The 57,671-nt window shown below is 68.7% G+C and carries 56 protein-coding genes and 3 tRNA genes (1 of these 59 running past the window's edge); 36 read left to right on the top strand and 23 right to left on the bottom strand.

Annotated elements, in window-relative coordinates; translation table 11 throughout:
* The 12 genes from SK571_RS42730 to SK571_RS42675 all read left to right on the top strand — a co-directional run.
* On the top strand, positions 1-907 hold the 3' portion of the coding sequence (locus tag SK571_RS42730) for a DegT/DnrJ/EryC1/StrS family aminotransferase (RefSeq protein WP_319989812.1). It extends 191 nt beyond the left edge of the window; 907 of the gene's 1,098 nt are visible here — the last part of the coding sequence; its start codon lies beyond the left edge, outside the window; its stop codon occupies positions 905-907.
* Positions 904-1,878 carry a Gfo/Idh/MocA family protein gene (locus SK571_RS42725; protein WP_319989811.1) on the top strand — a complete coding sequence of 325 codons (975 nt, stop codon included), beginning with the start codon at positions 904-906 and terminating at the stop codon, positions 1,876-1,878. The genes SK571_RS42730 and SK571_RS42725 overlap by 4 nt, the downstream gene beginning before the upstream one ends.
* 19 nt (positions 1,879-1,897) lie before the next feature.
* The gene (locus SK571_RS42720) at positions 1,898-3,814 is read left to right on the top strand and encodes a DUF6541 family protein (RefSeq protein WP_319989810.1); all 1,917 of its coding nucleotides are present in this window, start codon (positions 1,898-1,900) and stop codon (positions 3,812-3,814) included.
* A 100-nt stretch (positions 3,815-3,914) separates the two neighbouring features.
* A complete protein-coding gene (locus tag SK571_RS42715; protein ID WP_319989809.1) occupies positions 3,915-4,943 on the top strand; it encodes a glycosyltransferase family 2 protein in 1,029 nt (342 codons plus the stop codon).
* Positions 4,940-6,199, top strand: a complete 1,260-nt coding sequence (locus SK571_RS42710) for a lipopolysaccharide biosynthesis protein (RefSeq protein WP_319989808.1) — start codon at positions 4,940-4,942, stop codon at positions 6,197-6,199. The genes SK571_RS42715 and SK571_RS42710 overlap by 4 nt, the downstream gene beginning before the upstream one ends.
* Before the next feature lie 10 nt (positions 6,200-6,209).
* Positions 6,210-6,950, top strand: a complete 741-nt coding sequence (locus tag SK571_RS42705) for a glycosyltransferase family 2 protein (protein WP_319989807.1) — start codon at positions 6,210-6,212, stop codon at positions 6,948-6,950.
* A 9-nt stretch (positions 6,951-6,959) separates the two neighbouring features.
* Positions 6,960-7,358, top strand: a complete 399-nt coding sequence (locus tag SK571_RS42700) for a DUF2304 domain-containing protein (protein WP_319989806.1) — start codon at positions 6,960-6,962, stop codon at positions 7,356-7,358.
* 39 nt (positions 7,359-7,397) lie between these two features.
* Complete coding sequence (glf, locus tag SK571_RS42695) at positions 7,398-8,585, top strand: UDP-galactopyranose mutase (RefSeq protein ID WP_319989805.1); 1,188 nt, start codon at positions 7,398-7,400, stop codon at positions 8,583-8,585.
* A gap of 6 nt (positions 8,586-8,591) precedes the next feature.
* Positions 8,592-10,463: a glycosyltransferase gene (locus SK571_RS42690; RefSeq protein ID WP_319989804.1), complete on the top strand. Its 1,872-nt coding sequence runs from the start codon at positions 8,592-8,594 to the stop codon at positions 10,461-10,463.
* Positions 10,464-10,531: 68 nt separating this feature from the next.
* Complete coding sequence (locus SK571_RS42685) at positions 10,532-12,394, top strand: glycosyltransferase (protein WP_319989803.1); 1,863 nt, start codon at positions 10,532-10,534, stop codon at positions 12,392-12,394.
* Between the two features lie 77 nt (positions 12,395-12,471).
* The gene (locus SK571_RS42680) at positions 12,472-13,287 is read left to right on the top strand and encodes a PIG-L family deacetylase (protein WP_319989802.1); all 816 of its coding nucleotides are present in this window, start codon (positions 12,472-12,474) and stop codon (positions 13,285-13,287) included.
* Between the two features lie 32 nt (positions 13,288-13,319).
* Complete coding sequence (locus SK571_RS42675) at positions 13,320-13,766, top strand: hypothetical protein (protein WP_319989801.1); 447 nt, start codon at positions 13,320-13,322, stop codon at positions 13,764-13,766.
* On the opposite strand, the gene SK571_RS42670 is transcribed toward SK571_RS42675, so the two are convergent.
* The 9 genes from SK571_RS42670 to SK571_RS42630 form a co-directional block, all read right to left on the bottom strand.
* Positions 13,756-14,568, bottom strand: a complete 813-nt coding sequence (locus SK571_RS42670) for a carbohydrate ABC transporter permease (protein WP_319989800.1) — start codon at positions 14,566-14,568, stop codon at positions 13,756-13,758. The genes SK571_RS42675 and SK571_RS42670 overlap by 11 nt on opposite strands.
* The gene (locus tag SK571_RS42665) at positions 14,565-15,440 is read right to left on the bottom strand and encodes a carbohydrate ABC transporter permease (RefSeq protein ID WP_319989799.1); all 876 of its coding nucleotides are present in this window, start codon (positions 15,438-15,440) and stop codon (positions 14,565-14,567) included. Before SK571_RS42665 ends, SK571_RS42670 begins: the two co-directional genes overlap by 4 nt.
* On the bottom strand, positions 15,437-16,666 hold the full coding sequence (locus SK571_RS42660) for an ABC transporter substrate-binding protein (protein ID WP_319989798.1): 1,230 nt from the start codon (positions 16,664-16,666) through the stop codon (positions 15,437-15,439). Before SK571_RS42660 ends, SK571_RS42665 begins: the two co-directional genes overlap by 4 nt.
* A gap of 40 nt (positions 16,667-16,706) precedes the next feature.
* Positions 16,707-16,901, bottom strand: a complete 195-nt coding sequence (locus tag SK571_RS42655) for a hypothetical protein (RefSeq protein WP_266041090.1) — start codon at positions 16,899-16,901, stop codon at positions 16,707-16,709.
* A gap of 76 nt (positions 16,902-16,977) precedes the next feature.
* Positions 16,978-17,877, bottom strand: coding sequence for a galactofuranosyltransferase GlfT1 (gene glfT1 / locus SK571_RS42650; protein ID WP_319989797.1), 900 nt, complete (start codon positions 17,875-17,877; stop codon positions 16,978-16,980).
* 3 nt (positions 17,878-17,880) lie between these two features.
* Positions 17,881-18,681, bottom strand: a complete 801-nt coding sequence (wzt, locus tag SK571_RS42645) for a galactan export ABC transporter ATP-binding subunit Wzt/RfbE (RefSeq protein ID WP_319989796.1) — start codon at positions 18,679-18,681, stop codon at positions 17,881-17,883.
* Positions 18,682-18,697: 16 nt separating this feature from the next.
* Positions 18,698-19,615, bottom strand: a complete 918-nt coding sequence (wzm, locus tag SK571_RS42640) for a galactan export ABC transporter permease subunit Wzm/RfbD (protein ID WP_319989795.1) — start codon at positions 19,613-19,615, stop codon at positions 18,698-18,700.
* A 59-nt stretch (positions 19,616-19,674) separates the two neighbouring features.
* Positions 19,675-20,505, bottom strand: coding sequence for a class I SAM-dependent methyltransferase (locus SK571_RS42635; protein ID WP_319989794.1), 831 nt, complete (start codon positions 20,503-20,505; stop codon positions 19,675-19,677).
* Between the two features lie 56 nt (positions 20,506-20,561).
* Positions 20,562-21,047 (bottom strand): bacterial proteasome activator family protein, encoded by a 486-nt coding sequence (locus SK571_RS42630; RefSeq protein ID WP_406602109.1) that lies wholly within the window; start codon positions 21,045-21,047, stop codon positions 20,562-20,564.
* An 82-nt stretch (positions 21,048-21,129) separates the two neighbouring features.
* Here SK571_RS42630 and SK571_RS42625 point away from each other — a divergent pair, with 82 nt between their 5' ends.
* Both SK571_RS42625 and SK571_RS42620 read left to right on the top strand, forming a co-directional pair.
* On the top strand, positions 21,130-22,329 hold the full coding sequence (locus tag SK571_RS42625; RefSeq protein WP_266041095.1) for a cysteine desulfurase-like protein: 1,200 nt from the start codon (positions 21,130-21,132) through the stop codon (positions 22,327-22,329).
* Between the two features lie 19 nt (positions 22,330-22,348).
* Complete coding sequence (locus SK571_RS42620; protein WP_319989792.1) at positions 22,349-22,996, top strand: class I SAM-dependent methyltransferase; 648 nt, start codon at positions 22,349-22,351, stop codon at positions 22,994-22,996.
* On the opposite strand, the gene SK571_RS42615 is transcribed toward SK571_RS42620, so the two are convergent.
* A complete protein-coding gene (locus SK571_RS42615) occupies positions 22,980-23,945 on the bottom strand; it encodes an NAD(P)H-quinone oxidoreductase (protein WP_319989791.1) in 966 nt (321 codons plus the stop codon). The two genes, SK571_RS42620 and SK571_RS42615, sit on opposite strands and share 17 nt — an antisense overlap.
* 45 nt (positions 23,946-23,990) lie before the next feature.
* Between SK571_RS42615 and SK571_RS42610 the strand changes: the two genes are divergently transcribed.
* On the top strand, positions 23,991-24,623 hold the full coding sequence (locus SK571_RS42610) for a GNAT family N-acetyltransferase (protein ID WP_319989790.1): 633 nt from the start codon (positions 23,991-23,993) through the stop codon (positions 24,621-24,623).
* 78 nt (positions 24,624-24,701) lie between these two features.
* Entirely contained in the window at positions 24,702-26,210 is a 1,509-nt protein-coding gene (locus tag SK571_RS42605; RefSeq protein WP_319989789.1) for a M28 family metallopeptidase, read from the top strand.
* A gap of 56 nt (positions 26,211-26,266) precedes the next feature.
* On the opposite strand, the gene SK571_RS42600 is transcribed toward SK571_RS42605, so the two are convergent.
* The 3 genes from SK571_RS42600 to SK571_RS42590 form a co-directional block, all read right to left on the bottom strand.
* Entirely contained in the window at positions 26,267-26,722 is a 456-nt protein-coding gene (locus tag SK571_RS42600; protein WP_319989788.1) for a hypothetical protein, read from the bottom strand.
* A gap of 27 nt (positions 26,723-26,749) precedes the next feature.
* Positions 26,750-26,834 (bottom strand) — tRNA-Ser (locus tag SK571_RS42595).
* A 28-nt stretch (positions 26,835-26,862) separates the two neighbouring features.
* The gene (locus tag SK571_RS42590; RefSeq protein WP_319989823.1) at positions 26,863-27,294 is read right to left on the bottom strand and encodes a MarR family winged helix-turn-helix transcriptional regulator; all 432 of its coding nucleotides are present in this window, start codon (positions 27,292-27,294) and stop codon (positions 26,863-26,865) included.
* Between the two features lie 164 nt (positions 27,295-27,458).
* Here SK571_RS42590 and SK571_RS42585 point away from each other — a divergent pair, with 164 nt between their 5' ends.
* The 4 genes from SK571_RS42585 (at position 27,459) to ypfJ (ending at position 32,138) form a co-directional block, all read left to right on the top strand.
* Positions 27,459-29,171: a bifunctional metallophosphatase/5'-nucleotidase gene (locus SK571_RS42585; protein ID WP_319989787.1), complete on the top strand. Its 1,713-nt coding sequence runs from the start codon at positions 27,459-27,461 to the stop codon at positions 29,169-29,171.
* A 97-nt stretch (positions 29,172-29,268) separates the two neighbouring features.
* Entirely contained in the window at positions 29,269-29,835 is a 567-nt protein-coding gene (locus SK571_RS42580) for a hypothetical protein (RefSeq protein WP_319989786.1), read from the top strand.
* A 54-nt stretch (positions 29,836-29,889) separates the two neighbouring features.
* Positions 29,890-30,669 (top strand): hypothetical protein, encoded by a 780-nt coding sequence (locus SK571_RS42575; RefSeq protein ID WP_319989785.1) that lies wholly within the window; start codon positions 29,890-29,892, stop codon positions 30,667-30,669.
* Between the two features lie 572 nt (positions 30,670-31,241).
* The gene (gene ypfJ, locus SK571_RS42570) at positions 31,242-32,138 is read left to right on the top strand and encodes a KPN_02809 family neutral zinc metallopeptidase (protein WP_319989784.1); all 897 of its coding nucleotides are present in this window, start codon (positions 31,242-31,244) and stop codon (positions 32,136-32,138) included.
* Here ypfJ and SK571_RS42565 read toward each other — a convergent pair.
* From SK571_RS42565 to SK571_RS42550, 4 genes are all read right to left on the bottom strand, one after another.
* The gene (locus SK571_RS42565) at positions 32,135-33,529 is read right to left on the bottom strand and encodes a M28 family peptidase (protein ID WP_319989783.1); all 1,395 of its coding nucleotides are present in this window, start codon (positions 33,527-33,529) and stop codon (positions 32,135-32,137) included. The two genes, ypfJ and SK571_RS42565, sit on opposite strands and share 4 nt — an antisense overlap.
* 56 nt (positions 33,530-33,585) lie before the next feature.
* Positions 33,586-34,293 (bottom strand): class I SAM-dependent methyltransferase, encoded by a 708-nt coding sequence (locus SK571_RS42560; protein WP_319989782.1) that lies wholly within the window; start codon positions 34,291-34,293, stop codon positions 33,586-33,588.
* Positions 34,294-34,452: 159 nt separating this feature from the next.
* Positions 34,453-34,863, bottom strand: coding sequence for a VOC family protein (locus SK571_RS42555; protein ID WP_319989781.1), 411 nt, complete (start codon positions 34,861-34,863; stop codon positions 34,453-34,455).
* 10 nt (positions 34,864-34,873) lie between these two features.
* Positions 34,874-35,305: a helix-turn-helix transcriptional regulator gene (locus SK571_RS42550; RefSeq protein WP_319989780.1), complete on the bottom strand. Its 432-nt coding sequence runs from the start codon at positions 35,303-35,305 to the stop codon at positions 34,874-34,876.
* Positions 35,306-35,553: 248 nt separating this feature from the next.
* Here SK571_RS42550 and SK571_RS42545 point away from each other — a divergent pair, with 248 nt between their 5' ends.
* From SK571_RS42545 to SK571_RS42535, 3 genes are all read left to right on the top strand, one after another.
* Positions 35,554-38,100 carry an SdrD B-like domain-containing protein gene (locus SK571_RS42545; protein ID WP_319989779.1) on the top strand — a complete coding sequence of 849 codons (2,547 nt, stop codon included), beginning with the start codon at positions 35,554-35,556 and terminating at the stop codon, positions 38,098-38,100.
* A 205-nt stretch (positions 38,101-38,305) separates the two neighbouring features.
* The gene (locus tag SK571_RS42540) at positions 38,306-41,443 is read left to right on the top strand and encodes an SdrD B-like domain-containing protein (RefSeq protein ID WP_319989778.1); all 3,138 of its coding nucleotides are present in this window, start codon (positions 38,306-38,308) and stop codon (positions 41,441-41,443) included.
* 122 nt (positions 41,444-41,565) lie between these two features.
* On the top strand, positions 41,566-42,315 hold the full coding sequence (locus SK571_RS42535; RefSeq protein ID WP_319989777.1) for a sulfite exporter TauE/SafE family protein: 750 nt from the start codon (positions 41,566-41,568) through the stop codon (positions 42,313-42,315).
* Here SK571_RS42535 and hisC read toward each other — a convergent pair.
* A complete protein-coding gene (gene hisC, locus SK571_RS42530) occupies positions 42,305-43,372 on the bottom strand; it encodes a histidinol-phosphate transaminase (RefSeq protein ID WP_319989776.1) in 1,068 nt (355 codons plus the stop codon). The two genes, SK571_RS42535 and hisC, sit on opposite strands and share 11 nt — an antisense overlap.
* Positions 43,373-43,448: 76 nt before the next feature.
* Between hisC and SK571_RS42525 the strand changes: the two genes are divergently transcribed.
* From SK571_RS42525 to SK571_RS42495, 7 genes are all read left to right on the top strand, one after another.
* Positions 43,449-44,090 (top strand): dienelactone hydrolase family protein, encoded by a 642-nt coding sequence (locus tag SK571_RS42525; RefSeq protein WP_266041122.1) that lies wholly within the window; start codon positions 43,449-43,451, stop codon positions 44,088-44,090.
* A gap of 135 nt (positions 44,091-44,225) precedes the next feature.
* Entirely contained in the window at positions 44,226-44,780 is a 555-nt protein-coding gene (locus SK571_RS42520) for a hypothetical protein (RefSeq protein ID WP_319989775.1), read from the top strand.
* Positions 44,777-46,036 (top strand): PPE domain-containing protein, encoded by a 1,260-nt coding sequence (locus SK571_RS42515; RefSeq protein ID WP_319989774.1) that lies wholly within the window; start codon positions 44,777-44,779, stop codon positions 46,034-46,036. Before SK571_RS42520 ends, SK571_RS42515 begins: the two co-directional genes overlap by 4 nt.
* Positions 46,033-46,788, top strand: coding sequence for an ESX secretion-associated protein EspG (locus SK571_RS42510; protein ID WP_319989773.1), 756 nt, complete (start codon positions 46,033-46,035; stop codon positions 46,786-46,788). Before SK571_RS42515 ends, SK571_RS42510 begins: the two co-directional genes overlap by 4 nt.
* Positions 46,789-46,863: 75 nt before the next feature.
* On the top strand, positions 46,864-48,807 hold the full coding sequence (locus tag SK571_RS42505; RefSeq protein WP_319989772.1) for an acetoacetate--CoA ligase: 1,944 nt from the start codon (positions 46,864-46,866) through the stop codon (positions 48,805-48,807).
* Between the two features lie 155 nt (positions 48,808-48,962).
* A tRNA-Ser gene (locus SK571_RS42500) sits at positions 48,963-49,052 on the top strand.
* A gap of 41 nt (positions 49,053-49,093) precedes the next feature.
* A tRNA-Arg gene (locus tag SK571_RS42495) sits at positions 49,094-49,166 on the top strand.
* A gap of 80 nt (positions 49,167-49,246) precedes the next feature.
* On the opposite strand, the gene SK571_RS42490 is transcribed toward SK571_RS42495, so the two are convergent.
* On the bottom strand, positions 49,247-49,555 hold the full coding sequence (locus tag SK571_RS42490) for a hypothetical protein (protein WP_319989771.1): 309 nt from the start codon (positions 49,553-49,555) through the stop codon (positions 49,247-49,249).
* A gap of 312 nt (positions 49,556-49,867) precedes the next feature.
* Here SK571_RS42490 and SK571_RS42485 point away from each other — a divergent pair, with 312 nt between their 5' ends.
* Positions 49,868-50,794: an SAM-dependent methyltransferase gene (locus SK571_RS42485; protein WP_319989770.1), complete on the top strand. Its 927-nt coding sequence runs from the start codon at positions 49,868-49,870 to the stop codon at positions 50,792-50,794.
* Positions 50,795-50,840: 46 nt separating this feature from the next.
* A complete protein-coding gene (locus SK571_RS42480; RefSeq protein WP_258946826.1) occupies positions 50,841-51,212 on the top strand; it encodes a hypothetical protein in 372 nt (123 codons plus the stop codon).
* Here SK571_RS42480 and SK571_RS42475 read toward each other — a convergent pair.
* Entirely contained in the window at positions 51,196-52,017 is an 822-nt protein-coding gene (locus SK571_RS42475) for a serine hydrolase domain-containing protein (protein ID WP_319989769.1), read from the bottom strand. The genes SK571_RS42480 and SK571_RS42475 overlap by 17 nt on opposite strands.
* Before the next feature lie 23 nt (positions 52,018-52,040).
* Between SK571_RS42475 and SK571_RS42470 the strand changes: the two genes are divergently transcribed.
* Positions 52,041-52,952 (top strand): ribonuclease Z, encoded by a 912-nt coding sequence (locus tag SK571_RS42470; protein WP_319989768.1) that lies wholly within the window; start codon positions 52,041-52,043, stop codon positions 52,950-52,952.
* Here SK571_RS42470 and SK571_RS42465 read toward each other — a convergent pair.
* Positions 52,897-53,754 (bottom strand): NAD-dependent epimerase/dehydratase family protein, encoded by an 858-nt coding sequence (locus SK571_RS42465; RefSeq protein WP_319989767.1) that lies wholly within the window; start codon positions 53,752-53,754, stop codon positions 52,897-52,899. The two genes, SK571_RS42470 and SK571_RS42465, sit on opposite strands and share 56 nt — an antisense overlap.
* A gap of 105 nt (positions 53,755-53,859) precedes the next feature.
* On the opposite strand from SK571_RS42465, the gene SK571_RS42460 reads away from it, so the two are divergent.
* Positions 53,860-54,030, top strand: a complete 171-nt coding sequence (locus SK571_RS42460) for a hypothetical protein (RefSeq protein ID WP_157512940.1) — start codon at positions 53,860-53,862, stop codon at positions 54,028-54,030.
* 192 nt (positions 54,031-54,222) lie between these two features.
* Here the strand turns inward: SK571_RS42460 and SK571_RS42455 are convergent, their stop codons facing one another.
* Positions 54,223-54,363: a hypothetical protein gene (locus SK571_RS42455; RefSeq protein ID WP_319989766.1), complete on the bottom strand. Its 141-nt coding sequence runs from the start codon at positions 54,361-54,363 to the stop codon at positions 54,223-54,225.
* An 18-nt stretch (positions 54,364-54,381) separates the two neighbouring features.
* Here SK571_RS42455 and SK571_RS42450 point away from each other — a divergent pair, with 18 nt between their 5' ends.
* On the top strand, positions 54,382-55,635 hold the full coding sequence (locus tag SK571_RS42450; protein WP_319989765.1) for an ATP-grasp domain-containing protein: 1,254 nt from the start codon (positions 54,382-54,384) through the stop codon (positions 55,633-55,635).
* Between the two features lie 6 nt (positions 55,636-55,641).
* Here the strand turns inward: SK571_RS42450 and SK571_RS42445 are convergent, their stop codons facing one another.
* Entirely contained in the window at positions 55,642-56,400 is a 759-nt protein-coding gene (locus SK571_RS42445; protein ID WP_319989764.1) for a hypothetical protein, read from the bottom strand.
* Between the two features lie 62 nt (positions 56,401-56,462).
* On the opposite strand from SK571_RS42445, the gene SK571_RS42440 reads away from it, so the two are divergent.
* On the top strand, positions 56,463-57,668 hold the full coding sequence (locus SK571_RS42440; protein ID WP_319989763.1) for a DNA cytosine methyltransferase: 1,206 nt from the start codon (positions 56,463-56,465) through the stop codon (positions 57,666-57,668).
* Positions 57,669-57,671 lie beyond the last annotated feature (3 nt).

Here is a 57,671-nt window from a genome sequence, read left to right as displayed (position 1 = left end):
CGACCTGCAGCCGGGAGACGAGGTCATCACCTCGCCGTTCACGTTCGTCGCGACGCTCAACGCGATCCTCGAGGCCGGCGCCACCGCCCGGTTCGCGGACATCCGCGACGACGACTTCAACATCGACGCGGACAAGGTCGCCGCCGCGGTCACCCCGAACACCAAGGTGCTCATGCCGGTGCACCTCTACGGGCAGACCGCGGACATGGGCAAGCTCGTGCCGCTCGCGCAGGAGCACGGCCTCGCGCTGGTCGAGGACTCCGCGCAGGCCGTCGGCGCCACGTTCGAGGGCCGCCCGGCCGGCAGCTTCGGCATCGGCTGCTTCTCGCTCTACGCGACCAAGAACATCACCACCGCCGAGGGCGGCGTGATCACGACCTCGGACGACACGATCGCCGACCGCCTGCGCGTGCTGCGCAACCAGGGCATGCGTCAGCGCTACCAGTACGAGGTCGCCGGTCACAACTACCGGATGACCGACATCCACGCGGCGATCGGCATCCCGCAGCTGGAGAGCCTGGAAGAGATCACCAAGGCCCGCCAGGCCAACGCCGAGGCGTTGACCAAGGGGCTCGGGGGCATCAAGGGCCTGCAGCTGCCGCAGGTGCTGCCGGGCCGCACCCACGTGTGGCACCAGTACACGGTGCTGATCACCGACGACGCCCCCGTGAGCCGCGACGAGTTCGCCGCGAAGCTCACCGAGAAGGGCATCGGCAACGGGATCTACTACCCGAAGACGGTCTTCGACTACGACTGCTACCGCGACAACGACAAGGTCGTCATCTCCGACGTCCCGGTCGCCGAGCGGGTCGCCCGCCAGGCCCTGTCGCTGCCGGTGCACCCGAAGCTGACGGACGCGCAGCTCGACACCATCATCACCACGGTCCGCGAGGTGCTGGGCGCATGAGCACCGTGCCGAAGATCGCCCTCATCGGCGTCGGCAACATGGGGTCGCTGCACGCCCGTGTGCTGAACCAGTCCGAACGCTGCGAGCTCGCCCGCATCATCGACCCGCGCGAGGAGGTCGGCCGCAAGGTCGCCGCCGGGTTCGAGACCGCGTGGTCGCCGGAGATCGGCGACCTGTCCGACGTGGACGCCGTCGTGCTCGCCTCGGCCACCGAGTCGCACCACGGCCTCGCGCTCGACGTGCTGAACCAGGGCAAGCCGCTGCTCGTCGAGAAGCCGGTGTGCGCCGACCTCGCCGAGACCGAGGAGGTGCTGGCGCTCTCGAAGGAGCGCGGCATCCCGATCATGTGCGGTCTGCTGGAGCGCTACAACCCGGCCGTGATGACCGCGCTCGAGCTCGTCTCCGAGCCCGTCTACGTCTCCGCGGTCCGGCACTCGCCGTACGCGCCGCGCATCCGCACCGGCGTGGCCTGGGACCTGCTCGTGCACGACGTCGACCTGGCGATCCGCTGCATGGCGGGCGTCGAGCCGACGAACGTCTCCGCCGGTGTCGGCCAGTTCCACCCGTCGTCGGTCACCGGCGCGGAGGACGTGGTCAACACGCTGCTGCACTTCCCGACCGGCGCCATGGCGTCGGTGTCGGCGTCGCGCATCGGCCAGCGCAAGATCCGCACGCTCTCCATCACCGAGCTCGACCGCCTGATCGAGGTGGACCTGCTCACCAGGAACGTGACGATCTACCACCACGTCTCGCAGGACGCGGCCACGCCGGACGGCCGGGGCTACCGCCAGCAGGCGATCATCGAGATCCCCGAGCTCGTGACGGCGCGCGAGCCGCTCGCGACCCAGCTCGACAGGTTCCTCGACCTGATCGCCGGCAAGGTCGACGCCGACAGCGAGCGCGACTCGATCCTTCCGTCGCACCGCGCCGTGGCCCAGGTCAAGGCGAAGTCCGCCGCGCTGGCCGGCTGAACCGGAGAACTGACTTCTGATGGGTGCATTCGTCGTTCTGGCGTTCATCCTGCCCGGCCTCGCGGTCGGGCTCGCGTTGCGGCTGAGAGGCTGGACCCTCGCGGCCGCGGCGCCGGTGCTCACGTTCGGCACCATCGCGCTCGGCACGCTGGTGCTCGGCAACCTGGGCATCTCGTGGAACCTGCTGACGGTGGCGGTGTGGACGGTGGTCCTGACCGCCGTCGTCGGCGTGGCGACGTGGCTCGTCGCCCGCCGCACCGGCACCGAGCCGCTGATCGAGGAGCCGAAGCGCTCGCTCGGTGAGAACCTCGTCGTCCTCGGCGGCGTCGTGCTCGGCATGGCCGTGGGCGCGGCGACGTTCCTGCGCGGCATCGGCGGCACGTTCAGCACGGTCAACCAGGACTGGGACGCGCCGTACCACGGCAACGCCATCCGGTGGATGTCCGAGCACGCGACGGCGCTGCCGTCCGCGCTGGCACCGATCGCGAACCTCCCGGCCGGCACGCAGTACTTCTACCCCAACACGTACCACGCGCTGCTCGCCCCGCTGCTGGACAAGGCAGTGGGCATGCCGGAGCTGCTGAACCTCGCCGCGCTCTCGGTGATCCTCGCGTGGCCGCTGGGCATCGCGGCACTGGCGCTCGCGTGGCGCATGCCGCCGCTCGGCGCCGCGATCGCCGCCGGCGTCTCGACGTGGTTCACGGCGTTCCCGTACGACTCGCTGTGGCGCGGTCCGCTGTGGCCCTACGTCGCCGGTGTCGCCCTGGTGCCCGCCACGATGGCCATCGCCCGCAAGATCATGACGACGCGCGGCCTGACCGGCCCGCTCGGGCTCGCGCTCGCGGTCGCCGGTCTCACCGGCCTGCACACGAGCCTCGTGTTCATCGCGTTCGCGTACATCCTGATGCTGGCGCTGGCGCTGGTCTTCAAGCTGGAGCCGATCGACTGGAAGGCGAGCTGGAAGCCGCTCGCCCTCACCGCGGCGCTCGGCCTGCTCGCCGTCATCCCGGTCATGCTGCCGGCCCTGGTCCAGTCCGCCGGCGTGACCGGCGCGCAGTGGGACGAGTTCGCGTCACCCGCGGAGGGCATCGGCCAGACGCTGCTGTTCTCCCCGGTCGTCGCGTTCCCGCAGTGGTTCCTCGGCATCGCGGCGATCATCGGCATCGTGCTGATGATCAAGCACCGCACCATGTTGTGGGTCGTCGGCGCGTGGATCCTGCTGGGTGCGCTGTACGCCGGCACCGCGTCGCTGAACAACCCGTTGATCAACTCGCTCAGCGGGCCGTTCTACAACGACGCCTGGCGGTTCGCGGCGCTGCTGCCCCTCGCCGGTGCCATCGCCGTCGGTGAGCTGGGGCAGACCGTCGCCACCGGCCTGACCGCGAAGCTCGGCTCCCGCGTCAGCCCGCAGCGGGCCGCGTTCGTCGTGCCCGTCGCGTTCGGCATCGCCGGTGTGCTCGTGCTCGGCCTGCTGGGCAAGGGCGCCTACATCGGCCGCAACGCGGAACGCCTGTCGGAGACCAACAACGAGGGCGCGACCGTCACGAAGGGCGAGCGCGAGGCCTACAAGTGGCTCGCCGAGCACTCGAAGGACCGCCCGGTCGTCAACGACCGGCTGGACGGCTCCGTGTGGATGTACGCGCTGGCCGGCGTGAAGCCCGTCGAGTGGACGTTCTACGGCGCGGACGAGAAGACCAACGCGGGCCAGATCACCTGGCACCTGCAGGACATCGACAAGGACCCGAACGTCCGCAAGGCCATCAACGCCCTGGGCGTGAAGTACGCCCTCGTCGGTGCCGGCTACGTGCGGCCGAACTCGCGGCCCGCGCCGGGGCTGATGGCCCTGGAGCGGCTGCCCGAGGTGCGGAAGGTCTACGAGAACCCGCAGGCCACCATCTACGAGTTCGTCGAGCCGGGCACCGGCAAGACGTCCTGACAGAGGTGTGGCGCAAGGGCCCGGCCGGGCATCGGCCGGGCCCTTCGCCGTGTGGACCCCTGAGACTCGTGAGCGACGGAGCGCCTGGATACTGGTCGGCGTGACGAGCCGGAGCAATTCCCTCCCCGACGTCCCCACCCTCAGCGTTGTCATCCCCACCTACAACGAGCAGGACTGGATCGGCCGCTCGGTCGAGGCGCTGATGACGTCGCTCGACCGCGCCGGCTGGCCGGCCGAGATCGTGGTGGTCGACGACGGCAGCACCGACGAGACGCCGAAGCGGCTCGTGGAACTCGTGCAGCGCTTCGGCATCACCGTGGTGAGCCAGGAGAACGCGGGCCGGTTCGCCGCGCGCCAGGCAGGTCTGGCCGCCGCCACCGGCGAGCGCGTCCTGCTGCTGGACAGCCGCGTGATCATCGCTCCCGAGGCGTTCACGTACCTGCGCGACCAGTTCGTGCAGCACCCCGAGCGCAAGGTGTGGAACGGGCACATCAACGTCGACACCGTCGGCAACCCCTACGGCGGGTTCTGGGCCGGCCTGGTCGCGATCGGCTGGCGGAAGTACGTGGCGAACCCGCGCCTGGTGTCGTTCGGCGCGGACGAGTTCGACCTCTACCCCAAGGGCACCGGCTTCTTCTGCGCCCCGCGTGAGCTGCTGCTCGGCGCGGCGAGGTCCTTCGAGTCGCTGTTCGACGACGTGAAGCTCGCCAGCGACGACACGCGCATGCTGCGGTGGATCTCCGAGCAGGAGAACATCCACCTGAGCCCCGGCTTCGCGGCCACCTACAACAGCCGCGACTCGTTCAAGAAGTTCGTGAAGCACGCGTACTTCCGCGGCACCACGTTCGTCGACAGCTACCTCGACTCGCCCGGCCCCGCGCGCAACGCGTTGTTCGCCGCCATGGCCGTCGGTGTGGTCGGGCTCGTCGTCGCGGCGAAGTTCCCGAAGACGGCGCTGCTGCTGATCCTCGTCGGCATGGCCGGTGCCGGTGTGGTGGCCCGCAGGTGCGGTGCGACGAAGGACCAGACGCTGGCCGTGTCCAAGCTGCTGCCGGTGTTCGCCGCCAGCTTCGGCTCCGGTGTGGTGCGCGGCCTGTTCCTCGCGTTGAAGAAGGCACTGACCAAGTGACCGAGAAGACCGCCGGCCGTTCGCTCGGCACCGTGGGAATCGCGGTGCTGATCGCGGCAGGACTCGGTTATCCGCTCCTGATCGTGACCGCCCGCACCCTGTCCCCGGCGGACAACGCGGTCTTCCTGACGTTCTGGGGCATCGTCTTCGGTGTCGGCAGCACGCTCGCACCGGTCGAGCAGGAGCTGTCGCGCCTGGCCGCGGTGGCCGACGTGGCGGGCAAGCGGGCCAACGCCACCGGCCTGCGCACGGTCGCGGTCGCGGCGGCGGCCGTGGGGCTGTTCGGACTCCTGGTCGCCCTGCCACCGGTGAGCGAAAGGCTCTTCGGCGAGCACACGGTGCTCGCGCTCGTCGCCCTGGCATCCGGTCTCGCGTTCGCCGTGCAGTTCGGCACCCGCGGCACGCTCATCGGCTTCCACGAGGCCAAGTCGTTCGGTGGCCTGGTGGTCAGCGAGGCTGCCGTGCGGATCGGGTTGCTCGGTCTGTTCGTCGTGCTCGGGCTCAACGGCGTGGTGCCGCTCGCGATCGCGGTCGCCGCGGGCTCGTTCGCGTTCCTCCCGTTCGGCTTCCGTGCGCGCAAGCACCTCGACCTGACCGGTGGCGCCGAGCCGTGGGGCGTCGTGGCCAGGCGGATCCTGGTGCTGATGCTCAGCGCCGGTCTCACCGCGTCGGTCCTGACCGGCTACCCGGCGATCGTGAAGCTCTTCGCCACCACCAGGGAGGAGCTGGAGGCGCTCAGCGGCCTGTTCCTCGCCCTCACCGTGGCCAGGCTGCCGCTGCTGCTGCTGTCGCCGGTGCAGGCGATGGCCGTGCCGACCGTCGTACGGCTCTCGCAGGACGAGGAGGGGCACGGAAAGCTTCGTGCCCTGTTGGTCAAAGGTTCAGCCGGAGCGTTCGGGCTGGCGGCGGTCGGTGCGGCGTTCGGCTGGCTCATCGGCCCGTGGGCCGTCAAGCTCCTCTTCGGTGCCCAGTACGACGTTCCCGGCTGGGTTCTCGCAGGTCTGGTGTGGTCTTCGGTGCTGCTCGGCGCCGTGATGCTGCTCGCTGCCGTGCTGGTCGCACGCACCGAGGGCGCCAAGGTCCTGGTCCTGTGGGCGCTCGTCGCGGCGCTCAGCGTGCTGGTGCTGACGTTCGCACCCGGTGACCTGGTGTTGCGCGCCGTGCTCGGTCTGGTGGTCGCGCCGACCATCGGTGCGTTCGTGGCCATGGCTTTCGTGCTGCGGCCTGGTGTCCGTGCTGAAACCTCTACTGGTTAGGCTCCTCGACGTGTCTGACTCTGTCGACTTGCGACGAGTGCTCATCGTGCTTCCCGCGTTGAACGAGGAGCACAACATCGAGAAGGTCATCGCCGAGGTGAAGGCCGCCCTCCCCGAGGTCGGCGTGCTGGTCGTGGACGACGGTTCCACGGACCAGACCTCGCTGCGTGCCCGGGAGAGCGGCGCCCAGGTGGCGCGCCTCGCGGTGAACCTCGGTGTCGGCGGTGCGATGCGCACCGGGTTCCGCTACGCCGTGCGCAACGGGTTCGACGTCGTGGTCCAGGTGGACTCCGACGGCCAGCACAACCCGGCGCACGTGCCCGAGTTGCTGCGCGAGCTCGACCACGCGGACATCGCCATCGGCGCCCGGTTCGCGGGCAAGGGCGACTACAAGGCCCGCGGCCCGCGCCGCTGGGCCATGAAGCTCTTCGCCGTGGTGATCTCGGCGATCTCCGGTACGAAGCTCACCGACGTCACGTCGGGGTTCAAGGCGTCCGGTCCGCGGGCGGTCCGGCTCTTCGCCGCCCACTACCCGGCGGAGTACCTCGGCGACACGCTGGAGGCGCTCGTCATGGCGGCACGGGCCGACCTGAAGATCGTGCAGGTGCCCGTGGTCATGCGCGTGCGCGCCGGCGGCACGCCGAGCACGTCGCCGGTGAAGTCCGCCGTCTACCTGCTGCGGGCCACCCTGGCGCTGACACTCGCTCTCGTTCGCCGCAAGCCCAAGACCGGCTCCTTCGAAGCCGCTTAGGAGGCTCCCGTGTCTGCGTTCCGTTTGCTGGCGATTGCGGTCGCGGCGGTCGTGCTGATCGTCGTCGTCGAAATGATGCGGCGTCGCAAGCTCCGCGAGAAGTACGCGGCAATGTGGCTGTTCGTCGGTATCGGTGTAGTCCTTTTGGGCGCGATCCCCGGCCTTCCGACGTGGTTGTCGAACCTCACCGGGATCCAGCTCGCGGCCAACTTCCTGTTCGCCGCCGCCGCGTTCACGCTGCTCTTCGTCGTGCTGCAACTGTCCAGTGAGGTGGGTCACCTCGAAGAAGAGGTGCGCACCACGGTGGAGGAGATCGCGTTGCTGCGCTGTGAGCTGGAAGGCGTGCGTGCCGAACTGGACAAGCGCGTCGCGACGACCGAAGAACAACTTCTCCGAGCCCAGCCCTGAATTCGGGGCACTCGGGGCATACAGGTAACCTCGCTTGCCGTGAGCTTCGCAGGTTATGACCTGATCGTCGTCGGTTCCGGATTCTTCGGCCTCACGGTCGCCGAGCGCACCGCGTCCCAGCTGAACAAGCGGGTGCTGGTGCTGGAGCGGCGTGACCACATCGGAGGCAACGCCTACTCGGAGGCAGAGCCCGAGACAGGCATCGAGGTGCACCGCTACGGCGCGCACCTGTTCCACACGTCCAACAAGCGCGTGTGGGACTACGTGAACCAGTTCACCTCGTTCACGAGCTACCAGCACCGCGTCTTCGCGATGTACGACGGTCAGGCGTACCAGTTCCCGATGGGACTGGGCCTGATCTCGCAGTTCGTCGGTCGCTACATGTCGCCTGAGGACGCGAAGGCGTGGGTCGCCGAGCAGGCCTCGGAGATCGACACCAAGGACGCGAAGAACCTCGAGGAGAAGGCGATCTCGCTGGTCGGCCGTCCCCTGTACGAGGCGTTCATCAAGGCCTACACGGCCAAGCAGTGGCAGACGGACCCGAAGGAGCTGCCCGCGGCGGTCATCAGCCGTCTGCCGGTGCGCTACAACTTCGACAACCGCTACTTCAACGACACCTACGAGGGCCTGCCGGTCGACGGCTACACCGCGTGGCTCGAGAAGATGGCGGACCACCCGAACATCGACGTCAAGCTGTCCACGGACTACTTCGACGTCAAGGACGAGATCCCCGCCGGCACGCCGGTCGTCTATACCGGCCCGGTCGACCGCTACTTCGACTACTCCGAGGGCTGGCTCGGCTGGCGTACGCTCGACTTCGAGCAGGAAGTGCTGCCGATCGGCGACTTCCAGGGCACGCCGGTCATGAACTACAACGATGCGGACGTGCCGTACACGCGCATCCACGAGTTCCGCCACTTCCACCCGGAGCGCGAGTACCCGAGCGACAAGACGGTTATTGTTCGGGAGTTCTCCCGCGCTGCGGAGAAGGACGACGAGCCGTACTACCCGATCAACACGGCTGAGGACCGCACCAAGCTGGAGCGTTACCGCGAGCTGGCCAAGAAGGAAGCCTCGGAGCGCAACGTGATCTTCGGTGGGCGCCTCGGCACGTACAAGTACCTGGACATGCACATGGCGATCGGTTCTGCGCTGAGCGTGTTCGACAACAAGATCGCTCCGCACCTGGCGTCCGGTCAGGCGCTGGACGGGTCGCTGGAGGACTGAATCGCAATGCCGGGCAAGTCCAACCTCGTGGAGCACGAGGCGCCGGAGAAGCTGCTGACGCAGCGCGGCCTGTTCGCAGGGCCCTCCCAGATCGTCTCGGAGGACCTGTACGCCGAGGTGAAGCGCGGGATCGCCGAGCGGGAACGTCACCGCATGGTGGTCCACCCGAACGCCACGGTCTCGATGAACACCTACTTCGGGCGTTTCCCCGCGTCGTACTGGCAGCGGTGGTGCGTGAGTCCCGAGGTGGAGCTCGAGCTCGAGGTGACCGGCTCCGGCCAGGTCGCTCTCGTCGCCTCGGACTCCGAGGGTGAGACCCGCACGGTCGTCGCGGAGAAGGTCGCCGGCGCGAAGGCGCAGAAGGTGCGCCTGACCGCGAAGATCGACAAGTTCACCGACGGCGGTGGTCTCTGGTTCGACGTGATCACCGCGGAAGACTCGCTCGTCGTGGAGAAGGTCCGCTGGACGGTCGCGCCGCCGAAGACGGTGCGGCCGACCGCCGTGGTCATCTGCACGTTCAACCGCGTCGACGACTGCCTCAACACGATGGCCGCCCTCGCGTCGGACCCGGAGCCGTTGAAGCTCGTCGACACGGTCTACGTCGTCGACCAGGGCACGGACGCCGTCGAGTCGCGTGAGCGGTTCGCCGAGGTCTCGGCCGCGCTCGGGCCCAAGCTGCGCTACATCAGGCAGCCGAACCTCGGTGGTGCCGGCGGCTTCACGCGCGGCCTCTACGAGGTCACCGAGATCGACCACGCCGAGCACGCCAACGTCCTGTTCATGGACGACGACGTGCTGTGCGAGCCCGAGATCGTCATCAGGCTCACCGCGTTCGCGAACCGCACGACGCAGCCGACGATCGTCGGCGGTCAGATGCTCTACCTGCTGCACCCGAACTTCCTGCACGTCGGTGCCGAGTACGCGAACCTCGACACCCTCGCGCCGGGCCAGGTCGTGGAAGGCGCGCTGTTCAACGCCGACCTCACCGGCTACGACGAGGAGACGGGCAAGCGCAACGTCCAGGACAAGCGCGTCGACGCCGGGTACAACGGCTGGTGGTCGTGCCTCATCCCGTCGGAGATCGTGAAGGCGGTCGGCTACCCGCTGCCGCTGTTCTTCCAGTGGGACGACATCGAGTACGGCTACCGCGCGCGTGAACACGGTTTCGCCACCGTGTCGCTGCCCGGTGCCGGTGTCTGGCACGCGGACTTCCACTGGAAGGACTGGGACGACTGGCACAGGTACTTCAACCTGCGCAACGCCCTGATCACCTCCGCGCTGCACAGCCGCTTCGACCCGAAGATGATCGTGCGCGGCATGGCCAAGCAGTTCGCCACGTACATCCTGGGCATGCAGTACGGCCTCGCCGCCACCCAGCTCAAGGCGATCGAGGACTTCCTGAAGGGCCCGGACTTCCTGGCGGACGGCGGTGTGCAGGCGGCGGCGGACATCCGCAAGCTGCGCGCCGAGTTTCCGGAGACGGTGCGGCACCCGGCGTCGGAGATCCCCGGTTTCAAGCCGGGCAGCCTGCCGATGATCAGCGCCGCGCCGACGCCGAAGCTGATCGCGCCGGTGTTCGCCAAGCGTCTCGTGAACCAGCTGCGAGGCAAGTCCGTGCACGAGGCCGGTGCTGTTCCCGCCGGTGACTCGGCGTGGTGGCACGTGTCGCTGTTCAACACGGCGGTCGTGACCGACGCGTCGCAGGAGGGCGTGCGGGTGCGCAAGCGGGACAAGGAACTCGCGGTGCGCCTGTCCAAGCAGGGCGCCAAGGTCTTCCGCGAGCTGTACCGCAGGGCTCCGGAGATGCAGCGCGCCTACCGGGGCGCGATGGGGAAGCTCACCAGTCGCGACACCTGGTCGCGGTTGTACGACCTCTGATTCACACAACGCTTTGCACGGGCGGTCCGGATCTTCCGGGCCGCCCGCTCTAGTGAGGGGAAAGGTCTGTGGACCAGAACTGCGTGCTGCAACGGGTGATCCTGCCCCGCGACGAAGATCCGCTCGACGTCCGGCCGCTCTACCTGGACGAGCCGGACTCGGTGCACTGCCACGTCGCGTCCCGCCGCAGCACCACGGTTCCCCCGTCGGCGAAGGTCTCCTTCTCCACCTACTTCAACGCTTTCCCGGCCTCCTACTGGAAGCGCTGGACGACCGTCGACGAGGTCGTGCTGCGCATGGCGGTGCGCGGCACCGGTCGTGTCGACGTGTACCGCTCGCGGCCGTCCGGCGACATCATCCACATCGAGGGCCAGTACGTCCGTGACGCGGCCGAGTGGACCGACGTCGAGTTCACCGTGTCGCTCAAGCCGTTCGAGGACGGCGGCTGGATCTGGTTCGACGTCTTCACCGACGACGCGCCGCTCGAGATCCGCGAGGCGGCCTGGACCGTGCGCGAGCCGTTGCCCGCGCAGACGGTCGCCATCGGCATGACGACCATGCGCCCGGTCGACGCCGTGATCGCGTTGCGCGCGCTCGGCGAGGACAAGGCCGTGCTCGACGTGCTCTGCAAGGTGTTCGTCGCCGACCAGGGTGCGGTGAAGGTCCGTGACACCGAGGGTTTCGCGGAGGCCGCGGCACTGCTCGGCGACAAGCTCGAGGTCATCGAGCAGGACAACCTGGGTGGCTCCGGCGGGTTCACCCGCGGCATGTTCGAGGCGATCGAGAACACCGACGCCGACCAGATCATGTTGATGGACGACGACATCCGGCTCGAACCGGACGCGGTGCTGCGCTCCAACGCGTTCGCCCGCGCCGCCGCCCAGCCGGTGATCGTCGGCAGCCACATGCTGAACCTGTACTCGCGGGCCCGCCTGCACAGCTTCGCGGAGATCGTCGACCTCAACACGTGCTTCTGGCGTGCGGCGCCCGGCGCGGTCACCGACCACAACTTCGCCACCGACTCGTTGCGGGACACCAAGGAACTGCACCCGCGCGTCAACGCCACCTACAACGGCTGGTGGATGTGCCTGTTCCCGCGCGAGGTCGTGCGTCGCAGCGGCTACCCGCTGCCGCTCTTCATCAAGTGGGACGACGCCGAGTACTCGCTGCGGGCGCTGGAGCACGGCTTCCCGACGGTGTCGCTGCCCGGCTCCGCGGTCTGGCACATGCCGTGGACCGACAAGAACGACTCGACGGACTGGCAGGCGTACTTCCACACGCGCAACCGTCTGATCCTCGCCGCGCTGCACAGCCCGTACGACGTGAAGAACGGCATCGTGAAGCACGGCCTGAAGCTCACGCTGCGCCACCTGCTGTCGATGGAGTACTCGACCGTCATGTTGCAGCAGAAGGCGATCGAGGACTTCCTCGCCGGCCCGTCGCTGCTCTTCGACTCGCTGCGCACCGCGCTGCCCGAGGTGCGCAAGCTGCGTGCCGAGTACTCCGACGCGCAGACCCTGCCGTCGGCGAGGGAGTTCCCGCCGCCGACCTTCGACCAGGTGCGCGCCGAGGCCCTGCTGCAGCCGTCGCAGTCGAAGATCACCACCGCCAAGCGCGCCGCGAAGTCGTTGCTGCACAACTTCCGCAGCCCGGCCCCCGACGCGGCAGGCCGCCCGCAGATGAACGTGCCGGCGCTCAGCGCCCGGTGGTTCCTGCTCGGCAACCTGGACAGCGCGACCGTCTCCACCGCCGACGGCACCGCGGTGGCGTTCTACAAGCGCGACCCGCAGGAGTTCCGCGCGCTGGCCAAGCGGGCGGCCCGCAACTACCGCCGGCTCGGGCAGGAGTGGGACCAGCTCAAGCGCGTGTACCGCGCCGCGCTGCCGGAGCTGACCTCGACGGAGTCGTGGCGGAAGGTATTCGAGAGCTGATTCGTCCCTCCTTCTCAGGGCAGGGTCCGTCGTTCATCGGATGGGCGACGGACCTGGCACGGCCTTGGGAGGGAACCGTGACCACGCTCAGCTTTGTCGCGCACCAGGACGACGACCTGCTCTTCATGAACCCGGACATCGCGTCGGACGTGTGGGACGGCCAGGACGTCTGGATCGTGTACCTGACCGCGGGAGACATCCCGCACCGCCCCGGCAGCTCCCACGGGGGCATCCAGTACGCGGAGATGCGCATCGACGGCGTGCGCGCCGCCTATGCCAAGACCGCCGGGGTGGCGAACAACTGGCACTACGAGCAAATGATGTTCGGTGGCCACCCCGTGCCCACGAACAGGCTCGCGGACACCAACGTGCGCATCGTGTACACGTACGTCCACGCAGCAGCCGGCCCGGAGGACGACTTCGGCGACCTGTGGCGCCTGCTCAACGTGCCGGGCTTCACGGCCAAGCCGATCGACGGCCGCCCCGCGTACACGTACGCCGAGTTCGTGGGCATGATCCGCGGCATCATCGACCACGTCGGCCCTGACTTCATCCGCACGGGCAGCTCGATCGGCCACCGCGAGGGCGACCACATCGACCACACGGCGGCCGCGATCCTGGTCGCCGACGCGAGCACCGACGACCAGGGCCGCACCGCCGTGCGCCGCTTCGAGTACACCGGCTACCGGGTGCTCAACCTGCCGGAGAACGTCGACGGGCATCTGCGTGCCAAGAAGACCGAGATCTGGGACGCGTACTGGCCGCACGACCCGGAGCTGAACCAGTGGAGCTGGCGGGCGGCGATGAGCAGGCGGTACGCGCCGGACGGCCGGATCTTCCACCCCGGTGTCCCGTGGATCCCGCCGGGCGACTTCGCCAGCTCGGTAGCCTGACCCTCCGTTCGCGGTGGGGAGGGCAGCAGTTCTTGCGCGCACACGAGGTTCCGGAGCTCTACGAGGGTGACGTGGTCGTGGTGTCCAGCCCGGTCGTCTCGACGACCGTCGCGCGCGTCTCGCACCACCACGTCCACCTCGCGTGGCCGTGGAAGGCGAAGGACCCGAAGTCGGAGTTCTCCTGGGACGGGACCGTCGCCTTCTCCCGGTTCGCCGAGAGCTCGGAGTGGCGGAACACGCCTTGGCGGTTCAAGTGCGATCCGTGGGGCCTGCAGCCTGGTGACGTGGTCGAGCTGTTCATCCCCGAGACCGACGCCGTGGTCCGGTCGGTCAGGAGGCTCGACCGGCCTCGGGACATGGGCTGGTTGCCTCGGCCTGTGCTGGTGCTCGGGTTCGGCACGGCCGAGTTCGCCGGCGACCCGGAGGCGGGCTTCGTCATCTACTGCGACACCGACGAACCGATCACGATCAGCCCTTGATCCCCGTCTCAGCCACCCCGCGCACCAGCCACCGCTGCATCGCCACGAACACGATGACCAGCGGGGTGATGGAGACGGCCGCAGCCAGGAACAGCTCGTGCACGTTGATCGACTGAGCCGTGAGGAACGTCGACAACGCCACCTGCACGGTCCACGAGTCCTGGTCCTGCGCAATGACCAACGGCCACAGGAACTGGTTCCACGACGTCACGAACGCGATCACCCCGAGCGCCGCGAAGAACCCGCGTGAGTTCGGCACGACAACGCGCCAGAACGTGCCCCAGTGCCCGAGTCCGTCGATTCGCGCGGCCTCCTCCAGCTCCCGTGGGAAGTTCAGGAAGTACTGCCGGAACAGGAACGCCGTGAACCCGCTGAACAGCCCGGGAATCACCAGTCCGCGCAGGTCGGAGACCCACCCCAGCGTCGACACGACGACGAACGTGGGCACGAACGTCACCGCGGCGGGAATCATCAAAGTGGCGACGACGAAGTAGAACACCACATTCGCGTACCGGTAAGGGATCCGCGCCAGCCCGTAGCCGGCCAGCGAGCACAACAGCAGCTGGCCAAGAGTCTGCAAAACCGCCACCACCAGTGAATTCACCATGCTCCGCACCAACGGCACGGCGGGATCGCCGAACAGCTCGGCGAAGTTCTCCCAGCGCACCGACGACGGCAGGAACGTCCACGACGTCGCGCTGATCTCCGACTCCGACACCAGCCCGTTGCGCACCACCAGGTAGAACGGCACGAGGAACAGCACGGCCGCCACGGACAAAGCCAGGTACCGCAGGGCCTTCACCGCCGCACCGCCCTTCCCTGCAACAGTGTCACGCCGACGATCAGCAGCGTCAGGATCACCGCGCCCGCACTGCCGTGCCCGAAGTCCTGCCCTCCGCTGCCCAATGCCGTGTAGTACAGGTAAATCAACGGAGGCCGGGCGAACGGCGGATAGCCCCGGTCGGTGCCGAGCACGTTGTAGAACTCGTCGAACGCCTGATAAGCGCCGATCAAAAGCAGCAACAACACGGCGACCGAGGTGGTCCGCAGCTGTGGCAACGTCACAAACCGGAACGCCTGCCACGACCGCGCGCCGTCGAGGGCCGCTGCCTCGTACAGCACCACGGGAATCCGTTGCAGGCCCGCGATGAACAGGATCATGTAGAACCCGAGCTGCAACCAGAGCCGCAGCGTCACGAGCACGAGCCAGTACCAGGGCGGGGACGTGGAGACCGTCCACGCGACCGGATCGGCGCCGAACCAGCCCAGCACCGTGTTCGCGAGGCCCGAGCGCAGGCCGTTGAAGATCGAGAGCTTCCACACCAGCGACGCCACGACGTACGAGCACGCCGTCGGCAGGAAGAACACCGAGCGGAAGAACGCCTGCATGAAGCTGATCTGGTTGACCAGCAACGCGAGCGCGAGAGCCAGCACGAACGTCAGCGGCACGATGAAGGCGGCGAACACGCTGAACGTGCCGAGGCTGCTCAGGAACGGCCCGTCGGTCAGCATGTCCACGTAGTTGCGCAGCCCGACGAACTCGGTCGGTGTCACCGTGTTGCGCGCGTCGAAGAACGACAGCAGCAGGCTCCAGCCGATCGGCACGTACACGAACACCAGCAGTCCGGCGGCGAACGGCCCCACGAACAGCCAGAACGCGCGTCCGTGCCTCATCCGTACAGGCGCTTCAGCTCGTCCCTCGCCACGCCCGCCGCGGTCTTCAGTTCGGCGTCGGCGGGAGCGCCGTCGCGGACCACCCGCGACACGGCGTCGTTGAACGCCGTCCGCATCACCGAGGTCCAGTCCGGCGGGTTGGACGCCTTCGCGTTGTCCCGCACGAACTTCACCGCGTCGGCCGCCGCACCCGACGTCAGCTTCGACGCCTTCTCCGAGATGCTCTTGCGGGGCGGGATGTGGAAGCCGTAGCTGAGGTTGAAGTCCTCCTGGTAGTCGGTCTTCTCGATCCACAGCCACCGCACGAAGTCCTTGGCCTCGTCGATCCGCTTCGACTTCGCGTTGACCATCGCCCCGAACGCCCCGACCGGCACGCTGGGCTTCCCACTGCTGGTGAGCGAGGGGAACGGCAGCACGCCGAAGTCGTCACCCAGCGCCTTGGCGACCGCCGGTACCGCCCACAACCCGGTCCACTGCATGGCGACCAGGCCCTGCGTGAACGCGTCCGGCTCCGCCCAGTCCTTCACCGCGCCCAGCAACAGGCTGCCGCTCGTGTAGAGCTCGCGGAGCTTGCCGACCGCCGTCGCCGCGAGGGGATCGTCGAACCCGACCTGGTGGTCCCGCACGTAGTCGAGGCCGGCCGACCACAGCGCAGGCCCGCCCAGCACGCCGCCACCGCCGTCGTTGCCGGCGAAGAGCCCTTTGACCGAGCCCGTGGTGAGGCGCTTGGCGGTGTCGATCAGCTCATCCACAGTGGACGGTGGTTGCACGCCGGCCTGAGCGAACAGGCTCTTGCGGTAGAACAACATCTGCATGTCCACGGCCTGCGGGACGCCGTAGATCTTCCCGTCGACGGTGTGCGTCGCGAGAATCGACTCGGAGAAGTCGCTCCTGGCGTCGCCGAAGACGTCGTCGAGCGGCACGAGCTGACCCGCCCGGACCGAGCTGATCTGCGGGGTGGACTCGAAGACGTCCGGTCCGCCGCCGGACAGCAGGCTCGTCGCGAGCTTGGAGTCGTAGTCGCCGGGGTTCCACTGCACGTCGACCTGGGTCCTGGTGTACGCCTTGGCGTAGCGCTCCACGGCCTGCTGCACGCCGGGCTCGCCGTACGCGTGGTACCACTGCTTGAGGGCCTGGCCGTTGCCGCCCCTGCCGGTGTTCGAACCGCACGCCGCGAGCAACGCGCTCGCGCCGGCCAGGGACAGAAGTCTGCGTCGGGAAATCACTCACCCCGTCTTACTCCGATCACTCGATGTGCGCGAGTGGTTACTCGAAGTGGGCGACGACGACGTTCGCGAAGTTGACGACGTACTCACGGCCGTCGGGCCCCGGGATCGGCTGGGTGTGTCCGTTGCGGACGATCTGGGTCAGCCGCGGCGCGAGGTCGTCCCGCGTCTCGTCGGTGACCGGCAGGGAGATCGGGTTCGGGTTGGCGGCGAGGAACAGCACGAGTTTGCTCATGAGAGCAGCCAACCGCGTTCAGGAGCTCTGCGGAGGGCGGTTCCGCTCGTAGCGATTCCGCCCTCGGCAGACCGGCTCACTTGCGGAAGAAGCGCTCCCGCTGACCGAGGCGCACGAGCTTCAGCCACTCGACGAACGCCTTCGGGTCCCGCTTCACGGCGAGGAAGTACAGCCCGAACCGGAACACCTCGAGCGCGCCGAGCTTGCGCATGCCCGGCTGCGACAGCAGGTACCCGCGGTTGCGGTACGTGTAGTAGCGCTTGATCGGGTTCTCCGGGTCCTGGGCGTGGAACCTGCCGCCCAGCATCGGCTTGAACTCGTCCGAGCCGTCCGGGTGCACGTACGCGACCCGCAGCGACGTGCCGAACGGCAGCCCCGACCGCACCATGCGCCGGTGGACCTCCACCTCGTCGCCGCGGAAGAACAGCCGGTAGTCCGGCACGCCGACGACGTCCAGGGTGGTGGCGCGGAACAGCGCCCCGTTGAACAGCGAGGCGATGCCAGGCAGGAAGTCCGTGCCGAGTTCGGCGGCCGAGCGCTTCCACGTCAGGCCGCGGCGCAACGGGAACGCGAGCTTGTCCGGGCTGTCGATGTTGGTGACGACGGGGGAGATCTCCGCGAGACCCCTGCGCTCCGCCTCCTCCAGCAGCACGGCCAGCACGTGCTCGTCAGCCGGGCGGCCGTCGTCGTCGGCCAGCCACACCCATTCCGCGCCCAGCGAGAGCGCGTGCAGGATGCCCAGCGCGAAGCCGCCGGCACCACCGAGGTTGCGGTGCGACGGCAGGTAGGTCGTGGGGAGCGGACACTGCTCGACGAGGTCGCCGACGGGCTGGTCGGGACCGTTGTCGACGACGACCAGGTGGTCGGGCACGCGCGTCTGGGTCGCCAGGGCCTTCAGCGACTCGGCCAGCAGGTCCCTGCGGTGGCGGGTGACCACCACCGCGACGACGGAGCCCTTGGGCAGTGCCTCGATCATGCTCTACTCGCCACCGTTTCCGCTGAGGACGGGGGTTTCCTCGTGCGGGTGCATCCGCTCGAAGGGGTCGTACCCCTTGTACGCGGTCAGCACCTCGCGCAGGCTTCCGAACATCTTGACGTGACCCTCGTCCATCCAGATCGCCTTGTCGCAGAACTCCGCGAGGAACTCGTCGGAGTGGTTCGCGAACACCAGCAGACCGGAGCGGGCGACCAGGTCCTTGAGGCGGTCGCGGGCCTTCGCCATGAACGCGGCGTCGACCGCGCCGATGCCCTCGTCGAGCAGCAGGATCTCCGGGTTGATCGACGTGACGACGCCGAGGGCCAACCGGACGCGCATGCCCGTCGAGTACGTGCGCAGCGGCATCTGCAGGTAGTCACCGAGCTCGGTGAACTGCGCGATGTCGTCGACGCGGGATTCCATCTTCTTGCGGCTCATGCCGAGGAACAGGCCGCGGATCATGATGTTCTCGTACCCGGAGATCTCCGGGTCCATGCCGACGCCGAGGTCGAAGACCGGCGCGACCTTGCCGATGATGCGCGACTGGCCGCGGGTGGGCTCGTAGATGCCCGCCAGCAGGCGCAGCAGCGTCGACTTGCCGGCACCGTTGTGGCCGACCAGGCCGACGCGGTCGCCGTCCTTGAGCGACAGCGTGATGTCGTGCAGTGCTTCGATTATCGGGACGCGGCCTTCGGACTCGATCTTGCCGCCGACCTTGCCGAGCGCGAGCTTCTTCAGCGACCTCGACTTCGCGTCGAAGATCGGGAAGTCGACCGATGCGTTCCAGACGTCGATGCTGACCATGGGTGTCGACCTCCTTCTAGACCCAGTAGGAAACGCGGGCGCGGTAGTTGCGCAGGATCACCAGCGCGGCGAACCAGCCGACGACCGTGAAGCCGCCGACGACGGCCCAGTGGTGCCAGTCGACCGCGTGGCCGAGCAGCGGGGCCCTGACCACCTCGACGAAGTGGTACACGGGGTTGAGCTCGGCGATGAGCATGCGCCAGTCGTTGTCACCAGCGCCACCGGTGACCCGCTGCAGCACGCCCGCGTCCCAGACGATCGGCGTCATGAAGAAGACCAGGTTGATGAAGCTGTTCACGACCGGGGGGATGTCGCGGAAGCGGGTGCTGATGACGCCGAACAGCAGGGCGATCCACACCGCGTTCACCGCGAGCAGCGCGAAGCCCGGGATCGCGAGGACGATCGTCCAGCTGATGCCGGGGTGCTCGATGCCGCCCTTGGTGATCGTGTACGGGTGGTCGAGCGCCGTGAAGAAGATGGCGAGGACCACCGCGTAGACCACGAGGTTGTGCGCCAGGAACAGCACCTGGCGCCACACCATCCGCATCACGTGGACCGTGATCGGCGCGGGGAGGTGCTTGATGAGCCCCTCGTTCGCGATGAACACGTCCGTGCCCTCGGTGATGCAGCCGAGGATGAAGTTCCAGATGATGAAGCCGACCGTCACGTACGGCAGGAACGTGGGGACGTTCGTGTCGAACAGCACGGAGTACAGCAAGCCCAGCGCCAGCGCCGTGGTGCCCATCGAGATGGTGATCCACAACGGGCCGATGACCGAGCGGCGGTAGCGCTGCTTGATGTCCTGCCAGCCGAGGTGGCCCCACAGCTCACGGTGGTCCCACGCCTCCCGCACATCCGCGAACGCGCGTTTGAAGCTGCGCGACTTGACGGCAGGGGGCGCCTCTGCTTGGTCGAGCGTACTGGTGGCTTGCACGAGGACTGAGCGTACCGGCGACCACCGACGGCCATGCTTACCGGTCGGTCACGGTGCGATCAGACCTTGATCACCTTTACGATGACCTGTTCGTGGTCGTAGGTGTACCCGAGGTAGTCGAACTCCACGCCGTGCGCCGCCACGTGCTCCAGCCAGGCCTTGTGCTCGTGGTCCTGCCACTGCGGGTAGTTGAAGTACTCGTCGAAGACGATGATGCTGCCCTCGACCAGACGGGGCCCGACCAGGTCGAGGACGGTCTTGGTGGACGAGTACAGGTCGCAGTCGACGTGCAGGAACGTGACGGGGCCCTCGTGGTCGGCGAGGAACTTCGGCAGCGTCTCGTCGAACCACCCGGCGATGAGCTCGGCACCGGGCACGTCCGGCAGGCCGTCCATCGTGAACGTGCCGGCGGGGAACCCGTTGCGCCAGTTCTCCGGCAGACCCTCGAAGGAGTCGAAGCCGTAGACGCCGGCGCCCTCCCGGGCGTTCGCGATGATCTTGAGCGTGCCACCGGTGTAGACGCCGAACTCCAGCGCCATGCCGCCCTCGGGCGTCTGGGCCAGCGCGAACTCGAGCGTCTCCTGCGGCGAACCGAAGTGCGGGACCCGCGGCATGTTCTTGTGCACGAACTGAGCGCTCTGCAGCGCCGCTTCCCTGTCCGCGGCGAACACGATGTCGCGGCGGGCCCGCACCTCGTGCCCCACGGTGTGGTCGACGATCCGGTTCGCCTGCTGCGCGACCTCGTCGCGCAGGCCGTCCAGCTGGGCCTGGATCCGTTCGATCTGCTCTTGCTGCGGCTTCAACGCGTCCTGGATGAGTTCGAGCGCTTTGACACGAAGCTTGTGACGAAGCTGCTTGGCCTGCAGGCCATTGCGGACTCGGTCGAGCACGGTGGCTCCTCTCCAGAACGGTCAGCGCATCGTAGAGCCACCACCGCGTGGCTTAGCTAGAGGTACTGACCCGTCCCTTTGCCTGTTGTTCCGGCTTCGTTACCTTCGCCGCCACTGCCGGCGGGAAGCGCACGGCCGCGCATCTGCTCCAGCTGGGCCCGCGCCGCCATCTGCTGGGCGAACAACGCGGTCTGGATGCCGTGGAAGAGGCCTTCCAGCCAGCCCACGAGCTGAGCCTGCGCGATCCGCAGCTCGGCGTCGGAGGGGGTGCCCTCCTCGGTGAACGGCAGCGACAGGCGCTCCAGCTCCTCGCGCAGCTCCGGCGCCAGGCCGTCCTCGAGCTCCTCGATGGACCGCTTGTGGATCTCCTTGAGGCGGTTGCGGCTGGCCTCGTCGAGAGGCGCCGCCCGCACCTCCTCCAGCAGCTGCTTGATCATCGTGCCGATCCGCATGACCTTCGCCGGCTGTTCGACGAGGTCGGCGATGTCGCCGTCCTGGCCGCCGACGATTACGACGGGCTGCTCCTGGTTCATGGTCTCCATCCTCGCGCGATTCACGTTTTCGAAACCAATCGGGGTGGGGCTGGTCGTTGCCGTGTTTGCTCGCATACGTACGGTGTGTGTCATGGCGTTCGACGTCGCACGGGTACGAGGGCTCTTCCCCGCGCTCGGCGACGGCTGGGTCCATCTCGACGCACCGGCTGGCATGCAGGTGCCCGAACAGGTCGCCACCGCCGTCTCCACCGCGCTGCGCGCCCCGGTCTCCGGACCCGGTGGCATCTTTCCCGCGTCCCAGCGGGCCCAGGGCATCGTGGACGCCGCCCGCAGGTCCGTCGCGGACCTCGTCGGCGGCGATCCCGCCGGTGTCGTGCTCGGCCCCTCCTCCGCTGTCCTGCTGCAACGTCTCGCCGACGCGATGACCGACGACTGGTTCATGGGCGACGAGGTCCTGGTTTCCCGGCTGGACCACCCGGCGAACATCGCGCCGTGGTTGCGCGCCACACAGCGCACCGGCAGCGCGGTCAAGTGGGCGGAGATCGACATCGAGACCTGCGAGCTGCCGAGCTGGCAGTTCGACGAGCTGGTCACCGACCGCACCAAGCTGATCGCCATCACGGCGGCGTCCGGCGTCGTCGGCACCCGGCCGGACCTGGGCAAGATCTCCGCGGTGGCTCGCGCGCACGGCTCGATGATGGTGGTGGACGCCTCCGCCGCGGCGCCTTTCGTGCCGTTGGACATCGTTGGCATGGGTGCGGACGTCGTGGCTCTGTCCGCCGGCCAGTGGGGCGGTCCGCCGGTCGGCGCGCTGGTGTTCCGCGACCCGTCGGTGCTGGAGCGGCTGCCGTCGGTCTCGGTCGACCCGATGGCGCGCGGCCCGGAACGGCTGGAGCTCGGCCCGCACGCGTATCCGATGCTCGCCGGGCTCGTTGCCTCGGTGGAGTACCTGGCGGACCTCGACGACGCGGCTTCCGGCACGCGCCGCGAGCGGCTGCTCACGTCGTTGGGATCGGTGAAGGCCTACCAGGCCGGGCTGCTCGCTAATCTGATCAACGAACTGCGTTCGCTGCGACACGTGATGGTGATCGGCGACGCCATGCGGCGGGTGCCCGCGCTGGCGTTCTCGATCGCCGGGGTCAAGGCGGAGGACGGCGTCGAACACCTCGCGTCGCGGGGTGTCTGCGCGTTCGCCGACCCCGGTCAGCACGGCGTGTTCTCGGTGCTGGGCGTCGGCGAGATCGGCGGCGCCATCCGCATCGGGCTCGCGCACTACACGAACGCGGTCGAGATGGACGACCTGGTGCGGGCGGTGGCCGAACTCGGCTGAGGGATTTGGGAGATCATCTTTGGACGACTCGCTGGCTCGCGAGCTCGCGGATCTCTCGGCCCTGCAGCGCCTCGGCTCGTTGAACACCGAGTACCTGCCGCAGCTCTCCGGCGACCTCAGGCCGGCGGCGCTCGTCGCCGTGATGGACGAGATCGTGCTGGGCGCCCGGACCGTCCTGGTGGAACTGGGCTGCGGGTCTTCGTCGGTCTTGCTGGCGCGTTTGTTGCAACAGCGAGGATTCGGGCACCTGCTGTCGATCGAGCACGACGAACGCATGGCTGCTTTCGTTGCCTCGCAACTACGACGCGAAGGTCTCGGCTCCGCTGCCCGCGTGGTGCACGCGCCGTTGTCGCGGCATCCGGCGGCGTTGTCTCGGCACGGCCAGTGGTACGCGCCGCAGCAGGTGCACGACGAGGTGCTCGGGTACGTCGAGCGTTTCGGTCTGGTGGACCTGCTCCTGGTGGACGGACCGGGGTTCGGTGACTCGCGCTATCCGGCGCTGCCCGTGCTCAGCGCCGTGCTGGCGCCGGGGGCGACGGTGCTGGCCGACGACGCCGACCGCCCGGACGAGCAGGCGGTGCTGACGCGGTGGTCCGAGGAGTTCGGGCTGGAGTTCCGCCGCACGGCTCCTCGGACCTCACTGGCCGTGGCTACCGCTCTCGCTTGAGCAGGACCTTGCCGAAGACGTCGCTCGCCTCCAGCAGGCGGTGCGCAACGGCTGCGTCCGACATCGGCACGACCTGGCCGACGATCGGCTTGACCGCACCGCTCTCGATCAACGGCCACAGGTGCTCGCGGACCTGGGCCACGATCGCGCCCTTGCCGTCGACGCTGCGCCCGCGCAGGCCCGTCGCCATCACCGAGGCGCGCTTGGCGAGGAGCTTGCCGATCGGCAGTTCGCCCTTCACACCGCCCTGCATGCCGATGATCATCAACCGGCCGTCCGGGGCGAGGACGTCGATGTTGCGGGGGAGGTAGGAGGCGCCCATGTTGTCGAGGACGACGTCGGCCTGCTTGACCTCGGCGACGAAGTCCTGGGTCTTGTAGTTGACCGTGATGTCCGCCCCGAGCTCGGCGCACTTGCGCAGCCGTTCGTCCGATCCCGCGGTGACCGCGACGGTCGCGCCCAGAGCCTTCGCCACCTGGATCGCGTGCGTGCCGATGCCGCCCGCACCGCCGTGCACGAGGAACGTCTCGCCGAGCTTGAGCCGGCCGTCCATCACGACGTTCGACCACACCGTGCACGCGACCTCGGGCAGCGCGGCCGCCGTGACGACGTCGACGTTCGCCGGGACGGGCAGGACCTGGACCGCGGGCACGACGACCTTCTCCGCGTACCCGCCACCGGCCAGCAGCGCGCACACCTCGTCACCGACGTTCCACCCGGTCACACCCTCGCCGAGCGCGGCGATCGTGCCGGAGCACTCCAGCCCGATGACGTCCGACGCGCCGCGCGGCGGTGGGTACAAACCCTGTCGCTGCAACAGGTCCGCGCGGTTGACCGCACTCGCGGCGACGTCGATCAGCACCTCGCCCTCGCCCGGCACCGGGTCTGCGACCTCGGTCCACTCGAGCACGTCCGGGCCGCCGGGTTCGCGAACAGTGATGGCACGCATGCAGCCGACCGTAATACCGTTCGGCAGGTCCGGCACCATCGGATCATGGACGCCTGGCCGCTACGACATCTGGTCCTCCGCACCCCGCGCCTGGAGCTGCGCCCCGACGACGACTCCGGACTGTTCGAGCTCGTCGAGGTCGCCAAGGCGGGCGTGCACGACCCGGCCGAGATGCCGTTCAACGTGCCGTGGACCGACAGCCTCGCGGACGACCACGGGTTCGGCATGGTCCAGTTCTTCTGGGGCATGCGCGCCAAGTTGGCCGCCAAGGACTGGGCGATCTGCTTCCTCGTGCGGCACGAGGGCAGGGTCATCGGTGTGCAGGAGCTGGGCGCGCGTGATTTCGGTGTGCTGCGCGAGGTGAACACCGGCTCGTGGCTCGGCCAGGAGTTCCAGGGCAACGGGTTCGGCACGGAGATGCGCGTCGGCGTGCTGCAGTTCGCGTTCGACCACCTGGGCGCCCACATCGCTCGTTCGGCGGCTTGGCAGGGCAACCACGCCTCCAACCGGGTCAGCGCCAAGCTCGGCTACGTGCACGACGGCACGATCGGCCTGGCACCGCGCGGAGAACGCCTTGAGCACGTGCGACTGCGTCTGGACGAGGCGAATTTCGTGCGCCCGGAATGGGACGTCGCGGTCGAAGGCCTAGCGGAGTGTGTTCACCTGATCACCAGGTGAACTCCCGCCGACCGACGGATTGTGTCCTGCGTCTCACCTTTGTGAGGGTTCAGCCATCTCGAACGAAGGGGAACGTTCATGTCCGGCAGAACCAAGCTGGCGGCTGTGCTTGCCATATCGGCATTAGTCGCTGCCCCCACCGCCACGGCGTCCGCCGCCGAACCGGCAGGCCCCGCACTCGCCAAGAAGCTCGCGAAGAAGGTGACCGTCGAGGGTGTCAACCGGCACCTCATCGCGTTCCAGCGCATCGCCGACCGCAACGGCGGCAACCGCGCGGCCCTGACGCCCGGCTACGACGCGAGCGTCGACTACGTCGCGGGCAAGCTGCGCGACGAGGGCTTCATCGTCACGACGCCGAACTTCAGCTTCGAAGTCCCCATCACCGACGCCGAGACCGCCCGCGTCGACGGCGTGAACTACCAGGCGCTCATCCTGACCGCCTCGCCCCAGACCCCGGTCGGCGGCGTCACCGGCCCGCTGCGCGTCGTCCCCGAGGACGCCACCACGGGCTGCGAGGCGACCGACTTCGCCGGCCAGAACTTCACCGGCTCCGTCGCCCTCATCCGCCGCGGCGGATGCACGTTCGAGCAGAAGCACCTCAACGCGTTCGCCGCGGGCGCCGTCGCCGTGCTGGTCTCGAACAACACGGCGGGCCCGCTGGCCAACGTGACGCTGACCAACCCCGGCAAGATCCCGACCGGCGGCATCTCCCAGGCCGACGGCACCACGCTCGCCGGCAAGGCAGGCGCCTCGGTCACCGTGGACATGCGGTACCACAACGAGACCCGCACCCAGCGCAACGTCATCGCCGAGACCCGCACCGGCCGCAAGAACAACGTCGTCATGGCCGGCGCACACCTCGACAGCGTCGAACTGGGCGCGGGCATCAACGACAACGGCACCGGCTCCGCCGCGCTCCTGGAGACGGCCCTGCAGCTCGGCGCCCGCCCGAAGGTCGACAACGCCATCCGCTTCGCCTGGTGGGGCGCGGAAGAGCGCGGCCTCATCGGCTCCGAGGAGTGGGTCCGCTCGCTGACGTTCGAACAGCAGCTGGACATCGCCCTGTACCTGAACTTCGACATGGTCGGCTCCCCGAACGCCGCGTACTTCATCTACGACGGCGACAACTCCGACGGGGTGGGCGCAGGCGCGGGCCCGTACGGCTCGGCCCAGATCGAAAAGGCCTTCGCCGACTACTTCGCCGCCAAGGGCGTCCCCACCGAAGGCACGGACTTCTCGGGCCGCTCGGACTACGGCGAGTTCATCGCACAGGGCATCCCGGCCGGCGGCCTCTTCACCGGCGCCGAGGGCGTCAAGACCGAGGCGCAGGCAGCCAAATGGGGCGGCACGGCAGGCGTCGCCTACGACCCGTGCTACCACTCGCAGTGCGACAACCTCGGCAACGTCGACCGCGTGGCCCTGGGCCGCAACGCCGGCGCCATCGCGTTCGTGACAGCGGCATACGGCGTGTCCACAGAGGACGTCAACGGCGTGCCGCCGCGTGCGCAGCGAGCCGAGGCCCGTTCTGCCGCGGCCCTGATGCAGTCCGCCGCGCACGACGACCACCACCACCTGGCCGTCTCGTAGTTCGCCTGTCCTGATCAACGGCGGCGGTGCCCTTCGAGGCGCCGCCGCCGTTTCACTCAGCGGCTCAACTCGTCCCGCGCCGCAGCGAGGAACGACGCCTTGGGCCCCTTCAGGTGGTCCCACAGCGAGCCACCGTCGAGCTCCTGCCAGAGAACGTGATCGAGAGCCTTGACGTAAGCACGCGCCAACTCGTGCAGCGACGAGGCGAACAGCACGTGGATCATCCGCTCACACACCCACAGCTCGTCGACGACGTCCAGTGCCGCCGACTTCCAGGCCGCCGTGCCGTCCCGGTCCTCGGCCGCACGCTCGGCCTGCTGCGCGGCCCGGATGAACTGACGTAAGAGCTCCAGCTGCTCCACGCGCCGTGCCTCAGCGCGTTCAGCGGTCAGCTTTCTCTGCTCACTGCGCTCGGCGCGACGCTGCACGGTGGTCTGCACCAGAAAGGACAGGCCACCGCCGAACAGCACGCCGACCAGAGAAAGGACCGCGGGCCACACCTGTGTCTGCATGGCGTGACCAATACCAACGATCACTTGCGGAAGCGGAGGGATTTGAACCCCCGGACGGTTGCCCGTCTCCCGCTTTCAAGGCGGGTGCATTCGGCCGCTCTGCCACGCTTCCACGACGCCCAGGAGCGTCGGCACAAAGCCTAGCCGTTCGACTCCCGCAGGTGTGTCATGACCCGGTCGAACACCTTGGCCAGCACCTCGCCCTCCTCGGGCGTGATCAGGTCGACGATGTGCTCACGCACGCCACTCAGGTGGGTCGGAGCGGCCGAGACCAGCTGCGCCATGCCCTTCGGCGTGAGTTCGGCCAGCACGCCGCGGCCGTCCTCCGTGCACTCGCGGCGGGACACCAGGCCTGCCTTCTCCATGCGCGCGACCTGGTGTGAGACGCGTGACTTCGAGGAGGCGACGTCCTCGGCGAGCTGGGTCATCCGCATGCGCTGGTTCGGCTGTTCGGACAGGCGCACGAGGATTTCGTAGTCCGCCAGTGACACTCCGTGGGTGTCCTGGAGCTCTCGGTGCAGGCGGTCCATGAGCATGGAGGAACCGTTCACGTAGGTGCGCCATGCGCGCATCTCGCCCTCGTCGAGCCAGTGCGGCTCCTGCTCACTTGGTGTCACGGGAACAAGGTTAGTCCTGAGCATGACGATCCAGTCATTGCTCTGGAAAACGTGGCGATCGGAAGGCAGACTCCTGCGCCGTACACGCGCGTTAACCAAGCCTTGAAAGGCCCCCATCCATGAGTTCGTTCAGACGGCTTTCCGTTCTGGCGATCACCGCCGCCGCGGCCACTGTCATCAGCGCTACCGGGCCTGCCCAGGCCGATGTCCAGTCACTGCGCGGTCGGGGCACGGTTGACGTGCGCCTGATCGGCATCAACGACCTGCACGGCAACCTCGAGCCGCCGACCGGGTCGTCCGGGCGCGTCATCCTGCCGGACGGCACGACCGTCGACGCCGGTGGTGCCGCGTTCAACGCCACGCACATCAAGAACCTCCAGAAGGAGGTCAGGAACTCCGTCATCGTCGGGCAGGGCGACCTGATCGGCGGGTCGCCGCTGGTGTCGGCGTTGTTCCACGACGAGCCGACGATCGAGGTGCTCAACGAGGTCGGCATGGACGCGACCGCGGCGGGCAACCACGAGTTCGACGAGGGCTACAAGGAGCTCCTGCGGATCCAGCGCGGCGGGTGCCACCCGGTGGACGGCTGCCAGTTCCGCGACGAGTACAAGGGCGCGAAGTTCCCGATCCTCGGCGCGAACGTCACGAACGCGAAGTCGGGACTGCCGGCTCTGCCGCCGTTCTGGGTGGAGATCCGTGACGGGATGCCGATCGGCTTCATCGGCATGCCGCTCAAGGACGTGCCGATCCTGGTCGACCCGAACGGCATCAAGGACATCAAGTTCGGTGACGAGGTCAAGGCGGCCAACAAGTACGCCAACTTCCTCGACACGATCGGCGTCAAGTCGATCGTCCTGCTCGTGCACCAGGGCGACCAGGTGACGTCGACCGGTGGCGGGCCCAACGCGTGCAACGTGTCGCCGCAGAACCCCGGCAGCTACATCGCCACCAACGTCAGCCCGAAGATCGACGCGGTCTTCTCCGGCCACAGCCACCAGCACTACAACTGCGTGGTCAAGGACCCGGCCGGCAACCCGCGGCCGTTCATCGAGGGCCTGGCGTTCGGGCGCGAGCTCAGCGTCGTCGACCTCAAGATCGACCGCCGGACGCGCGACGTCGTCCGCGGCGAGACGAAGGCCGAGAACAAGATCGTCACGCGCACGGTCACGCCGGACCCGGTGATCCAGTCCGTGATCGACCTGGCCAAGACGAAGTCCGGCCCGATCGCGAACCGGCAGATCGGCTCGATCGGTGCGAACATCCCCCGTGCCGCGGTTCCCGCCGGTGACTCGCCGCTGGGCAACCTGATCGCCGACTCCCAGCTGGAGGCCACCAAGGTCAACGGTGCCGTCCTCGCGCTGATGAACCCCGGTGGCGTGCGTGCCGACCTCACCTACGCGCCGGCGGGCACCGAGGCCCCTGGCGTGGTGACGTACGGCGAGGCCTTCGCCGTTCAGCCGTTCAGCAACATCCTGCAGACCGTCACGCTGACCGGTGCGCAGATCAAGAACGCCCTGGAGCAGCAGTTCACCGCGGCCAGGACGATCATCCTGCAGCCCTCGGCTGGCTTCACGTACTCGTGGTCGGCCTCGGCGGCGTTCGGTTCGAAGATCTCCGACATCAAGATCGGCGGTGTCGCCGTCGACCCGAACGCGAACTACCGCGTGACGATCAACAGCTTCCTGCAGGGCGGCGGTGACGCTTTCCCCGAGTTCACCAAGGGCACCGAGATCACCGGTGGTGGCATCGACCTCGACGGGTTCGCCGCGTACCTCTCGACGCACCCCGACCAGCTGCCCCCGGCGACCGGCCGGATCACGCAGCTGCCGTAACCGCAGATCGCAGTTGAAGGCCATCTCGGCGACCTGGGTCGCCGAGATGGCCTTTTTCGTGTGACGCGTTGCTCCATTTGATCTAGGGTGAGGGCCGATGTCGTGGTTGCGTCGGTTCCTGCTGCTCGCCGGTCTGGTGACCGGTGCCTGGCTGCTGGGCGGCGCAGGTGAGGCGAACGCCGACGTCCGGGTCGAGATCGACCAGCTCGAGATCGAGGTGGAGCTCCCCGTCGTCGACATCGGCCTCAAGATCGAGACCACACCACCGCGGCAGCCCGACGCGCCCGTCCCGCCGAAGCCGGCACCGCGCGTCGAGGTCCCCGAAGCCGAGCCAGTGACGCCGCAGACTCCGGCAGTGGAAGCACCTGCGCAGGCCGAGGTGCCCCGGCAGCACGCGTCGCCGGAGCCGCCGCCGTCGTCAACGACGACGCCCACGAACCCCGTGCCGGTGCCCCGGCAACCGCAACCGCAGGCCGAGCAGCCGATCCCCGGCACGCTCCCGCAGAGCGGTGCGGGGGCGTCGGCAGGCAGTCTCCAGATTCCGGCGGGCACGCTGCCGCACGCGATGCGGCCGCCGACCACCACAGCGTCTCTGGTCAGCACCGAACAGCAGGACGTGCCGCGCATCGTGCGCGCGGAGGAGCCGACGTTCTCCCCTGACTGATCCGCAAGTGCCGCACGCAGCACAGGGATCCGTCACTTTCCAGGGAGAACAGTCATGCGCAAGAACCTCAACCGCACCATGTCCGCAGCCCTCCTGACGGGCGGCCTGATGGTCGCGACCGCCGGCTGGGCACAGGCCGTCCCGGTGCCGCTCGACATCGACGAGGAGGTCCGCGTCGGCAACCTCGTCAGCGTCCCGGTCAAGGTCTGCGGCAACGCGATCAACGTGCTCGGCAACAGCGACGCCACGTGCGACGAGGAGCCCGCCGCGCGCACCCAGGCCGACAAGGCGCTCGTCTCCGCGCCCGTCACGGTCTGCGGCAACTCGGTCGGCGTCGCCGGCGGCGGCAACGGCAGCTGCGGCCAGACGAAGCCCGAGGAGCCCAACGGCACCGTCGAGGCCCCCGTGACCGTCTGCGGCACCGCAGCGGGCGTGCTCGGCACCGCTAGCGGCGACTGCGGCAAGACCGAGACCCCCGAACAGCCGGAGCAGCCGGAGCAGCCGGAGCAGCCGGGCGAGAACCCGGAGCAGCCGGAGCAGCCCGGCGAGAACCCTGAGCAGCCCGGTGAGAACCCCGGCAACGAGAACCCCGGCAACGGCAACCCCGGCGGCGGCGACAACGGCGACGACAACTCCGGCAGCGGCACCACGGGCGACGACTCCGGCGCCGGCACCCCGCAGACCGGCGACAAGGCCTCGCAGCACGCCTCGGCGGTCATCCCGAGCCTGTCGAAGACCGGCGCCGACCCGCTCGAGTTCCTGCTGGCGGGTCTCGGACTGATGACCGCGGGCGTGATGGCCCGCCGCGGCGCGCGCCGCACCACGAAGGCCTGATCAAATATCTGATCGTTTTTTCCCAATCGCCCGGCGAGAGATTCTCTCGCCGGGCGATTGCTGTCTGCACTGTCGATCTCCGCAGGTCACCCGTCTGACTTCACCAATTCAGGTTTGGCGTGAGGTGTTGAGAAATGCGGCGATCAAGCGCATAGTCGATAACGAGCTGGCAGCCGGCAGGTGAATGAACAAGACCGCCCGGAGGCCACGCCCAGAAGGGGTAGGTGGTGCTGTGCAGGTATCTCCTCGCTGTGGCGAAACGCGGTCTGTCGCATCCCCGCGAGCGGATCGGACGTGAACGGTCCGAGCGCGACTGTGTAGCGACGGACACGAGGTTTCGGGTGCCCAGGCGCCATCGGGCGTCGCTCGGTGCACTTCGACGCTGTTGAGCTCGGCTTCGGTGTCGTCTCATGGCGTCACCGGCTGAGCGCCACGCCAACCTTCGTGGGCCGTAGTCGTCACTTCCAAATGGGAAAGCCTTGGTGCGGTGCCCCGACGTCGGGCTCCGCACCAAGGCATGTTTCGTGCTTTATCGTTTGCGGCACCCATGGGGTCCTTGGCAGGAGGATGCGGTGCAGTTCAACGAAGGCGCGGAACTCGACACTTCTCAGGTTTCGGACCAACGAGGCTCAGGCGGCAGGGTCGCGGGCGTCGGTGGTGGCCTCGGCGTGGTCGGCCTGATCATCTACTTCCTGTTCCAGCAGTTCACCGGCATCCAGCTGCCCGCGGGCGGGCTGGAGGGCCTGGGCAACAACACCCAGGTCGAGTCCGGCCAGCTGCTCGACAAGTGCAAGACGGGAGCCGACGCGAACCGCGACGACGACTGCAGGGTCCTGGCCACGATCAACTCGATCCAGGCCTTCTGGACCGACCAGTTCGCCCGCTCGGGCAACACCTACCAGGTCACCAAGACCAACTTCTTCCGCAACAGCGTGAACACGCGCTGCGGCAACGCCACCTCCGCGGTCGGCCCGTTCTACTGCCCCGCGGACTCCCAGGTGTACATCGACCTGGACTTCTTCAACGAGCTGCGCACCAAGTTCGGTGCGACCGGCGGCCCGTTCGTCGAGGCCTACGTGCTCGCCCACGAGTACGGCCACCACGTGCAGAACCTGCTCGGCACGTCTGACCGGGTCGGCAGGGAGACCGGTCCCACCTCGGGTTCGGTGCGCCTCGAACTGCAGGCCGACTGCTACGCGGGTGCCTGGGGCAAGGCCGCGACGACCGTTCCGTCGGCCAACGGCCAGCCCCTCATCTCGAACATCACCCAGGAAGACGTGGACGCCGCCCTCGACGCGGCGGCGCGCATCGGTGACGACTTCATCCAGAGCGAGCTCGGTGGCGGGCGGGTCGACACGACCAAGTTCAGCCACGGCAGCTCGGAGCAGCGGAAGAAGTGGTTCACGACCGGGTTGCAGACGGGTGACCCCGCCCGCTGCAACACGTTCGACACGAACAACCTGGGCTAACGCAGAGCAGCCCGTTCCTGCCGGGACGGTACGCCGTTCACGCCCTCGGTGGTGACGGCGTACGAGGCGATGACGTGGGCCGCGGCGGAGACGTTGCGGCCCAGCGCCTCTCGGTTGATGTTGCCGAGGTGGTCGCACGCGCGGTGGTAGCAGGGGTCCATCTCCACGCCCGCCGTGCCGCCCCACTTCGCGGCCTGCGCTGCGGTCTTGACCTCGCCGCCGCCGGAGATGATGCCGCCCGCCGGGATGCCGAGCGCGGTGAACGAGCCGTAGTCGCTGGCGCCACGGACGTTCAGGCCCTCGGGACCGAGGCCGCGGGCCGTGTAGAAGTCGCTGAACGCCTTCTCGACGTGCTTCGACCCGTACGGCAGGCCGGGGTCGTTGTAGACGAAGTAGCCGGGGTTGGGCGACCCGACCATGTCGAAGTTCAGGTACAGCGCGATGTCGAGCTGCTGCTCGAACGACAGCGCCGAGGCGTAGGCGCGCGACCCGATCAGACCGGCCTCCTCCGCGCCCCACCACGTGAAGCGCACGGCGTTGGGCAGCTCGGGCCGGGAACCCGTCTTCAGCGCTACTTCGAGCAGCGCGGCCGACCCGGACCCGTTGTCGTTCATGCCCGGTCCCGCGTCGACGCTGTCGAGGTGCGCCCCCGCCACGACCACGTTGTCCGCGCGGCCCGTGCGGGTCTGGGCGATGACGTTGCGGTCGAGGTGGACCTCGTCGTGGTGGCGCAGGTCGAGCGTGACGGACTGCCCGGCCAGCGCGGCGAGCGCCGTGCCGTCTGCCTTCGAGGCGCTGCCGCCCGGGATCGTGCCGGGGATGCGCAGGTCGAGGTGGCCGTCGACGTTGTTGGAGATGATCACAGCCGCCGCACCCGCGGTCACCGCGTTGGCGTACTTGGTGACGAACGTGCAGGTACCGCGCCGGATCAGCGCGACGGAGCCCTTGAAGTCCTGCCCGGCGAAGTCACCCGCCTCACAACCGGGCGTGCCGTCCTCCGGCACGACCCGCAACGGCGCGGTGAGGCCGCCGTCCGGGGTGTTCGGGGTGTCGCCGAACGGCACGAGCTCGTGCGAGGCGCCACCCGCGGTCACCCGGCCCGCGTCGTCGATCTTCCGCCTGACCTCGAACTCCGGTGTGGTCACGTCGAACCCGGCCTCGCGCAGCCGCCCGGCCACGTAGTCGACGCTGGCCGCGTAGCCGGTGGTCGTCGCGGCCCGGTTGCCGTCGTGGGTGTCGGCGATGCGCTGGAACGCGATCAGGTGGCGTTGGGCGCCGTCCGCGCTCACCCGTGCGGCGAGGTCGCGGGCGGGGTCGGCGGCTGCGCTCGCTGTGGAGCCGAGCAGCACCAGGGACGAGGCCAGGGCGGTTACCGCGGTGATGGCACGCATGACCTCGACCTTGGCCCAGGTGGTCGTGAGAGCGCTACCACCTGGGCCAGGTGAGATCAGCGGCGTGCCACGGCCAGCAACCGGTGGCTGCCGACCTCGAACGCACCGCCGTCGGTGTCGCCGAACAGCTCGACCGACGAGAACCCGGCGTCGTTCAACATCCGGGTCAGCTCACCGGCCGTGTAGACGTGCTGCACACAGGCCGACCGCTGCGTCCGCTCACCGTCGGTGAACGTGAAGTCGATCAGCAGTCGCGCCGTCGCCACGTCGTAGGTGTTGACGGCGACCATGTCGACGCCGCCCGCGGACATCCGGATCTCGCCCGGCAACGAGGGCAGCAAGACCTCGGCCGCGCAGCCGTAGTCGACGACCAGCACCGGCGCGGCGGCGGCCAGGTCGGCCAGGAACCGCTGCGAACCGGCGTGGTCGAGGTAGCCGAAGCTGTTGCCCAGGCACACGGCCAGATCGGCCGTCACGCCGAACGAGCCCAGCGACGCCAGGTCGCCCTGCCGCCAGTCGAGCGAGGGAGCCAGCGCGCGGGCGTGCGCGATGGCCTCGTCCGAGATGTCGATGCCGGTGACCGAGTAGCCGCGACGAGCCAGCTCGATGCTGTGCCTGCCACTGCCGCACGGCGCGTCCAGCACCCGTGGGCCGGCGCCGAGGCCGACGAGGAAGTCGACCTCGGCCGAGGTCTGCGAAGGCTGGACCGCACCGCGCCAGAAACCGTTGGCGAGATCGGTGAAGAAAGAGGTGTACCAAGTCAAGGTGGTGCTCCTGGTGATCGCGAGAAACAGAAACGCGAGAGTCACCGGGTACTGCGAAGGCACCCGGTGTGTCCGGGGCTGCCCATGGCATCGACCTTGTCTCTGAGAACGCCTGAAGGCACCACTCAACCACGCCGGGTGCGGAGGCGGACAGCGAATTTACTGCTGGGTGCGCGGTGTGGAGAAGCGGATCATGTTGCCCGACGGGTCGCGGAACGCGCAGTCGCGCACGCCGTAGAACTGGTCGATCGGTTCCTGCATCACCTCGGCCCCGGACGCACGCACCTGCTCGAACTTCGCGTCCACGTCGTCGAGCTCGAAGATGACGCCCTGCAGCGATCCCTTGGCCAGCAACGCGTGCAGCGTCTCGTAGTCGGTCGGCGGGACGGGCGGCCCGATGCGCGAGAGGCCGATCTCGACGTCGGGCTGCTCGGCGGGCCCGACGGTGAGCCAGCGGTAACCGTCCTCGATGGTGGCGTCCGTGCGGACTTCGAGCCCGACGACGTCGCGGTAGAACTTCAGCGCGATGTCCTGGTCGTGGACGAAGAGGAACGTGTGCGAAAGCTTCATGGCCGAGACCCTAGGCACGCGGTGAACGCGTCGCTTCTCGAAATCTGCTCGGTCGCGTCAGGCCCATCAAATGGCATCCCGGCACCCCGGCCAGCGCGTCGTGAGCGCGCGCCCGGTAGGCCGACGGCGTCTCCCCGACCAGTTCCGTGAACCGCGCGGAGAACGAGCCGAGCGAGGTGCAGCCGACCTCGACGCACACCTCGGTCACGGACATCGTTCCCAGGCGCAGCAACGCCTTGGCCCGCTCGATCCGCCGGGTCATCAGGTAGCCGTACGGGGTCTCGCCGTACGCCACGCGGAACTGGCGGGCGAAGTGCGACGGCGACATCAGCGCGGTACGGGCCATCGCGGGCACGTCCAGCGGCCGCGCGTACTCGCGGTCCATCAGGTCACGTGCCCGGCGCAGGTGCGCGAGGTCCTCCGGCGTCACGAAGAACAGCATGCCACCGCCGTGAGCGCAGAGAAGTCCCCGCGATGCTCACGCTTTCCGAACGTCATCGGTTGCCCTGCTCGAAAGAAAATCTCGGGCACCTTTTCGTCATCTTTTGGACCCTTCCACGCGCTCTCGGAACGGGTGTACTTTCCGAACGTCTTGCCGGTGCGTGCGGGGGCTCTGACATCGGCGGACGTGGTCAACACGGGGATTCGGGGGATCCGTTGCTCGGCAGATCCGCATTCAAGATCGGCGCTGTGACCGCAGTCGCAGCGCTGGTTTTCAGCTCGTCCGCTCTCGCACAGGACGACCCGGCGAGCGCACCTCCGGCGCCCACCGAGACGACGACGACCACACCGCCGCCGACCTCGCAGCCCGCCCCGCCCCCGCCTGCCCCGGAGCAGAAGCCGCAGGCGGAGCAGAAGAACAGCATCTCCGGCGTCCTGTACGGCGACAAGAACCGCAACGGCGAGCAGGACCCCGGCGAGGCGGTCCAGGGCGAGGTCAGCGTCTTCGGCGGCACCACCAGGCACACGACGACGAGCGCGGCGGACGGCACGTTCGCCTTCCAAGGCCTCACGGCGGGCACCTACTGGGCGACCTACAAACTGAAAGACGGCTGGGTCGTGCACCACGCCAAGGCCGCCGGGGACGAGGTCGTGGTCGCCGATGGCACGACCACCGAGGTGGCGGTGCGTGCGGAGCGGCCCTACTCGGAACAGCTCAGGGCGACCGCATCGCTCGACCGCGGGAACTACGAGTACCCGGCGTACGCGAAGATCAAGATCAGTCTCACCAACACGACCGACCGCACGATCAGCGCGATCCAGGCGCGGTGCAATCGCCCGAACCTCAGGAACACGCTCGGCAACGGCGGTCCGGAGTGGCATGTGTTCAACACGCACGGCGTGACGCTGGCGGCTGGTGAGCAGTACACGGTCACCATCGCCGAGAGGCTTCCCGAGGATGCCGTCACCGCGGGCGTCGTCACGCTCGACTGCGACTTCGCACCGAACGTCGAGTGGATCACCGACGGTCCACCGGTGCACGCCGAGGCGAAGGTGTCGGGTCGCTTCGGCCACACGATGGTCTTCGGCGAGGACAGGAACGCGGACCGGAGCATCGACGCGGACGAGGTCGTCAGCGGCGCGAAGGTCGTCCTGCTGGACTTGCGCACTGGTGCCCAGGTCGCCGAGCGCACCAGCGGTTCGGACGGCAAGGTGGAGTTCACCGGCCTGAACACCGGCGACTACCGCGCAGTGCTTCTCGGGTCGTGGGCGTTCACCGACGACAGCCAGCAACTGGTGCGCGTCACCGCCCAGGGCAGCACCGGCACCAAGTTCCTCAAACGTGCGGCACCCGCGTCAGTGGTCGCCACGATGAAGTTCGAGAAGCCGCGCTACGAGTCGCATGAGTCGGTGCGCGTGGACCTGACCATCACGAACGCCGGCGGTCAGACCGCGGAGCGTGTCAGGGTGCACGCCGTGTTCAACGACGTGGCCATCACCGCCGAACAGTGGGGCGAGTTCGGGCAAGAGGGACCTGGCGCCCGGATCCCGGCCGGCGAGTCGCGGACGTACAGCGTCACGGGCGCGATTCGCTACTTCGAGGACGGGAAGCTGACGGTGTGGGCCTCGGTCGAGCATGTCGGCATGCCGGACCGTCCGACGGGCTTCAGCGCCGAGGCCGAGGTCGTGCAGACCACCGGTGACGTCAGCGGTGTCGTCTACGTCGACAGGAACCACAACAGGCAGCAGGATCCCGGCGAGGCCGCCGCGGAGACCGTCGTGGAGGCCAACGGCGGCGCGCCGTACGACTACTTCAGAACCACGACGGACGCCGACGGCCGCTACTCGTTCGAGAACATCCCTTCCGGCGACTACCTCATCGGCTACACGCTGGCCGGCGGGTGGGTCGTGCACGCCGAGAGCAACGCGCCGCAGGTCAGGGTGCGGCCCGGGCCACCGGTCCAGGTCAGCGCCCGTGCGGAACGCCCGTACACCGAGGTGCTCGAGGCGGCGGTGGTGCTCGACAAGCCGGTCTACGCGGCCGGGGACGACGTCAAGATCGCGATAACGCTGTCGAACAAGGCCGTCCACGAGGTCGGCAACGTCCAGGCCGCCTGCAACAGGGACGGCAACACGTGGCCGGTGTCCGCCGGCTGGGGCGACCTGCGCGAGCCGGGCGTGACGCTCGGTCCGGGTGAGACGAAGACGATCACCGTCGTGGAGAAGGTGCCCGCGGAGCCGTCCGGGGTGAACCGGGTGGCCGTGCACTGCGGGTTCGCGCCTTGGGTCGCGGCGAACCTCGAAGACGCCGCGATCGGCTACGACTGGGCCGGCATCCCCGGCGGTGTCGGCACGGCGAGGGGCACGATCTTGTACGACAAGAACCACAACTACTGGGTCGACCCCGGAGAGCCACTCCAGAACACCGGAGTCCGGCTGATGACCGACCGCGCGTACGGCGGCATCGTCGCCGAGACCGTCACGGACGCCGACGGATCCATGTTCTTCGAGCAGGTGCCGCTCGGCACCTACTGGTTGGAGATCGACGGGCCGTGGCAGTTCCCGGATCCGAGCACCGCCATGGTGGAGATCACCGCGAGAGGGGACGGCTTCTACCTTCTGTACGTGGAGCCCGGTCCGTCTCCCGTGCCGCCAGGCGGCGACAGCAGCCAAGGGGGAACCCGTGGCGCGCTCGCCAAGACGGGCGTCAGCGTGCTCGGGCTCGGGGTGGTCGCGGCGCTGCTCGTGGCGTTCGGCGTCGGCGCCAGGATGATCGGCCGTCGCCGGACCACCTAGCGGCCCGGTGTCGCGCACGCCACTGTCCAGAGTGGATTGTTGATGTTGTAGATCTCTTTCCAGCGGACACTTCGTCAGGTACCTTCCCAACGTCTGCTGGGCGCGTGCGGGGGCTCTGACGCCGGTGGACCACCACTACCGGGGTTCTTGGGGGATTCCTTTGTCCGAGAGATCGGTCAGCCGCGCCCTGCTCAAATTCGGGGCCTTGACCACCGCTGTCGTCCTGGCGTTCGGCGGAGCCACCACCGGTGCGCTCGCGCAGGAGCCGGAGACGCCCACGTCGAGCGTCGAGGTGACGCCGACGAGTGAGCCGAGCACGCCGCCGTCCACAACGGACCCGGCGCCGCCGTCGACGACCGAGCCCGCGCCGCCGTCGACCACCGACCCGGCGCCGCCGTCGACTGCGCAGCCCGGCGAACCGGCCACGCCGCCGAGCACCGAGCAGCCCGCGTCCAGCACGCCGGCGGAGACGTCCAACGCTCCGGCGCAACCGAGCAACGCCGAGCAGAAGGCCGACCAGAAGGCCGAGCAGAAGGCCGCGGCCGAGCTGCCGGACCTGAAGGTCACCGCGTCGATCGACAAGACGCACTACCAGTCGCACGAGTCCGTGAACGTCAAGGTCACCGTCACGAACCAGAGCGCGTTCCCGGCCGAGCGCGTCCGCGCGAGTGCTTGGGGCATCCAGGTCAAGTACGGCTCCTGGGGCAGCCTCGAGTACCCCGGCACGACCTTCGCACCGGGCGAGTCGCGCACGGTCGAGGTGGCCGGAGGCATCACCCAGCTGGTCGGCGACAAGCTCGACCTCACCGTCTTCGTGACGGCAGAGGCGGGCGACGCCCACAGCAACGACAACTTCGTCACCTTCCGGCCGACCGTCACCCGGACCGTGGGCAACGTGAGCGGCCTGGTCTTCGCGGACGTGAACCGCAACGGCCTGCCCGACGCCGGTGAGTCGCTCGGAAGCTCGAACGTCAGCATCTACGGCGGCAGCCCCGTCGCCGAGCACCGCACGACGACGGACGCGAACGGCCGGTACACCTTCACCGGAGTTCCGTCCGGCACGTACTACTCGCCGTACTTCGAACTTCCCGACGGCTGGGTGGTGCACACCCAGTCCGGCCAGGAGTCGATCACGGTTGTGCCGGACCAGACGACCGAGGTGATCAGCCCCGCCGAGCGGCCGTACTCGGAGATGCTGACCGCGAGCGCGTCGTTCGACAGGACGACCTACGCCTACCCGGCGACCGCGAAGATCACGGTGACGCTCACCAACACGAGCGAGTACGCGATCGGCAAGATCCAGGCGGGGTGCAACCGCGTCGGCAACAGCAACCACTTCGGCTTCGGTCCTGAGTGGAACGCGACGTTCGGCACCGGCGTCGACCTGGCGGCAGGTGAGACGAAGACCTTCGTGATCAACGAGGCCGTTCCCGAGGGAGCGGCCCAGGCGGGCGAGGTCTGGCTGGCGTGCGACTTCCAGCCGAACCCCGGGTACAACACCGACGGCCCCCACGTCGGCGTCAAGGCGAGCGTGACCGGCGGCAAGGGCCGCTACACGATGCACCTCACCGACGACAAGAACAAGAACTGGATGACCGACCCCGGAGAGGCCGTCGCGAACCTCAAGATCATCTTGGTCGACCAGGTGACGGGCGACAAGGTCGCCGAGGGCGTGAGCAACGAGTCCGGCCAGCTGGACTTCGTCGACGTTCCGGTCGGCACCTATCGGGCCGTGATCCTCGGCCCGTGGGCGTTCGACGGTCCGGCTGACGCGGACCAGGTGCAGGTCGTCGGCTGGGGCACCAGCGTGTTCACCGGCCTGAAGCCGGGGCCCGACTCCGCGCAGCTGCGCGCCACGCTGAAGCTGGACAAGCCGAGCTACGAGTCGCAGGAGACCGTGAAGCTCTCGCTGACCGTGTCGAACGTCGGTGGCCGCCTCGCTGAGCGCGTCCGCCTGTCCCTCTCGCCCACTTCGATGGACATCCCGGCCGCGCAGTGGGGCGACTTCGCGGAGTTCGCTCCGGGTGTCCAGATCCCCGCCGGCGAGTCCCGCACGTTCGAGGCCTCGGGCACGATCCGCGACCCGAGGGTCGGCAGGCTGTTGGTCTCGGGATCCATCAGCTACCTCGGCGCACCGACTCCCTCCAGCACCACCTTCGACGCCTCGGCTGAGGTCGTGCTGACGGTGGGCGCGATCTCCGGTGTCGCCTACGCGGACAAGAACGGCAACAAGCAGCAGGACGCCGGCGAGGCGATGGAAGGTGTCGTGGTCGAGGCTCGCGGCGGCTCGCAGTCCGGCTACTACGAGACCACCACGCTCGCTGACGGCAGCTTCGGTTTCTCGGACCTGCCGACGGGCAAGTACTTCCTGACCTACGACTTCCCCTGGAACTGGGTCGTGCACAGCGACGGCAGCGACCCCGCTGTCCGCGTGGGGCCCGGCATCCCCGCCCATGTGGTGGCGCGCGGGGAGCGGCCGTACAACGAGTCGCTCATCCCGAAGGTGACCCTGGACCAGGACGTCTACCAGCCCGGCGAGGCCGCCAAGATCTCGATCACCCTGACCAACCGGGGCGAGCACGAGATCAGCGGCATCGTCGCCGCCTGCAACGGGTCCGGCAACGGCAACGAGCTCGGTGTCTCGAACAAGCCAGGCCACGGCTGGGGCGACCTGTTCGGTCCCGGCGTGACGGTCGGTGCCGGCGAGACCAAGACGTTCGTGGCCATCGAGGCGGTGCCGCAGGACGCCCTGAAGTTCGGCACCGTGGTCGTGGGCTGCAGGTTCGCGCCGAACGCGATCAACAACATCGACGCACCCTTCGCGTACGACACGGCACGCGTGCCCGGCGGGTTCGGCTCGGTGAGCGGTGAGCTCTTCTTCGACCGCGACGGCGACTACCGGCCCGACGCGGGCGAGATGATCGGCAACACCCGGATCGTGCTGCGCGACCGCGAGCTCGGTGTGGACGTCGCCGAGACGTTCTCCGACGACAAGGGCCACGTGCACTTCGACAAGGTGCCCGCCGGTGACTTCTGGGCCTGGGTCGACGGGCCGTGGAAGTTCGAGGGCCGGTACGGCGGCCACGTGCAGGTCTTCGCCGGCAGCGAGTCGAAGAGCGACTTCCGGGTCGTCGCGGACCCGAAGCCCGTGACACCCGGCACCTCGACGCCCGCCGAGTCGGCTGCCGAGGTGGCTGCCGCAGGCGGAGCCGGCGACGGTGGTTCCGGTGACGCGCTGGCCAAGACCGGTGCGTCCGTGCTGGGCCTCGGCCTGCTGGGCGCGCTGCTCGTGGCCTTCGGCTTCGGCGCCAGCCTGATCGGACGCCGCCGCCAGATCGCCTGACCGAATGATGGGACAGCAGGCCCGGTGCTCAGCGTGAGCGCCGGGCCTGCTGTCGTCAGCGCCACAGTTCGCTGTTCCGAGTGGAGTGTTAGCGTCGCGAACCATCGGGTACTGGGGGTGACATGACGGTCTGGGAAGCAATCGCGGTGGTCATCGCGGGTGTGTTCGCAGGCGGCATCAACACCGTCGTGGGCAGCGGCACCCTCGTGACCTTCCCGGTGCTGCTCGCCGTCGGCTATCCGCCCGTGGTGGCGAACGTGTCCAACAGCCTCGGTCTCGTGCCCGGCTCGCTGTCGGGCGCGTGGGGCTACCGCGAGGAGCTCAAGGGGCAGTCGGACCGCATCAAGCGCCTGCTGCCCGCGTCGATCCTCGGTGGCATCCTCGGCGCGATCCTGCTGGTCACGCTGCCGGACAAGGCGTTCACGGCGATCGTGCCGGTGCTGATCGTGATCGCGCTGGTCCTCGTGCTCATCCAGCCGTGGCTCAACCGCAAACTCGCGCACCGGCGCAACGACAACGATGGCGGCGTGCTGCTGTGGTTCGGCGTCTTCGCCGCCGGCATCTACGGCGGCTACTTCGGTGCCGCGCAGGGCGTGCTGGTCATGGGCATAATGGGCGTGCTCGTCAGCGAGCACCTGCAGCGGATGAACGCGCTGAAGAACGTGCTCACCGCGTTCGTGAACCTCGTCGCCGGCGTCCTGTTCATCTTCATCGCCGACGTGGCGTGGCTGGCCGTGCTGCTGCTGGCCGTCGGGTCCGTGGTCGGCGGCCAGATCGGCGCCAAGATCGGCCGCAAACTCCCACCCGCCGTGTTGCGCGGCGTCATCGTGGTGGTGGGAGTCGCGGCGATCGTTCAGCTGCTCACGAAGTGAACGCGCGAGCCGCTGCCAGGAACGCGTCGTTCTCGTCCGGCTCTCCGATGGTCACGCGGGCACCCTCGCCCACGAACGCGCGCACGACGACCTTGTGCGCCAGGCAGTGCTCGTTGAACGCGCCCGTGCGCTCGCCCAGCGGCAGCCACACGAAGTTCGCCTGGGTCTCCGGCACCTCGAAGCCCATGGCCAGCAGCTCGCCGCGCACGCGACCCCGCTCAGCCACGATCGCGCGGCAGCGGACCATCAGCTCGTCCTCGGCGTCCAGCGAGGCCATCGCGGCCACCTGCGCCAGCGCGTTCACCGAGAACGGCACGTACACCTTGCGCAGCACGTCGGCGACGACCGGCGGCGCGACCGCGTAGCCGATCCGCAGGCCCGCGAGGCCGTACGCCTTCGAGAACGTCCGCAGCACGGCGACGTTGTTGTGGCCCGCGGCCCACTGCTGCTTCGCGAGCTCGACGCCGTCCGGGACGTGGGCGTCGTCCACGAACTCCTTGTAGGCCTCGTCGAGCACGACGAGCACGTCGCGGGGGACTCGGGCGATGAACGCCTCGATCTCCTCGGTGCGCAGCGCGGTGCCGGTCGGGTTGTTCGGGTTGCAGACGAAGACCATCCGCGTGTTCGGCGTGATCGCCGCGAGCATCGCGTCGAGGTCGTGCGTGTGCTCCGAGTTCAGCGGCACGCGGATCTGCCGGGCGCCCGCGACGTGGGAGACGATCGGGTAGGCCTCGAACGACCTCCACGCGAACAGCACCTCGTCGCCCTCGGCGCAGGTGGCCTGGACGAGCTGCTGGCACAGGGTCACCGAGCCGCAGCCGATCGCCAGGTGGTCGGCGGGCACGCCGAGTTTGTCGGCCAGCCGCCCGGTGAGTTCAACGGCGCCCGAATCGGGGTACCTGTTGATGCTGGTGGCCGCTTCGGCGATCGCTTTGACGACGCTGGGAAGCGGTCCGGCCGACACCTCGTTGCTCGCGAGCTTGATGGCGCCGGGGATGGTCCTGCCAGGCACGTAGGACGGCAGGGACGCCAGGTCAGCACGGGTTCGCACGGTCATGGACCCGATCCTCGCATTGCTCCGTCCGATTGGTCACGTTGACTGGAGTTCACCCCCTCGTGGAAGGGTGGGAATCATGACCACTACCCGCACCGAGACGCTTTCCCTCACCGACGGCCGTGAGCTGCGGGTGACCATCGCCGAACCCGACTCCGCCGTGCGGGGCGGACTCGTGGTGCTGCACGAGGCCCGCGGCATCACCGCAGGTGTGCGCACGCTCGTCAGCAGCCTCGCCGACGAGGGCTGGCTCGCAATCGCGCCACATCTCTACGATGCGGACCGGGTGCACGGCGACGACATCAAGGACCAGGTCAGCAAGCTCAACGGCGACCGGCTGCTCGCGGACACCGACGTCGCGTTCGTCTGGCTGGGCCAGCAGGGTGTGAGCGCCGACCGGATGGGTGTCGTCGGCTTCGACATCGGCGGCACCGTCGCCATGGTGGTCGCCGCCAGCCGCACGATCGGCGCGGCCGTCACGGTGCAGGCGCCCGGCATCCTCGAGCCCCTCTCGGACGGCCTCCCAGCGCTGGTCGACGTCGCCGCCGACCTCACGTGCCCGTGGCTTGGAATCTTCAGCGACGACGACTCGGAAGAAGTGAGCAAGCTTCGTGATGCTGTGATCAGCTCCGAAACCGCGTCCGATCTGGTTCGTTTCAACGTTTCGAGTGACGAAGCGTGGGTTCGTGCGTTGAACTGGTTCGACGCTCACATGAGGTAAGGGTCTTTACGGCGGATTGGAACCGAACCGTCCTCCAGGTACATCTAAGGAGTGCTTCGGACGGCTGACTGGGTGTAGCTGCGCGTAACACCCAGTGCTGCGGTGACGAGTTAGCAGTGCAGGGGGTTACTAGGGATGGCTGAAGGCACTGGGACAGGTACCGGGACGACTGGCACGGCGACGGCGGGCACCGTGCCGCCGGCGGAACCACCGGCGGTGACACCGGAGGTCACGACGTCGACCACCGTGCCGATCACGGCTGAGCAGCTGGCGGCGGTGAAGCCTGTTCTCCAGCAGCAGATGCTCACGGACAAGGCGGAGGCGAGCCACGCCGCGGCCAAGCTCGACCAAGCGGCGGACAGCGGGAAGCTGACGCTCGACGTCGACGCCGCGGACGCGTTGATCAAGGCCGTCGATGCGGCCCGGGACCAGGTGATGGACCTGTGGAAGCGCGCCACCGACCAGCTGGCCACACCGCTGCAGCTGGGGGAGAACCCGGTCGCCAAGGCGATCAGCGCGCGGTTCGCCGACCTGGCCGTCGGTGAGGACTCAGGTGCCGCGAAGGCGTTGCTGGACCTGTTCAAGGTCCTCGACGACATCGGCAACGCCCTGCGCCGCAACCGCGACACCATTCGCGACGCCGACGAAGAGGCCGAGAAGTCGATGAAGAACGCCGGGGGGTCCTGGTGAGCCACGGATCGCACGACAACAAGGGCAACGGAGACAAGGACGGCAAGTCGTCGCACCACGACGACAAGTACGACCGCAGCGACCTGCACGAGCCGGTCGACTGGATGACGTACAGCCACGAGGCGCTGTACAAAATGGTGCACACGGGCGTGAACCTCGACGGTGCCCAGGCCGCCGCCACGAACTGGAAGAAGATCGGCGAGGACATCGCCGGCGTGCGCACGAGCCTGCTCAAGGCCGTCGAGGACTCGTCGGTCGGCTGGGACAGCGAGTCCGCCCGGCTCGCCCGTGACGGCCTGACCGAGGTCACCAACTGGGTCGACGACACCGCGAACTACGCGACCAAGGTCTCGGACGCGATCACGACCGAGACCAGCAACGTCGAAGCCGCGCGTGCCGCGATGCCGCCGCCTCCCAAGGCGCCCGAACCGCCGGTGCCCGCGGAGACGACGCTGCCCAGGACGGTGCTGCAGGACAGGTTGCGGACGGTCGACCAGATCGACGGGTTCGGAGCCGAGAGCCTGCGGGAACCGCGCCTGATCGCGCAGCCGCAGACCGAGTTCGCCGGCTTCGAGACCATCGGCAGCAGCCCCGTCGACACCCTCGCGGCCAACGACGCCTCGCACCGCCTCGCGGCGGACGTCATGGCGGCGTTCCAGCGCAACTCGGCCGCGGTCGACCAGACCGTGCCCGCGCAGTTCACGCCACCCGTCAACCCGCTCAACCCGACCCCGATCGGCGGTGACCTCACCGGCCGCACGCCGACGGCGCCTCCGGACGGCGGTGCGGGCGGTGGCGCGGCTGCTCCCGTCACGACCGGCACGCAGAACCAGAACCGCGGCACCACGAACGCGTCTTCGCGCTACGGCGCCGGAGGTGCCGGTGGACGTGGTGGCGCCGGAGGGTTCGGCGGCTTCGGCGGCGGCATGGCACGTCCGTTCGGCTCCGGCAGTGGCAACCAGGGTGCTGCCGCAGGTGGCGGTGGCGCATCCGCTGGTGGCGTGGCCGGTGTGAGCGAGGGCTCGCGCGGTGGTGGCGCTGGTGGCGCCGCGGCGGCGGCCTCGGCCGCACCCGGCAACACGACCAAGGCGTTCCAGAACCCGCTCGCGATGGGCGGCGCGCCGATGGCCGGTGCTCCCGCGGCGGCCGGCGGCCAGAACGACTCGAAGGAACACAAGACGGCGAGCTACCTGGAAGAGGACGACAACGTCTTCGGCCTGGACCGCAAGGCGGCCCCGCCGGTGATCGGTCAGTGATCGAACGCCAGTTCACGGTGAGCTCGCAGGAGTTCTTCCTGCTGTGGCAGGCCGTGCACGGCGAGGACCGCGTCGTGCCGCTCGGCACGCCCCACTTCGGGTCCACCCGAGCGGCGCGGCAGCGTCTCGTCGAAGAGAGTTCACGGACGTTGCAGGCTCGCCGGCTGGGCACGGTCCAACGCCCCGATCCTGATCTGAGGGCGTTGGTCAGCGGCCTCGGCGAGTTCGACCGCGCGTTGGAGATCGCGTACTTCAAGGGCACCGAACTGGCCCGCGGCGTCGCGTGTGCCGGCTGGGGCGGTGCCTTCGCCGCCCGCGTGAACGGCGAGGTGCACCTGTACCCGTTCCACCCGACGTCGCTGGCCTCGGCCACGGTGTCATCGTTGCCAGGCCTCGCGCCGGGCACCGGCCGTGCCGTGAACGTGCGCTGGGACGACTACGTGCGCGCGGGCAAGGCAGGCGAACAGGACGGCAAGCAGGCGTTCCTGGACGTCCTCCGCGACGCGGGCATCCGCGAGCCGGAGGCGCACAACCTGATGCGGATCGTCACGTCCCGCATCGGCGGCGGCGAGCTGGGCCTGACCGCGCGCAACCGCGACGGCGTACCCCGCCCGACCGGCCGTTCGGTCTCCTGGCTCGACACCCGTGAGGGGCGCTACCTCCTGCGCAGGCAGGACGGCTGGCTGGTGCTGGCCCCGGCCGACGCCGCACGCCTGACCAGCGCCGTCGACGAGTTGATCGCGGCGGGATAGTTCCACACCGGTGGGCTACCGCAAGTCCGCCAATCACACATGGACGTGCGGTTGTGCCTGGGTTAGACATGGGGCATGACCGACACCGACGTCGAACTGCTGTGGCGCCCGGACCCCACGAGGGACAACGGGATGACCGCCTTTCGGGCCTGGCTCTCCGAGCAGGGCCGCGACCTCCCCGACTACGAGTCGCTGTGGGAGTGGTCCGTCTCAGACCTCGAGGGGTTCTGGGGCGCCATAGCTTCGTACTTCGACGTCAAGTTCCACACCGAGCCGTCGCGCGTGCTGGGTTCCACGGAGATGCCCGGTGCCCAGTGGTTCCCCGGTTCCACCCTGAACTACGCCGAGCACGCGCTGCGCCGCGGAGCCGACGACGACCTCGCCGTGATCTTCCACCGCGAAGACGGCGTCACCTCTTCGTTGACGTTCGGAGCCCTGCGCTCGCGCGTGGCCGCGTTCCGGGCCGCACTGGCCTCCCTGGGCGTCGCCAAGGGCGACAGGGTGGTGGCACTGGTCCCCAACGCCCCCGAGGCTCTCATCGCCTTCCTGGCGGCCGCCTCTCTCGGCGCCACGTGGTCGTCCTGCTCCCCGGACTTCGGCGCCCGTGCCGTGGCCGACCGCTTCACCCAGATCGAGCCTGTCGTGTTCGTGGCGGTCTCCGGCTACGTCTACAACGGACGGTCGTTCGACTGCCGGCCGGTCGTGGAGGAGATCCGCGCGCAGATCCCGTCGCTGCGCGCCACGGTCCTGATCGACTACCTGGACAACGGCTCGTCCCTGCCGGACACGCTGTCGTTCTCGGAACTGCTGACCGCGCACGAGGGCGCCGCGCCGGAGTTCACCCCGGTGCCCTTCGACCACCCGCTGTGGGTGCTCTACTCGTCCGGCACCACGGGCCTGCCCAAGGGCATCGTCCAGGGCCACGGCGGCATCGTCCTGGAACACCTCAAGATGCTGGGCCTGCACAGCGACCTCGGCCCCGGTGACCGCTTCTTCTGGTTCACCACCACCGGCTGGATGATGTGGAACTACCTGGTGGGCGCCCTCATGGTCGGCACCACCATCGTCCTGTACGACGGCAGCCCGGCGTTCCCGTCGCTGAACACGTTGTGGCACTTGGCCGAACAGCACCGAGTGACCTACTTCGGCACTTCGGCCCCGTACGTCCAGTCGTGCCTGAAGGAGGGCCTCGACCCGTCCTCCCGTTACGACCTGACGGGCCTGCGCGTGGTCGGCTCGACCGGCGCACCCCTCACCCCGGAGGGTTTCCGCTGGATCGCCTCCGCCGTCGGCAAGGACGTCCAGATCGCCTCGGTCTCCGGCGGCACCGACCTCTGCACCGCCTTCGTGGCAGCCTCCCCGGACCGCCCGGTCTGGCTGGGCGAACTCTCCTGCCGAGCCCTCGGCGCCGCGGTCTTCGCCTACGACGAGTCCGGCACCGCCCTGGACGACGAGGTGGGCGAACTCGTCATCACCAAGCCGATGCCGTCCATGCCGGTCTACTTCTGGGGCGACGAGGACGGCTCCCGCCTCCGCGACGCGTACTTCGACACATATCCAGGAATCTGGCGCCACGGCGACTGGATCCGCATCACCCCGCGAGGCTCGGCGGTGATCTACGGCCGCTCCGACTCGACCTTGAACCGAGGCGGCGTCCGCATGGGCACCTCGGAGTTCTACCGCGTCGTCGAGTCCATCGACGGCGTCGTCGACTCCCTGGTGATCGACACCTCGGGCGTGACCGAGGGCGAACTCCTCTGCTTCGTAGTGCTCGACGGCGTAACGCTTCCCGACGTGGAACCGTTGCTGCGCCGCGAATTGCGAGCGTCCCTGTCCCCCCGCCACGTCCCGAACCGCTTCGTGGCCGTGGCCGAGATCCCGAGGACGTTGAACGGCAAGAAGTGCGAGGTACCGGTCAAGAAGATCCTCGCCGGCATGGACCCGGACCGAGCCGTCAGCCGAGGCGCGCTCCGCAATCCCGAGTCCCTCCAACCGTTCCTGGAAATCGCCTCGGAATGATCTAGGTCACTCCGCGCGCGGCGACCAGGCGTTTATCGCCCCTCTCCGACCCTCTGAACGTGCTCTGACCAGCGGGTTCCGGTGTTAGAGGGGGGCGTTTTGCAACTCGGTTGAGGACCTGTGTAACCTATGTCCCGTGGCCAAGGATGGTCCCGGGAGGCTTCGCCTAGTCTGGTCTATGGCGCCGCACTGCTAATGCGGTTTGGGGTAACCCCCCATCCCGGGTTCAAATCCCGGAGCCTCCGCAAGGCCGAGCCTCTTGAGGATCGGTTACAATTAAATACACGCGCTCGTAGCTCAACGGATAGAGCATCTGACTACGGATCAGAAGGTTGCAGGTTCGAATCCTGCCGAGCGCACTTCACAGAGGCCCCGCTGAACTTCGGTTCAGCGGGGCCTTTTGTCATGTGCGAGCCGTTTCTCGCGCCTCACCGCCGGTTCAGCGGTCGACCCACACCGCGTCGGAGCCGTCCGGTGCGGCCAACGTGATCAAAACGCGGTTGGCGCCGCCCGGCTTGTTCGCGGGGATCGGGACGTCGAGTGACCAGTTCCCGTCGCAGCGCGGGGTTGAACTGGCGCTGCCGAGGTAGTTGGGCCACGCGTAGGCGTCTCCGTAGACGACCCGGCCGCATCCGACCGCGTGCAGGGTGCCTTCGATCGTCGCCCACCGGTTGCTGAAGGTGACGGTGCCAGTGGCGTAGCTGGCTCCGTAGTCGACGTAGAACTCCTTGACGACGGTCGCCGACACGGCTGTGGCCGCGGGCGCGCTTGCGAGAACCAGTCCCGCAGCGGCTACGGCTGCCAGGGCAGCGCGGCGTGTGGTCGGTGCGGACCTCAACGTGGAGAACAAGGAAATCCCCTTCGCGGTCGAAGCGCCCGGCAGGTTCCGGGCCCGCAACACGACACGCCGGCACCGGAGAAGGGGTTGCCGCCCACAGGCCTCGTTCACCCGAATGCAGCCGTGCGGGTCAACCCCGCGAGTCATGATCTGCACCACGTCCAGCCCACAACCGGCATCGTGGACAACCCCGCTGAGCGGGCACTACGTTGAGTTTCGCCGGTGCTGGTCGACTTCGGTGTGGCCGACGAGTTCTCGCTGGCCCGCGATGAGCGGCCGCGAGCTCAACACGAAAGGCCGGGTTTGGTGAACACCACCGTCGAGCAACAGGTCCGCGAGTACTACGACCACGCAGGACCCGCCTACCACGCGCTCATGGGGCAGTTCTGGCACCACGGGGACCTGGAAGCCGAACGGGCCGGGTTGTCGCCCGAAGAGGCGGCGAAGGCGTTGGCGCGCAAGCAGATCGAGGCTGCCGGGTTGCGGCCTGGCGGGACCGGGCTGGACTTCGGCAGCGGCGTCGGCGGGACGGCGGTCTACATGGCCTCGGTCTCCGGGGCGAACGTCGTGGGCATCTCCAACAACGAGTGGCTCTCGGCGCAGGCGCGCGCGTATGCGGCCGAGCAGGGGATGAGTGAGCGGGCCGCGTTCCTGACGGTCGGCGACGAGGACTACAAGACCCTGGTCGCGTGGCCGGACGGGTCGCTGGACATGGTCAGCTTCTACGAGTCGGTGTGTCACCTGCCGGAGAAGGCCGCGTTTTTCACGGCCGCGTTCCGCACCCTCAAGCCCGGTGCCTGCCTGGTCGGGGTCGACTGGATCCGCCGGCCGTTCGGGGAGTACCTGACCGAGGAGCAGATCGCGCCGTTCATCGGGCCGGTGGAGCAGGTCATCTCCATTCCGCGGCTCGGTTCGCTGGACGAGTACCGCGAGATGATGTCGGCCGCCGGCTTCGTCGTCGAGGTCTCCGAGGACCTTTATCCGGACGTCGAGTGCTGGGGCAGCACGCCGCCGGACGACGGTCAGGGCTGGGGTGAGTACGCGGGGGAGCGGGACACCGTCATCCACGACGGCAAGCGCGTGCTCGATGCCGCTCGGGCCGCCGGTGTGTTCTCGGTCGCGCGGTGGGTCGCGCGCAAGCCCGCATGATCTGAGCGAACCGGCCCCGTCTCCGGCGACTGGGAGACGGGGCCGGGTGTCGGAAGGTGACGGACGGCTGATCTCCAGGCAGAGTGGCGGCGTGGAGCAGCGGGAGATCATGCAGCGGGCGCTCGGCGTCCTGACGCTCACCTACGACGGTGCCGGATCCAACGACTACCTGCGCATGGCCCTCAAGTCGTTGCAGGAGGGCGTGTTCAGCTACGAGGTCAAGGTCGACGGCGAGCTCAACGAGGCCGGTCAGCAGGCCCTCAAGCAGGCGATGGACCAGGTGCTGTCGCAGTTCGGCTGGTTCACGGCGGGGCTGCTCTACGCCTTCCACGGGGTCGCTCAGGCGTACGAGAACGACTACGAGGAAGCCGACGTGCAGGAGGTCCTGCGGCAGCTCGCGATCAGGCTCGCCGACTGACCAGCTCGGCGCGGACGCCGTCGGAGAACGGCGTCCACGCCTCGACCGCCCACGGTCCGAAACGCAGGTCGGTCAGAGCCACGCAGGCCGCGGAAATCTCCGGGTCGACCCACAGGAACGTGCCGGACTGCCCGAAGTGGCCGAAAGTGCGCGGCGAGGAAGAAAGTCCCGTCCAGTGCGGTGACTTCGAGTCGCGGATTTCGAAACCGAGCCCCCAGTCGTTCGGCTTCTGCATTCCGTAACCGGGCAGCACGCCGTTCAGGCCGGGGAAGACGACCGACGTCGCCTCGGCCACCAGCTCGGCGGAGACCAGGCGTGGCGACAGCAGCTCGGCGGCGAACAACGCCAGGTCGGCGGCGCAGGACTCGGCCCCGGCACCGGCCGAACCGACCAGCGCGGACGAATTCATCCCCAGCGGTGCGAAAACGGCCTCGTGCAGATAAGTGGCGAACGGCATCTCGCACGCCTCGCCCACAAAAGACGCCAGTACGTCGAAGCCGGCGTTCGAGTAGATCCGGCGGGTGCCGGGAGCGGCCTGGACCTCGGCCTTGTCGAACGCGTAACCGGCGGTGTGCGCGATCAGGTGCCGGACCGTCGCACCCTCGGGGCCGGCCGGCTGGTCCCACTCGACCGCGCCCTCCTCGACGGCCACCAGCACCGCGTACGACGTCAGCAGCTTCGTGACGGACGCGAGCGGGAACACGCGCTGTTGATCACCCAGCGAGCCGGCCACGCCCTCGGAGGTGACCACCGCCACCGCCACGTTCCCGACAGGCCAAGTCGACGCAACTTCCACGCTCCGCATGGGACAGACGTTAACGTCAGGGTGTGACAGTCCGGGAACTGATCGTCCTGGGAACGGCCAGCCAGGTCCCGACCCGCCAGCGCAACCACAACGGCTATCTGCTCAGGTGGGACGGCGAGGGCTTCCTCTTCGACCCGGGCGACGGCAGCCAGCGGCAGCTGCTCAGGTCAGGTGCCGCTGCGAGCGACATCACCCGGATCTGCATCACCCACTTCCACGGCGACCACTGCCTCGGCGTCCCCGGCATCGTCCAGCGGCTGTCCCTGGACCGCGTCCAGCACACCGTCCACGCGCACTACCCGCGGTCGGGCGCCCACTTCTTCGAACGCCTCCGCTACGCCAGCGCCTTCTACGACGCCGCGGACATCAAGGAGGTGCCGGTCGTCGAGGACGGCGAGATCGCGAGCGGCAAGTTCGGCCGGCTCGAGGCCCACGCGCTCGACCACGGCATCGACAGCGTCGGCTACCGCCTGATCGAACCCGACGGCCACCGCATGCTGCCCGAGAAGCTCAAGGAGCACGGCATCCAGGGCCCCGCGGTCCGCGAGCTCCAGCGGCTGGGCGAGTTCAACGGCGTCAAGCTCGCCGACGTCAGCGAACCCCGCAAGGGCCAGCGGTTCGCGTTCGTCATGGACACCAGGCTCTGCGACAACGTCTTCGAGCTCGCCGACAACGCCGACATGCTCGTGATCGAGTCGACCTACCTCGCCCGCGACACGAAGCTCGCCGGCGACCACGGCCACCTCACCGCCCAGCAGGCCGCCCGCGTCGCGCAGGACTGCCGCGTCCGCAAGCTGGTGCTGACCCACTTCTCCCAGCGCTACGACGACCCGGCCGAGTTCCTCGCCGAGGCCGCCGCCGAGTTCGACGGCGAGATCGTCATCGCGAAGGACCTGGACCGGGTGCCGGTGCCGAAACGAGCCACTGGTCGGTGACGATCTCCGTCAGCGCCGACGAACGGGGCTCCCAGCCCAACGCTCGCAGCCGTGACGCGTCGGCCCGCAGTGAACGGATCTCTCCGGGGACAGCGGGCTTCCACGTCACGTCGACGGCCCGTCCGGTCACCTCGGCCACGGCGTCCAGCACGTCCCGGACGGAAGCAGCGGTCGCGCCGACGTTGTAGACCGACGACGTGCCCACGGAGCACGCCTCCAAAGCCACGACGAAGGCAGCAGCAACGTCGCGTACGTGCACGAAGTCGCGCACGGCCCCGCCGTCGCCGTAGACCTCCATGCCGGGCACCGTTCCGGCGGCGCACGCCACGGCCCGCGTGATCACCCGAGTGGTGTCCGTGTCACCTCCTCCAGCGACGTTGAACAAACGGAGAGTGGTCGCCCCGATCTGCCCGGACCGCGCCGCCCACGCCACGAGGTCCTCCGCGGCCGCCTTGGAGGCGGCGTACGGGGAGGACGGTTCCCTGGCCGATTCCTCGGTCAGGACGGCGTCGGAGGGCCGGTACACCGTGCCAGTCGAGGCGAGCAGGAATCGTTGGCCCTTCAGGGCTTTGAGCAGATTCAGCGTTCCGCCGACGTTCGTCTCCCAGTACGGGAGTGGATCACGAAACGACTCCCGGACGCGGGCCACGGCGGCCAAGTGGATGACGGCGTCGACGTCGTCCAACTCGAACGGCTCCGAGAGGCGTTGCCGGGACAAAACCGGTTCATGACCATGAACCTGCAGCTCACGCACCACGGCGCGGCCGACGTACCCAGTGGCACCCGTCACCAGAACTCGCACGAGTTGACCCTAAAGGTCGACGGCGACTGCGCCGATAACACACGAGTGAGTTACCCCCATCGCGCTGTGCACACAAGCATCGCCGGACTCCTGCACGATCACGCCGTGCTCGAGTTCAAGCGGCAGGAGTTCCTGCGCAACGTGGCTGAGATCGTGGGAGCCGCACCCGCGCCGCAGTCCGCAGAGCTCACGGCACCGCTGCCGTCGATCAACCCGAAGCGCAGCTTCCTCAACCGCGTTGACCAGGTCCTTCGGGACGCGGCACGCTCCCGGTGAGCACCGGGAGCAGCAGCTGATCCACATCGTGCCGGGCCCGCGCCGACGGGCCCGTCGCAAGATTCATCCGGCCGTTGCCGGACCGTGCTTCGACACACATACCGGGTGGCTCTACGCTACGCGTCACCCGGCGATCGCCGGTCACGTCCTCCGCTTCTCTTAAGCGAGTTTTCGGCGATGAATCATGTCCTCTCAGCGCTCAACGAGCGCCTCGGCAGGTTGTTCGGTGACCGGCTGGTAGTTCTGGCCGGTGGCACGCGTCTGGCTAAGCGCGCGCATGAGCTGCATACGCTCGGCGCCCGCCATACGCTCGTGCTCGATACCGACGATCACGCCCCGCTTCATGATTCGGTGATCGCGCGCTGGGTGTCGCTGGGCATCAAGGGCAGCCTCGTCGCCGTCGAGCAGCGCCGTCTGGGCAAGCTGCTGACGAAGCCGGGCGCCGAGGTCAAGGCGATCCTCAACGACTTCGACGCCCGGGGTGAAGCCGTCGTGATCAGCACGCCCTACAACGAGATCAGCTCGTTCGAGGGCCGCCCGGTGCTCAACGCCCGGCAGCACGACTGGGTCGAGCTGGAGAACAAGACCACCATCGACGCGCTCTGGGACGAGCTGTCCGCCCGCCGCGCGCCCGCGATGGTGTTCGACCTCGACTTCGAACGCCTCTGGGGCGCCTCGGAGATCCTGGACCGCGGCGCGGGCGTCGTCTGGTCCGGCGACGGCCCGGCGATCAACGGCGGTGCCAACTTCGTGCGCCGCGTGCGGTCCTACGAGGAGGCCAAGGAAGCCTTCGACGTGCTCGCGCCGAAGTGCGACCAGGTCCGCGTCATGCCGTTCCTGGAAGGCATCCCGGTCAGCGTGCACGGCATCGTCTTCCCGGACGGCACCGCGGTGCTGCGTCCGATCGAGATGGTCGTGCCGCGCCGCCAGGGCCAGGCCAAGTTCCTCTACGCGGGCTGCGCGTCGTACTACGACCCGCCCGTGTGGATCCGCGACGAGATGCGCAACCTGGCCCGCCGCGTCGGCGAGCATCTGCGCGGCACCGTCGGCTACCGCGGCACGTTCACGCTGGACGGCATCGCGACCGAGGACGGCTTCCTGCCGACCGAGATCAACACCCGCTACGGCGGCGCGATGGTGTGCTTCGAGGACGCCGTCCCGACGCTGCCGCTCGCGCTGGTCCAGGTCGCCCTGGTCGCCGGCTGGGACCTGGGCATCTCCTCGATGGAGTTCGAAGAGCTCCTGCTGCAGGCCGCGGACAACCACCGCGCCGGGGCCGTGGGCGCCAACGTGCGCGCGGTGCAGCCGACGACGGTCGACGAACGCCGGGTGATCTTCACCGGCTGGGCGTGCCGGCTCGCGCACGCCGACGAGGCCGCGCACGCGACGCTGCGGCTGAGCCCGTCGCCGATCGGTGGACGCCTCGACCTCGACCTGCACCGCGAGAACATGCCCGTGGGCGCTCCCGTGGCCGCGCTGACGGTCGCCGCGTTCGCGCTGGCGGACCAGGAGTGGGGGACGGGCCTCGGTGCCCTGGAACCCGCCATCGCGGTCGAGGACGAGGCTCAGGTCGAGCAGGCCATCGAAGAGGCCGTGATCGCCTAGGAACGCTTACCAGGCGCCCTCATCGCCGTACGCGGAGATGAGGGCGAACCGGTAGCCCATCAGGGCGGCGGCGACCTCACGGGGCTGGTGCACCGGACGCACCAGCCCTTCGCCCAGCACCTTCGGCAGGTCCACGCCCAGTAACTCGGGCGAGTCCTTCAGCAGCGCCACGGCGATCTCGGCGGCGTCCGCGAGCATCTCCTCGCCCGGCAGTTCGACCATGTCGTTCATCAGCCCGCCGACGAACGGCGGCAGCTTCTCCGGCACCGCGCAGGCCAGCGCGACCAGGCACGCGACCCGTTCGGACGCCAGCGCCTCGAAGATCTTCGGCGCACCCTGGGCGACAGCGTGCCGGGTCTGCGTCAGCCAGTCCGGAGCCGTGCGAGGCAGTTCGCGGCCGAGGGCGTTCCACCTGCGGTGGGTGCGTCGTCCGTCCTCGGTGAACCCCTTGCCCGCCAACGCCATGGCGGCCAGCAGGAAGATCACCCGGTCCCGCACGTCCCCGGCGACCTTGTACGAGGCTCCCAGTTCCACCAGGAACGGCACGGTGCAGAACGAGGCCTCGGACACCGTGTCGTCGGTGAGGATCCGCTCAGCGAGCTGTGAGAGCGCGCTCTGCCGCACGTCCTCGCTGGGGTCCATCAGGGAGCGCAGCAGACGGGGCACGCGACCGGCGCCACCCCGGCCGTCGTAGACCTCGCTCCAGGAAATCCTGTCGAGTCCGCGCAACGGGTCAGGCCGTTGCCAGGCGCGCGGCAGCTCCATAGGCGGGAAAGGTACGGGATGTCAGGGAAAGGTCCTCGGCGCCTCGCCCGTACGATCTCGCCGTGTCCTTCTCGGTGGCCGACATCTTCTCGGGTGCGGGCGGCATGAGCTTCGGCTTCCACGCCCACCGCGACTTCCGGGTCGTCGGTGCCGCCGACGCGCAGATCGGCAAGCCCAGCTCGAAGCTGGGTTCGTTGCGCTGCAACGACACCTACCGCGCGAACATCGGCGTCGACCCGCTGGAGGTCGACCTCGCGAAGGTCTCGCCCGCGGCGTTGCGCGAGGTCTGGGGTCTGCGGCGCGGCGAGCTGGACGTGCTGCTCGCGTGCCCGCCGTGTTCGGGCTTCAGCCGCATCACCTCGCAGAACCACCTGCGCGACGACCCGCGGAACTCGCTGGTCGGCCGCATCGCGGTGTACGCGCAGGAGCTGCGCCCGAAGGTCGTCCTGATGGAGAACGCCCGCGAGCTCGTCAAGGGCAAGCAGCGCCACCACTTCGACAGCCTCGCCGAGGAACTCACCCGAATCGGGTACTCCGTCTGGGGCGGCACGCACATGCTGTCCAGGTTCGGCCTGCCGCAGCTGCGCGAGCGGACGCTGATGGTGGCGGTCGACGGCGGCCTGCCGCTGCTCACGCTGGACGACCTGTGGGCGGGCCGGGTCATCCGCCCGTCCGCCGTGACGGTCCGGCGCGCGATCGGCAAGCTGCCCGCCGTCGCGGCCGGCGTCGCGGACCCGGAAGACCCCATTCACGTCTCGCCGACCTTTTCCCAGGACCGCAGTCTCGAAAGAATGCGGGCGATTCCGGCGAACGGCGGATCGTGGGCTGATCTGCTCCGCTCACCGGAGACCGCGGAGTTGTTGAATCCCGCACAACGCAAGATCGTCGAGCAGCAGAACTGGGGTTCCCACCCCGATGTCTACGGCCGGTTGTGGTGGGACGAACCGGCCCGGACGATCAAGCGGGAATGCGGCCACGTCGGCAACGGGCGTTATGCCCACCCGGTCCAGCACCGCCTGTGCACGGTCCGCGAGATGGCTCTGCTGCAAGGGTTCCCGCGCCAGTTCAAGTTCGACGTCTCGATTCTCGGCAACGCCTACCGGCACGTGGGCGACGCCGTTCCACCGCTGATCGCCTACCAGTTGGCCGGGCTGACCAGGTGGATTCTCACCGGCGACCGCCCGGAGCCCAAGGAGATGTGCCTGCGCGGCACCTCCCTGCGTCCCGGCGACATTCGTCCGGCAGAAGTTACCGAAATGGTCGCCTAGGTG

The organism is Lentzea kristufekii, from assembly GCF_033949925.1.
GTDB classification, from domain to species: domain Bacteria; phylum Actinomycetota; class Actinomycetes; order Mycobacteriales; family Pseudonocardiaceae; genus Lentzea; species Lentzea kristufekii.
The sequence above is the reverse complement of the archived record's forward strand: the minus strand, read 5'-3'. Positions and strand labels throughout refer to the sequence as shown.

Excerpts from the sequence above, each read along its gene's own strand:
- SK571_RS42445 (WP_319989764.1), bottom strand. The coding sequence starts at position 56,400 with ATGGAGCTGCCGCGCGCCTGGCAACGGCCTGACCCGTTGCGCGGACTC.
- SK571_RS42655 (WP_266041090.1), bottom strand. The coding sequence starts at position 16,901 with ATGAGCAAACTCGTGCTGTTCCTCGCCGCCAACCCGAACCCGATCTCC.
- glfT1 (WP_319989797.1), bottom strand. The coding sequence starts at position 17,877 with ATGATCGAGGCACTGCCCAAGGGCTCCGTCGTCGCGGTGGTGGTCACC.
- SK571_RS42520 (WP_319989775.1), top strand. The coding sequence starts at position 44,226 with ATGGCTGAAGGCACTGGGACAGGTACCGGGACGACTGGCACGGCGACG.
- SK571_RS42720 (WP_319989810.1), top strand. The coding sequence starts at position 1,898 with ATGGGTGCATTCGTCGTTCTGGCGTTCATCCTGCCCGGCCTCGCGGTC.
- SK571_RS42610 (WP_319989790.1), top strand. The coding sequence starts at position 23,991 with ATGGACGCCTGGCCGCTACGACATCTGGTCCTCCGCACCCCGCGCCTG.
- SK571_RS42630 (WP_406602109.1), bottom strand. The coding sequence starts at position 21,047 with ATGGAGACCATGAACCAGGAGCAGCCCGTCGTAATCGTCGGCGGCCAG.
- SK571_RS42505 (WP_319989772.1), top strand. The coding sequence starts at position 46,864 with ATGACCGACACCGACGTCGAACTGCTGTGGCGCCCGGACCCCACGAGG.
- wzt (WP_319989796.1), bottom strand. The coding sequence starts at position 18,681 with ATGGTCAGCATCGACGTCTGGAACGCATCGGTCGACTTCCCGATCTTC.
- SK571_RS42690 (WP_319989804.1), top strand. The coding sequence starts at position 8,592 with ATGCCGGGCAAGTCCAACCTCGTGGAGCACGAGGCGCCGGAGAAGCTG.
- SK571_RS42590 (WP_319989823.1), bottom strand. The coding sequence starts at position 27,294 with ATGCGCGCATGGCGCACCTACGTGAACGGTTCCTCCATGCTCATGGAC.
- SK571_RS42725 (WP_319989811.1), top strand. The coding sequence starts at position 904 with ATGAGCACCGTGCCGAAGATCGCCCTCATCGGCGTCGGCAACATGGGG.
- hisC (WP_319989776.1), bottom strand. The coding sequence starts at position 43,372 with ATGACCGTGCGAACCCGTGCTGACCTGGCGTCCCTGCCGTCCTACGTG.
- SK571_RS42585 (WP_319989787.1), top strand. The coding sequence starts at position 27,459 with ATGAGTTCGTTCAGACGGCTTTCCGTTCTGGCGATCACCGCCGCCGCG.
- SK571_RS42665 (WP_319989799.1), bottom strand. The coding sequence starts at position 15,440 with ATGAGGCACGGACGCGCGTTCTGGCTGTTCGTGGGGCCGTTCGCCGCC.
- SK571_RS42565 (WP_319989783.1), bottom strand. The coding sequence starts at position 33,529 with ATGCGTGCCATCACCGCGGTAACCGCCCTGGCCTCGTCCCTGGTGCTG.
- SK571_RS42580 (WP_319989786.1), top strand. The coding sequence starts at position 29,269 with ATGTCGTGGTTGCGTCGGTTCCTGCTGCTCGCCGGTCTGGTGACCGGT.
- SK571_RS42625 (WP_266041095.1), top strand. The coding sequence starts at position 21,130 with ATGGCGTTCGACGTCGCACGGGTACGAGGGCTCTTCCCCGCGCTCGGC.
- SK571_RS42615 (WP_319989791.1), bottom strand. The coding sequence starts at position 23,945 with ATGCGTGCCATCACTGTTCGCGAACCCGGCGGCCCGGACGTGCTCGAG.
- SK571_RS42535 (WP_319989777.1), top strand. The coding sequence starts at position 41,566 with ATGACGGTCTGGGAAGCAATCGCGGTGGTCATCGCGGGTGTGTTCGCA.
- SK571_RS42525 (WP_266041122.1), top strand. The coding sequence starts at position 43,449 with ATGACCACTACCCGCACCGAGACGCTTTCCCTCACCGACGGCCGTGAG.
- SK571_RS42550 (WP_319989780.1), bottom strand. The coding sequence starts at position 35,305 with ATGCTGTTCTTCGTGACGCCGGAGGACCTCGCGCACCTGCGCCGGGCA.
- SK571_RS42575 (WP_319989785.1), top strand. The coding sequence starts at position 29,890 with ATGCGCAAGAACCTCAACCGCACCATGTCCGCAGCCCTCCTGACGGGC.
- SK571_RS42475 (WP_319989769.1), bottom strand. The coding sequence starts at position 52,017 with ATGCGGAGCGTGGAAGTTGCGTCGACTTGGCCTGTCGGGAACGTGGCG.
- SK571_RS42600 (WP_319989788.1), bottom strand. The coding sequence starts at position 26,722 with ATGCAGACACAGGTGTGGCCCGCGGTCCTTTCTCTGGTCGGCGTGCTG.
- SK571_RS42605 (WP_319989789.1), top strand. The coding sequence starts at position 24,702 with ATGTCCGGCAGAACCAAGCTGGCGGCTGTGCTTGCCATATCGGCATTA.
- SK571_RS42555 (WP_319989781.1), bottom strand. The coding sequence starts at position 34,863 with ATGAAGCTTTCGCACACGTTCCTCTTCGTCCACGACCAGGACATCGCG.